Source organism: Sphaerotilus sulfidivorans, assembly GCF_013426975.1.
GTDB classification, from domain to species: Bacteria; Pseudomonadota; Gammaproteobacteria; order Burkholderiales; family Burkholderiaceae_C; genus Sphaerotilus; species Sphaerotilus sulfidivorans.
In genome coordinates this window covers 1-45771 of sequence record NZ_JACCPY010000029.1, presented here as the reverse complement: position 1 = coordinate 45771, position 45771 = coordinate 1, and the positions used below count along the sequence as shown (strand labels likewise).

The 45771-nt window shown below is 69.9% G+C and carries 42 protein-coding genes, 1 other RNA gene and 2 pseudogenes; 23 read left to right on the top strand and 22 right to left on the bottom strand.

Annotated elements, in window-relative coordinates:
• Window positions 1-154 precede the first annotated feature (154 nt).
• The 4 genes from HZU84_RS15515 to HZU84_RS15500 all read right to left on the bottom strand — a co-directional run bounded on the left by HZU84_RS15515 (window position 155) and on the right by HZU84_RS15500 (window position 5655).
• Window positions 155-3751, bottom strand: a complete 3597-nt coding sequence (locus HZU84_RS15515; RefSeq protein WP_149502681.1) for a class I SAM-dependent DNA methyltransferase — start codon at window positions 3749-3751, stop codon at window positions 155-157.
• Between the two features lie 245 nt (window positions 3752-3996).
• Entirely contained in the window at window positions 3997-4554 is a 558-nt protein-coding gene (locus HZU84_RS15510; protein ID WP_180692991.1) for a protein phosphatase CheZ, read from the bottom strand.
• Window positions 4555-4822: 268 nt separating this feature from the next.
• Entirely contained in the window at window positions 4823-5044 is a 222-nt protein-coding gene (locus tag HZU84_RS15505; RefSeq protein ID WP_244954418.1) for an anti-sigma factor family protein, read from the bottom strand.
• Window positions 5045-5085: 41 nt separating this feature from the next.
• The gene (locus tag HZU84_RS15500; RefSeq protein ID WP_149502683.1) at window positions 5086-5655 is read right to left on the bottom strand and encodes a sigma-70 family RNA polymerase sigma factor; all 570 of its coding nucleotides are present in this window, start codon (window positions 5653-5655) and stop codon (window positions 5086-5088) included.
• Between the two features lie 127 nt (window positions 5656-5782).
• Here HZU84_RS15500 and HZU84_RS15495 point away from each other — a divergent pair, with 127 nt between their 5' ends.
• Genes HZU84_RS15495 through HZU84_RS15480 form a run of 4 tightly spaced genes read left to right on the top strand, consistent with a single transcriptional unit; the run spans window position 5783 to window position 8304 of the window.
• On the top strand, window positions 5783-6064 hold the full coding sequence (locus HZU84_RS15495; RefSeq protein ID WP_149502684.1) for a BufA1 family periplasmic bufferin-type metallophore: 282 nt from the start codon (window positions 5783-5785) through the stop codon (window positions 6062-6064).
• 5 nt (window positions 6065-6069) lie between these two features.
• A complete protein-coding gene (locus HZU84_RS15490; RefSeq protein ID WP_149502685.1) occupies window positions 6070-6972 on the top strand; it encodes an MbnB/TglH/ChrH family RiPP precursor modification enzyme in 903 nt (300 codons plus the stop codon).
• A complete protein-coding gene (locus HZU84_RS15485) occupies window positions 6969-7805 on the top strand; it encodes an HvfC/BufC N-terminal domain-containing protein (protein WP_180692990.1) in 837 nt (278 codons plus the stop codon). Before HZU84_RS15490 ends, HZU84_RS15485 begins: the two co-directional genes overlap by 4 nt.
• Window positions 7806-7833: 28 nt before the next feature.
• Window positions 7834-8304 (top strand): DoxX family protein, encoded by a 471-nt coding sequence (locus HZU84_RS15480; protein WP_219340963.1) that lies wholly within the window; start codon window positions 7834-7836, stop codon window positions 8302-8304.
• 2 nt (window positions 8305-8306) lie between these two features.
• Here the strand turns inward: HZU84_RS15480 and HZU84_RS15475 are convergent, their stop codons facing one another.
• Window positions 8307-8645 carry a hypothetical protein gene (locus tag HZU84_RS15475; protein WP_149502687.1) on the bottom strand — a complete coding sequence of 113 codons (339 nt, stop codon included), beginning with the start codon at window positions 8643-8645 and terminating at the stop codon, window positions 8307-8309.
• A gap of 41 nt (window positions 8646-8686) precedes the next feature.
• Window positions 8687-9727, bottom strand: coding sequence for a quinone-dependent dihydroorotate dehydrogenase (locus HZU84_RS15470; protein WP_149502688.1), 1041 nt, complete (start codon window positions 9725-9727; stop codon window positions 8687-8689).
• Window positions 9728-9784: 57 nt separating this feature from the next.
• Between HZU84_RS15470 and rpiA the strand changes: the two genes are divergently transcribed.
• Window positions 9785-10447 (top strand): ribose-5-phosphate isomerase RpiA, encoded by a 663-nt coding sequence (rpiA, locus tag HZU84_RS15465; protein ID WP_149502689.1) that lies wholly within the window; start codon window positions 9785-9787, stop codon window positions 10445-10447.
• Between the two features lie 19 nt (window positions 10448-10466).
• Here the strand turns inward: rpiA and HZU84_RS15460 are convergent.
• From HZU84_RS15460 to ompA, 5 genes and pseudogenes are all read right to left on the bottom strand, one after another.
• Window positions 10467-10664: pseudogene (locus HZU84_RS15460) on the bottom strand (winged helix-turn-helix domain-containing protein); the annotation flags it as partial.
• 278 nt (window positions 10665-10942) lie between these two features.
• Window positions 10943-11314: a transfer-messenger RNA gene (gene ssrA, locus HZU84_RS15455) on the bottom strand.
• Between the two features lie 27 nt (window positions 11315-11341).
• Window positions 11342-12016, bottom strand: coding sequence for an HAD family hydrolase (locus HZU84_RS15450; RefSeq protein ID WP_149502690.1), 675 nt, complete (start codon window positions 12014-12016; stop codon window positions 11342-11344).
• Entirely contained in the window at window positions 12013-12720 is a 708-nt protein-coding gene (gene ubiG / locus HZU84_RS15445) for a bifunctional 2-polyprenyl-6-hydroxyphenol methylase/3-demethylubiquinol 3-O-methyltransferase UbiG (protein ID WP_149505146.1), read from the bottom strand. Before ubiG ends, HZU84_RS15450 begins: the two co-directional genes overlap by 4 nt.
• 80 nt (window positions 12721-12800) lie before the next feature.
• Window positions 12801-13472 carry an outer membrane protein OmpA gene (gene ompA, locus HZU84_RS15440; protein ID WP_149502691.1) on the bottom strand — a complete coding sequence of 224 codons (672 nt, stop codon included), beginning with the start codon at window positions 13470-13472 and terminating at the stop codon, window positions 12801-12803.
• Between the two features lie 262 nt (window positions 13473-13734).
• On the opposite strand from ompA, the gene gyrA reads away from it, so the two are divergent.
• The 11 genes from gyrA (at window position 13735) to HZU84_RS21005 (ending at window position 26602) form a co-directional block, all read left to right on the top strand.
• Window positions 13735-16419, top strand: coding sequence for a DNA gyrase subunit A (gene gyrA / locus HZU84_RS15435; RefSeq protein ID WP_149502692.1), 2685 nt, complete (start codon window positions 13735-13737; stop codon window positions 16417-16419).
• Window positions 16419-17003, top strand: coding sequence for a DUF2059 domain-containing protein (locus HZU84_RS15430; protein ID WP_149502693.1), 585 nt, complete (start codon window positions 16419-16421; stop codon window positions 17001-17003). The genes gyrA and HZU84_RS15430 overlap by 1 nt, the downstream gene beginning before the upstream one ends.
• A 27-nt stretch (window positions 17004-17030) precedes the next feature.
• Window positions 17031-18137, top strand: a complete 1107-nt coding sequence (gene serC / locus HZU84_RS15425) for a 3-phosphoserine/phosphohydroxythreonine transaminase (RefSeq protein WP_149502694.1) — start codon at window positions 17031-17033, stop codon at window positions 18135-18137.
• A 40-nt stretch (window positions 18138-18177) separates the two neighbouring features.
• Window positions 18178-19293, top strand: coding sequence for a prephenate dehydratase (gene pheA / locus HZU84_RS15420; protein ID WP_149502695.1), 1116 nt, complete (start codon window positions 18178-18180; stop codon window positions 19291-19293).
• A gap of 29 nt (window positions 19294-19322) precedes the next feature.
• Window positions 19323-20204, top strand: a complete 882-nt coding sequence (locus HZU84_RS15415; RefSeq protein ID WP_149502696.1) for a prephenate dehydrogenase — start codon at window positions 19323-19325, stop codon at window positions 20202-20204.
• 44 nt (window positions 20205-20248) lie between these two features.
• Window positions 20249-22273, top strand: coding sequence for a bifunctional 3-phosphoshikimate 1-carboxyvinyltransferase/cytidylate kinase (locus HZU84_RS15410; RefSeq protein WP_149502697.1), 2025 nt, complete (start codon window positions 20249-20251; stop codon window positions 22271-22273).
• A 180-nt stretch (window positions 22274-22453) separates the two neighbouring features.
• Entirely contained in the window at window positions 22454-24133 is a 1680-nt protein-coding gene (rpsA, locus tag HZU84_RS15405) for a 30S ribosomal protein S1 (protein WP_149505147.1), read from the top strand.
• A gap of 34 nt (window positions 24134-24167) precedes the next feature.
• Window positions 24168-24497 (top strand): integration host factor subunit beta, encoded by a 330-nt coding sequence (locus HZU84_RS15400; RefSeq protein ID WP_149502698.1) that lies wholly within the window; start codon window positions 24168-24170, stop codon window positions 24495-24497.
• 69 nt (window positions 24498-24566) lie between these two features.
• Complete coding sequence (locus tag HZU84_RS15395) at window positions 24567-24902, top strand: LapA family protein (RefSeq protein WP_149502699.1); 336 nt, start codon at window positions 24567-24569, stop codon at window positions 24900-24902.
• Entirely contained in the window at window positions 24892-26043 is a 1152-nt protein-coding gene (gene lapB, locus HZU84_RS15390; RefSeq protein ID WP_149502700.1) for a lipopolysaccharide assembly protein LapB, read from the top strand. Before HZU84_RS15395 ends, lapB begins: the two co-directional genes overlap by 11 nt.
• Before the next feature lie 208 nt (window positions 26044-26251).
• A complete protein-coding gene (locus HZU84_RS21005; protein WP_246607403.1) occupies window positions 26252-26602 on the top strand; it encodes a ComEA family DNA-binding protein in 351 nt (116 codons plus the stop codon).
• Window positions 26603-26703: 101 nt separating this feature from the next.
• Here HZU84_RS21005 and HZU84_RS15380 read toward each other — a convergent pair.
• The 9 genes and pseudogenes from HZU84_RS15380 to HZU84_RS15340 form a co-directional block, all read right to left on the bottom strand.
• Window positions 26704-27915: pseudogene (locus HZU84_RS15380) on the bottom strand (patatin-like phospholipase family protein); the annotation flags it as partial.
• A gap of 146 nt (window positions 27916-28061) precedes the next feature.
• The gene (locus HZU84_RS15375; RefSeq protein ID WP_180692988.1) at window positions 28062-28256 is read right to left on the bottom strand and encodes a hypothetical protein; all 195 of its coding nucleotides are present in this window, start codon (window positions 28254-28256) and stop codon (window positions 28062-28064) included.
• Between the two features lie 256 nt (window positions 28257-28512).
• Window positions 28513-29343 (bottom strand): urease accessory protein UreD, encoded by an 831-nt coding sequence (locus HZU84_RS15370; RefSeq protein WP_149502703.1) that lies wholly within the window; start codon window positions 29341-29343, stop codon window positions 28513-28515.
• Window positions 29344-29432: 89 nt separating this feature from the next.
• Window positions 29433-30404 (bottom strand): isopenicillin N synthase family dioxygenase, encoded by a 972-nt coding sequence (locus HZU84_RS15365; RefSeq protein ID WP_149502704.1) that lies wholly within the window; start codon window positions 30402-30404, stop codon window positions 29433-29435.
• Between the two features lie 105 nt (window positions 30405-30509).
• Window positions 30510-31022 carry a nucleoside deaminase gene (locus HZU84_RS15360; RefSeq protein WP_244954420.1) on the bottom strand — a complete coding sequence of 171 codons (513 nt, stop codon included), beginning with the start codon at window positions 31020-31022 and terminating at the stop codon, window positions 30510-30512.
• A gap of 16 nt (window positions 31023-31038) precedes the next feature.
• Window positions 31039-31806, bottom strand: a complete 768-nt coding sequence (locus HZU84_RS15355) for an ABC transporter permease (RefSeq protein ID WP_149502705.1) — start codon at window positions 31804-31806, stop codon at window positions 31039-31041.
• Window positions 31803-32633, bottom strand: coding sequence for an ABC transporter ATP-binding protein (locus tag HZU84_RS15350; protein ID WP_149502706.1), 831 nt, complete (start codon window positions 32631-32633; stop codon window positions 31803-31805). Before HZU84_RS15350 ends, HZU84_RS15355 begins: the two co-directional genes overlap by 4 nt.
• Before the next feature lie 27 nt (window positions 32634-32660).
• Window positions 32661-33716, bottom strand: a complete 1056-nt coding sequence (locus HZU84_RS15345) for an ABC transporter substrate-binding protein (protein ID WP_375139039.1) — start codon at window positions 33714-33716, stop codon at window positions 32661-32663.
• Window positions 33717-33848: 132 nt separating this feature from the next.
• Window positions 33849-34601: a GntR family transcriptional regulator gene (locus tag HZU84_RS15340; RefSeq protein ID WP_149502707.1), complete on the bottom strand. Its 753-nt coding sequence runs from the start codon at window positions 34599-34601 to the stop codon at window positions 33849-33851.
• A gap of 227 nt (window positions 34602-34828) precedes the next feature.
• Between HZU84_RS15340 and HZU84_RS20685 the strand changes: the two genes are divergently transcribed.
• The 3 genes from HZU84_RS20685 to HZU84_RS15330 are packed head-to-tail and all read left to right on the top strand — an operon-like array spanning window position 34829 to window position 36288.
• Window positions 34829-34954 carry a hypothetical protein gene (locus HZU84_RS20685; RefSeq protein WP_256365885.1) on the top strand — a complete coding sequence of 42 codons (126 nt, stop codon included), beginning with the start codon at window positions 34829-34831 and terminating at the stop codon, window positions 34952-34954.
• Between the two features lie 20 nt (window positions 34955-34974).
• Window positions 34975-35850: a hypothetical protein gene (locus HZU84_RS15335; protein WP_149502708.1), complete on the top strand. Its 876-nt coding sequence runs from the start codon at window positions 34975-34977 to the stop codon at window positions 35848-35850.
• Window positions 35851-35871: 21 nt separating this feature from the next.
• Window positions 35872-36288, top strand: coding sequence for an NUDIX domain-containing protein (locus HZU84_RS15330; protein WP_149502709.1), 417 nt, complete (start codon window positions 35872-35874; stop codon window positions 36286-36288).
• 44 nt (window positions 36289-36332) lie between these two features.
• Here HZU84_RS15330 and HZU84_RS15325 read toward each other — a convergent pair whose 3' ends face one another.
• On the bottom strand, window positions 36333-37802 hold the full coding sequence (locus HZU84_RS15325) for an 8-oxoguanine deaminase (protein WP_149502710.1): 1470 nt from the start codon (window positions 37800-37802) through the stop codon (window positions 36333-36335).
• A gap of 113 nt (window positions 37803-37915) precedes the next feature.
• Here HZU84_RS15325 and HZU84_RS15320 point away from each other — a divergent pair, with 113 nt between their 5' ends.
• From HZU84_RS15320 to HZU84_RS15305, 4 genes are all read left to right on the top strand, one after another.
• Window positions 37916-39493 (top strand): pyridoxal phosphate-dependent decarboxylase family protein, encoded by a 1578-nt coding sequence (locus tag HZU84_RS15320; protein ID WP_149502711.1) that lies wholly within the window; start codon window positions 37916-37918, stop codon window positions 39491-39493.
• Window positions 39494-39495: 2 nt separating this feature from the next.
• Entirely contained in the window at window positions 39496-40719 is a 1224-nt protein-coding gene (locus HZU84_RS15315; RefSeq protein ID WP_219340962.1) for an ATP-grasp domain-containing protein, read from the top strand.
• Window positions 40716-42332, top strand: a complete 1617-nt coding sequence (locus tag HZU84_RS15310) for a hypothetical protein (protein WP_149502713.1) — start codon at window positions 40716-40718, stop codon at window positions 42330-42332. Before HZU84_RS15315 ends, HZU84_RS15310 begins: the two co-directional genes overlap by 4 nt.
• 124 nt (window positions 42333-42456) lie before the next feature.
• Window positions 42457-45036 (top strand): GspE/PulE family protein, encoded by a 2580-nt coding sequence (locus HZU84_RS15305; protein WP_149502714.1) that lies wholly within the window; start codon window positions 42457-42459, stop codon window positions 45034-45036.
• A gap of 24 nt (window positions 45037-45060) precedes the next feature.
• Here the strand turns inward: HZU84_RS15305 and HZU84_RS15300 are convergent.
• On the bottom strand, window positions 45061-45771 hold a 711-nt coding region (locus HZU84_RS15300; protein ID WP_473964402.1), incomplete at its 5' end, for a DNA mismatch repair MutL family protein.

Below are 45771 nucleotides of genomic sequence, written 5' to 3'. Positions count from 1 at the left end.
ACCCGACTGCACTCGACGCTGGCCTACGTCAGCCCGATGCAGTTCGAAGAAAACTGGCTCGCCGGCCAAGCTCGGCAAGCCAGCGCGTAGTCTGGCTATGGGATACGGAATACAGGGGCAAGGTCAGACAGGGCGTGCCGAAACGCTGCTCGGCTCACGCGCCGCGCCAGCGCCCCCCCGCCTCCCGCTGCGCCTTGCCCAGCACCTCCAGCGTCTCCAGGATCTGCGGCAGGCGCTTCTTCCACGGGCCGCGGCCGGTGAAGCGTGCGGCCAGCGCGTCGAGGTCGAGCGGCTGGGCGCTGGTGGCCAGGGTGTCGGCGACCGCGCGCATCTGCTCGGGCAGGTCGGCCAGCCAGGGCTGGCGGGTGGCCGGGGTGGCGGTGGCCGCGGGGGCGCTGTCCTCGTCGGTGTCGGCGGCTGCGGCGTCGGCAGGGGGGACGGCGCTGCCGCCGACCAGCTCGATGTCGGCCTGGGTCGCGGGGGTGGCCGGGGCGGCGTGGCGCCGGGCCGGATCCTGGAACTCGGGGCGCAGCCAGCGGATGGTGCCGCGGGCTTCCTCGGCGGCGCGGCGGGTGTTGAGATCGACCAGGCGTTCCAGCAGCCGCTCGGTCCACGCCTGCCGGGCTTCTTCGTCGGTCCAGGGCACGGGGCCGAGGTCTTGCCAGCCGTAGGCGTCGAGCACGGCGGTGTCCAACTCGTCGTGCAGGGTTTTGAGCACGCTCACCAAGCCGTGGGTGTGCAGCACCTTGTCCTTGGCGGTCAAGGGTTCTTGGCGGCGCAGTTTGTCGAGGACGTTGTAGAGGCCGGTGAGGGTCACGTCGTCGTGGGCGGCTTGGCGGGCTTTGCGGTGGGCGTCGATTTGCTCGGCGAGCTGGCCGATTTTTTGCGCCAGCTCGGGCGTCAGGCCGGTGTCGTCGCTGGGGAAGGGGAAGGTTTCAAAGCAGCGGGTTTTGTTGTAGCGCGGATCGTTGCCCACGCCCAACCGGCCCCCTGCGGCCAGTGCCCAATCCACATGCACTTGGCTGGAAAGCACGCCGTAGGCCGCCCCACTACCCAAAGCAAAAATCACCGTTGTGCTGTCGCAAATACTGGAAGCGGCTACCTGAACAAAGGTTCGATGCTTGGCTGTTAATGAGGTGGCACATACCAAGCCACAGTTTTTTAATGCGGGTCGGAAAGTGCTTCGAGCTTCACCAAATATCCACCACCGCGCTGCAACCGATGCCCGGCTATTCTGATCTCGCTCAGGTTTTACGCGGTCAAAAACCCACTGATAAAGTGCTGGGTGTTGATCGCGTAAATCTTTTTCCGTCAGACCAAACAAATCAATTGCAAAGGTTCCGCGAGGAGATTGCGTCAGGTCACGGCCTGAAATTAATTGGCGAACTCTTGCCTCGGGCAGCCCAAAAAATGGGTCTAAATTTCTAGCTTGATCAGCATCAACAACAAAGCCTTTCCCCGTTAGCTGATAACCCACGCAACACAAACCGGCGTTGGCCCGGAGCGGATTCGCTTGACTGGGATCGATGCCCACACGCAAGCCCGCCGTGATAGGGCCACTCGTCAGCCGAAGGGAAACTGTGATCTCCCCATCCTCTTGACTGGTTTCGTCGATCACTTCGAGCAAATCACCGGAGGCAGCACTCTTCGCACCCACTGTCATGGCAATACGCACAGCCGCGCCATCGGCCCCATCGACCCAAGGATGATCTGGAATAGCAAAAGTCAGCGCCATATCATCACCCAATCTGGCTGACAAAACCGCCTGGTTGAATGATTGCCGCAAACTGTTGGTAGTAATGAATCCAAACTGCCTGCAAGCGCCCGACTGAACCAATGCAGCCGCTTTATCCCACCAATACATCACGAAATCAGCGTTATCCGGCACGGTTGGCGTCACTCCGCGCAGAGCTTTCAAATACCCATCCCCGAGCGCTTGGCGAATTGTTCGGGCGCCGATGTATGGCGGATTCCCCACGATGAACTCCGCCTGCGGCCACTCGGCCTGACGCGGATTCACGTAGCGCCACTCCGGCACCTGCGCCGCCTCGTCCGGCACCTTTTCGCCCGTCACCGGATGCACCTTGGTCGTCTTGCCATCCCAGCGCGTCACCGTGCGCCCGTCCGCGTCCGTCGCCAGTTCCTGCCCGTCATACGCCAGCACCGCATCCCGGCACTCGATGTTCCCGTAGTCATGCACCACCGGCTCCGCCACGCTCTGCGACCCGCCGGTGCGGATCTGCCACTGCAGCCAGCCGATCCACAGCACCAGCTCGGCCAGCGCCGCCGCGCGCGGGTTCAGCTCGATGCCGAGCATCTGGCGCAGCGTCACCGTGCCGCCCTCCATCCCGAGCTGCCCCTGCGTCGACTCGCCCAGCGCCTCCAGCCGGTCGAGCACCTCGCCCTCCAGCCGCTTCAGGTGCTCCAGCGTCACGTACAGGAAATTGCCGCTGCCGCAGGCCGGATCGAGCACCCGCACATGGCACAGCCGGTGATGGAAGCGCCGCAGCTCGGCGCGCGCCTCGGCCAGCTTGTCCTCGCGCTTCTTGCCGTCGAGCGCGTCGGCCTCGCCCGCCAGCACCAGCGCCGCGCCCAGCGCGTGCTGCCACTCGGCGCGCAGCGGCTCGATCACCGTCGGCATCACCAGCCGCTCCACATACGCCCGCGGCGTGTAGTGCGCCCCCAGCGCGTGGCGCTCGCCCGGATCGAGCGCGCGCTCCAGCAGCGTGCCGAAGATCGCCGGTTCCACCTCGCGCCAGTTCGCCCGCGCCGCGCGCAGCAGGCCGTCGATCTGCGCGGTCGTCAGCGGCAGCACATAGCCCGGCTGCCCGCCGCCCTTGAACAGCTTGCCGTTGAAGCGCATCAGGTCCTGCGCCAGCACCGGGCTGAAGCCGCCGCTGTCCATCGTCGCCCACAGCGCCTGCAGCATCTTGCCCAGCCGCGGCGGCTCGTCACGCCAGCGCGTCAGCAGCCCGACGAAGGCGCCTCGCCCGTCGTCGTCACGCGGCAGCAGCCCGACATCCTCCGCGAACATCGAGAACAGGCAGCGCGTCAGGAAGGCGGCGACCAGCTCGGCCGGATGCCCGGCCTGCTCCAGGCTGCGCGCCAGCTCCGCCAGCTCGGCCGACACCGCCCGCGTCACCCGCGCGCTGACGCGCGACGGGTCGAGCGACATCGGATCGAGCCACAGCGCGCGCAGCCGCTCGCGGATCTCCGGGCGGTGCAGGTCGTCGAGCCGGATGCGGTGCGTGCGCACGTCGGGGTAGGGCGTGTAGGCACCGCCCGAGCGGCTGAACTCGGCGTACAGCTCGATGACATGGCCGACATCGACCACCGCGATGAAGGGCGGGCGCCCCTCGGCGGCGGGCAGCGCACGCACATAGCCCTCGGCCTGCGACAGCGCCTGCAGCAGTGCGTTGTCGAAGCTCTTGCGCGTGCGCCCGGTCGTGGCTGCCTGTGCGCCCGGATCGAGCTTCTTCGACTCCAGCACGAAGCAGCCGCGGCGATAGCAGTCGATGCGCCGCGCGCTGCTCGTGCCGTCGCCATGCATCAGCGTCAGCGGGCGCTCGAACATGTAGTCCTGCTCGGCGGTCGCGTGCGGGCGTGGCACGCCGAGCAGCTCGCACAGCTCGATGGTGAAACTCTGCGCCGTCGACAGCTCCGAGGCGGTCGAGCCGCGCCAGCGGGTGACGAAAGTCTCGATGTCGGCCGCGGGCGGAGCGGTACCGATGCTGCTGCTGCTGTGGTTCATTCTGTCTCCCTGGTGATGATCCGATCGGCAAGCCGGGCATCATAGGGAGCGGCTGCCGTCTCTCCTGCGGCAAGGCGCGTCAGTGGATACAGCCAGTTTCAGATCGGCGACTCCCGCACGTCGGCGCGTAAAAAAACAGACGCCAGCCCTTCTGTTCTGAAGAAGGGCTGGCGCCAAGTCGGAGACGACAGGGAGAAAGCGGTCAGGCGAGGGAGGGCGGGAGAAGGCTGGGGCGGCAGGCGGGCTCAGAAGCCCAGCGAGGCCAGCAGGTCGTCCACATCGTCCTGCTTCATCGCCTTGTCGGGCGTCTGCGGGCCTTCCAGGACTGCGGGTGTTTCCACCTTGGGCGGTGGCGTGGTGCTGACCAGCAGCTCCAGCAGCTGCTTCTCGGTGCGCGAGATGATCTTGATGACCTTGTTGATCACCTGGCCGGACAGGTCCTGGAAGTCCTGCGCCATCATGATGTCGTTGAGCGCGTCCTGCTGGAGGCTGGCCACCTCGACCGAGCGCTCGGCAAACGCCTTGAGCTGGTCGGGTGGCGGATCGGCCGCCAGCAGCGCGCGCCCCTGCTCCACCAGCGAGGTGCATTCCGGCTTGGCCATGTCGACCAGGGTCAGCACCCGGTCGGCCGCCTGCTCGGTCATCGCGCCGACATAGGCCAGCCGCTCGCGTGCGTCGGGGATCTCCTGGGTGACCTCGTGCAGAACGGCGTCGTAGCCGAGCGTTTGCAGGGCGTCATGGAGCTGTCGGACGATGCCGCCGATCTGCTGGCGGGTTTCGTCGGGCATCAGGTTCTGGCTCATTCGGAATCGACTCCTCGTGTGCACGTCGGTGGCATCGCCTGACAGGGCGCAGGGCTGCGGACGCGATGGTGCCGGGCGGGCATGGGGAGGATGTCGGACAGCATCGCGGGCAACTTGAGCGTCCATCTCTGGGCGGGGTGCGATCCATCGGGATTCGTGGCGGATCACATCCGCACCGGCCGGGTGGTGCCGTGATTGCGCCGTGTCACGGGCCTGCCGTTTCGTGCAAAAGAGGGGTGAACAGGGGGCTTCTTTCGGCGCTGCGGCCTCATTCGCCCGGCTCGTTCTCCCGAGGCTCCGCATGGCGGCGCCAGCTGCCCATGGCCTCGCGCATCAGCTCGACCTGGCGGCCGAAGCGGGCGCAGCCGGCGCACATCCGCCAGTGCAGCCGCACCCCGGCGCGCTCGAGCAGCCGGAGCTGGCGGTCCTCGCCCTCGAGCACCAGGCGGGTGGTTTCCTTGCAGTCGGGCAGCAGCGGCATCTTGCGCATGGGGTGTCCGTCGGGAGGGAGAGTGAGTGATACGGCGGCGCTCAGCGCCCGGCCGCTGGCGCGAACCAGTGGATCTGCAGGCACTCGCGCAGCCGCAGCCGCGCGCGATGCAGCAGCACGAACAGATTGGTCGCGCTGACGCCGGTTTCCTTGCAGATTTCTTCGGTCTCGAGTTCCAGCCACTCGCGCATCAGGAAGATCCGGCCCTGCTGGCCGGGCAGGCGCTCGATGCAGGCGTCGAGCACCGTCAGGAACTGGCGCTGCTGCAGCGCCGGGCCGGGCTGACCCCAGTCGGCGGGCATCTCGCGCCAGTGGCCGTCCGGGTGGAAGAGCAGCTCGTCGAGATCCTGCGATTCGTCCGCATCGTCGCGCGAGGGCAGGGCGAACTCGCGGCGGTGGCGGCGGATCTGGTCGATGACCTTGTGCTTGAGGATGCCCACCAGCCAGGTCTTGAGCTGCGAGCCGCCCTGGAAGGCCTGCGGCCGCTCCAGTGCCGCCAGCACCGTCTCGGACACCGCATCCTCCGCCCAGCTGTCCTGGCGCAGCTGGTGGCGGGCATAGCGCAGCAGCTCGGGGCGCAGGGCCTGGACCCGGGTGGCGAAGTCGCTCATGAAATCGCGCATCGAAGGGGCGCCCAAAAAAAGATGCGCGCAGTGTAAGGACCGCAGCCCCTGGCGCGACAGAGCAGGGTCGATCCCGACGTTTCACCCTTCCGAGCATCTTTTCGAGGAGTCCTTCATGAGCACCACCACCCGCCTGATCCTGTCGTCCGCCCTGGCCTCTGTGATGGCCGCCGGCCTGGTCGCGCCTGCCGCGGCGCAGTCCAAGGAGAAGTGCTACGGCATCGCCAAGGCCGGCCAGAACGACTGCGGCAACCTCTCCGGCACGCACTCCTGCGCCGGCCAGAGCAAGGTCGACAACGCGCCCGACGAGTGGAAGTACGTCGCCAAGGGCAGCTGCAAGGACCTCAAGGGCATGACGGCCGATGAGGCCAAGGCCGCGATGACGATGAAGAAGTAAGCCCCATGACGCGCAGCGCATCGCCTTCCGCCGCGGGCATCGGCCTGCGGGCCCCGCATCTTGCCGAGGTGCGGGCCCGCCAGCCCGAGCTGGGCTTTCTCGAAGTCCACAGCGAGAACTTCTTTGCTGAGGGGGGCGCGGCGCGCGCCGCGCTGCTGGGCCTGCGCGCCGACCATGCGGTCAGCCTGCACGGCGTCGGCCTGTCGCTGGGCAGCGCCACCGGGCTGGATGCCGAGCATCTGGCGCGCCTGGCCGCGCTGGTGGCGGCAGTCGAGCCGGTGCGGGTGTCGGATCACGCCAGCTTCGCCCGGGTCGATCCGGGACGCGGCCGGCCGGTCTGGCATGGGGCGGACCTGCTGCCGGTGGCCTTCACGCCGGGATCGCTGGCGGTGATGGTCGCCAATGTGCAGCGGGTGCAGGAGCGGCTCGGCCGGCCGCTGCTGGTCGAGAACCTGAGCGCCAGTCTGGCCTGGGCCGACGACACGATGGCCGAGGCCGACTTTCTCGCCGAACTCGCACGGCGCAGCGGCTGTGGCCTGCTGCTCGATGTCAACAATCTGGTGGTCAACGCGCTGAACGCGCAGCCGGCAGGCACACCGGCCGCAGCGGCCGATGCCGAGGCCGGCCGCCGGGCCTGTGCCTGGATCGACCGCCTGGCCGCCGCCGCCCCGGCCGGTGCGGTCGGCGAGATCCACCTGGCCGGCTACACGGTGGCCGACGACGGCCTGGTCGTCGACGATCACGGCAGCCGCGTGCATGCGCCGGTCTGGCCGGTCTATCGCCATGCGGTGCGGCGCTTCGGCGCGGTGCCGACGCTGATCGAATGGGACACCGACCTGCCGGCGCTGGATGTGCTCCTCGACGAGGCGGCGCGTGCGCAGGCCGCGATGAGCGAGGTGCTGGCATGAACCGGCTGGCCGACGATGAGGCGATCCGCCGCGAGCAGCTGCGCCAGCAGCTGCTGATGGATGCGCTGCGCCGGCGCGATGTGCGCGGTGTGGCCGGCTGGCTGCGGCCGCTGGCGCGCGCGAATGCCGCACGCGGGCTGCTCGCCTATGCCGCCAATGCGGACGAGCATGCCGCGCGGGCTTTGGCGGCGCGCTACCCGACGGTGCAGATGCTGCTCGGCGAGGACACCTTCGCGCAGGTCGCGGCGCGCCACTGGCGCGAGGCGCCGCCGTCCTGCGCCGATCTGGCGTGCTGGGGCGAGCGACTGCCGGCGGCGCTGGCCGATGACGAGCGGCTGGCCGATCTGCCGTATCTGGCCGAAGTCGCCCGGCTGGATGACGCGGTGGCGCAGGCCGCAGCGGCGGCCGACGCCGACGCGCCCCGGCCCGACACGCTGCTGCGCCTGGCCGACACCGACGCGCAGCAGCTGGTGCTGCGCGCCGCACCCGGGCTGGCGCTGCTGGAGGGGCGCCAGCCGGCGGGATCGATCTGGCGCGCGCACCATGAGCCGGCGGTGCGCGACCGGCCTGATGCCTTTGCCGAGGCCCGTGCGGCGCTGGCCGAAGGCCGGGGCGAGACGGTGATCGTCTGGCGCCAGGGCTGGGCGGTGCGGGTGGCGGTCGTCACGCCGGCGGTGGCTGCTTTCGTGCGGTCCGCCTTGCTCGCGGCCCGGCCGCTGGCCGAGGCGCTGGAGCGTGCGGGCGATACCTTCGATTTCGCCGCCTGGCTGGCGCCGGCGGTGGCCGACGGCCTGGTGCTGCAGCTCGACCTGCACCACCAGGTTTCCTTCTGAATGTTTCTGAACTTCCGGAGTGACCGAGATGATCCGACCCGATGCCCTGCTGCCCGCGCCGCTGCGGCGTGCCCACGCCGCCTTCGTCATGCTGGCCGAGGCGCTGCAGCCGCTGGCGCAGCTCGCCGCGCGGCTGTTTGTCGCGCAGGTGTTCTTTCTGGCCGGCCTGACCAAGCTGCGCGACTGGGAGACCACGCTGCTGCTGTTCACCGAGGAATATCGGGTGCCGCTGCTGTCGCCCGCGGTCGCCGCGGTGCTGGGCACCGCCGGCGAGGTGCTGCTGCCGGTGCTGCTGGTGCTCGGGCTGGGCGGACGGGTGGCGGCGCTGGGGCTGTCGGTGGTGAACGGGGTGGCGGTGCTGAGCGTGCCGGAGATGCCCGAACCCGCCTTCATGCTGCATGTGTTCTGGGGCAGCCTGCTGGCCGGGCTGGTGCTGTGGGGGCCCGGTCGTTGGTCAGTGGACGGCAGCGGACCGACGTCTGCCCGTGTTCAGGACTGAGTTCAGGACCGCGAACCGATGCGACCCTGACCAGGAACGACTTCCCGCGCCTGGACCTCGACGATGTCCTCGGGGGCGGTGGCTGCCGGGCCTGAGGCGCGTGTCGACCAGCCGCCGGCGAAGCCGCGAGCCTGGGCGCGTTCGCGCATCTGGCGCTGCACCCGCCAGATGTCGGCCACCAGCGGCCGGCGCCCGCGCAGCAGGCTCCAGAGCGTGAAGCCGAGCGCGGCGATCGCCCCGGCCAGCAGCAGGCTGAAGAAGAACACCGCCCCGGCGGCGACCAGGAACAGTCGCACGACAAGGCGGAACAGGCGGCCGAGGGCTTCGGAGGGTGTGTTCATGGTCGGATTGGAGCGATTCCGGGCGCGCCGGTTCCCTGTGTTCAGCGGCTGCGCATCGCCCGGGCGCATTCGCCGGCCAGCGCGGGGCCGCGGTAGATGAGGCCGGTGTAGACCTGCACCAGGTCGGCGCCGGCGCGCAGCTTGGCCTGTGCGTCGGCGCCGCTCAGCACGCCGCCGACGCCGATGATCGGGTAGCCCGCGCCCAGCTCGGCGCGCAGCTGCGCGATCACCCGGTTGCTGGCCTCGAACACCGGCCGGCCCGACAGGCCGCCGGTCTCCTCGGCGTGCTTCAGGCCCTTGACCGCGTCGCGGCCGATGGTGGTGTTGGTGGCGATCACGCCGTCGATGCCGTTGTTCCTCAGCGTCGCGGCGATGACCTTGACCTGCGCCTCGTCCAGGTCGGGCGCGATCTTCACGAACATCGGCGCGTTGCGGCCGTGCTGGCGCGCGAGCTGCTGCTTGCGCTCCTGCAGCCGCGACAGCAGCGCGTCGAGTGCCTCGTCGCTCTGCAGCGCGCGCAGGTTCTTGGTGTTCGGGCTGGAGATGTTGACCGTCACATAGTCGGCGTGCGGGTAGACGCCGTCGAGCGCGATCAGGTAGTCGTCGACCGCGTTCTCGATCGGCGTGACCGCGTTCTTGCCGATGTTCAGGCCGAGGATGCCGCCGGCACGGCGGAAGCTGGTCGCACGCTTGACGTTGGCCAGGAAGCTGTCGAGCCCCTCGTTGTTGAAGCCGAGGCGGTTGATCAGCGCGTCGGCCTCGGGCAGGCGGAACATGCGCGGCTTGGGGTTGCCGGGCTGGCCCTTCGGCGTGACGGTGCCGACCTCGATGAAGCCGAAGCCCATCGCGCCCAGGCCGTCGATGCAGCGGCCGTTCTTGTCGAGCCCGGCGGCCAGGCCGATGCGGTTCGGGAATTTCAGGCCGGCGACGCTGACCGGGTCGCTGACGCGCGAATGCGCCCACAGGCACTGCAAGGGCGTGTTCTGGAAGCGCGCGATCGCGTCGAGCGTCAGTTCGTGGGCCGCCTCCGGGTCGAGGCCGAACAGGAAGGGGCGGGTGAGGGCGTAGGGGACGAGGGCCATAATCGTGAATTGTCCCCGATCACAACCCTTCCCCGAACTCTCCCGAAGATTCCTCCCATGACCCAGGACGAACTCAAGACCCTCGTCGGCCAGGCGGCCGTGCAGTACGTGCCCGCGGGCGCCATCGTCGGTGTCGGCACCGGCTCGACCGTCAACAAGTTCATCGATGCGCTGGCCGCGATCAAGGACCGGATCCGCGGCGCCGTCTCCAGCTCGGTGGCGTCGACCGAGCGCCTGAAGGCGCTGGGCATTCCGGTGCTGGAGGCCTGCGAGGTCGAGTCGCTGCCGGTCTACATCGACGGCGCCGACGAGGTCGATCCCCGGGGCAACATGATCAAGGGCGGCGGCGCGGCGCTGACGCGCGAGAAGATCGTCGCCGATCTGGCCGAGCGCTTCATCTGCATCGCCGACGAGAGCAAGCTGGTCGAGGTGATGGGCCGCTTCCCGCTGCCGGTCGAGGTGATCCCGATGGCGGCGGTCCAGGTGGCGCGCCGCCTGAAGGCGCAGTACGGCGGCGAGGCGACGCTGCGCGCCGGCTGCGTCACCGACAACGGCTGCCACATCCTGGACGTGCGCGGCCTGAAGATCACCGACCCGGCCGCGATGGAGGCCGACATCAGCCAGTGGCCGGGCGTGGTCACGGTGGGCATCTTCGCCCGCAACAAGGCCAGCGTCTGCCTGCTGGGCACGTCGGAGGGCGTGCGCACGCTGACGTTCTGACCTTCGTTCGATCTTCGCCTCAGGCCGGCGCCTCCAGCCGGTAGCCCAGGCCGCGCACCGTGTGGATCAGCGGCCGGGCGTGGCCCTCGTCGATCTTGGCGCGCAGCCGGCGGATGTAGACGTCGACGACATTCGTCAGCGGATCCTCGCTGGCGCCCCAGACATTGGAGAGGATGCGCTCGCGGCTGAACAGCCGGCCCGGCGCGCTCATCAGGCTTGGCCAGCGAGTCGTCGGCGCCGAGCCGCAGCCCGGCGACCCGGTCCTCGACCGCTCCGAGCGCCGACAGCATCAGCTCCAGGTCCGTCAGCAGGTGTCGCGGTATGGGTGCAGTAACCCCACGAGGGGCGGTTACTGCAGAAGTTACCGCAGACGGGGCGCGGTTGGTAGCGAACAGATGCGGGCGCAAGCGGGCAAAGAAAAAGCCCTAGAGCGTTGATTCTCTAGGGCTTTTTGATGGTGCCGCGAACGCTTGCGAGCTATCACGGAACCTTGAATGGTGGAGCCGGGGGGAATTGAACCCCCGTCCGCAAGCCATCCTCAGGCAGTTCTACATGCGTAGTTCTCTGATTTGAGTCTCACGCGCCAAGCGGGCAGGAACACCCTCTTGGACACGCCAGTCACGAGATCTCGACCTGAACCGTGTGACCCGGCTCAGATCCAGCCAATGTGAATGACCTCTCAGCCCTTGACCTTGCGATCTCAGGCCCGGCCCATCGGCCAACCGTTGAGAGGCTCACCGGTGTTAAGCGGCGAGGGCGAAACGTTCGTCGTTCGCAGTTACTTTGTTTCCAGTGGTTTTACGAGCGAACTGGTGCTCGGCATGCCCTGCTCCGATTCCGCACCCACGTCGAAACCAGGTCGGCCCCTGAATCCGTCATCTTAGCATCATCTGCTCAGCGGCCGGGCAGCAGCGCCTCGAGCAGTCCGGCGGGCGTGCGTGCGAGATGGTCTGCGCCCCAGGCCTCGATCGGCTCGCCGTCGCCCAGATAGCCCCAGGCGGCGGCCACCGTGCCCATGCCCGCGGCCTGGCCGGCCTGGATGTCGCGCAGATCGTCGCCGACATAGAGGCAGTGCGCCGGATCGACCGCCAGACGGCGCGCGGCCTCCAGCAGCGGATCGGGAAAGGGCTTGGCGCGCGCGGTGGTGTCGCCGCAGACCAGCACCCGGCTGCGCGTGGCCAGACCGGTGCCGGCGACGACCGGCTCGGCGAAGCGGCTGTGCTTGTTGGTGACGATGCCCCAGGGCAGGGCGGCGGCGTCCAGCGCGTCGAGCACCGGCGCCATCGCGTCGAATACCCGTGTCAGCCGGGTCAGGCGCGTGGCGTAGATCGCCAGATACTCGTCCTTCAGCGCCTCGAAATCCGCATCCTCCGGCGTGGTGCCCAGCGCCACCCGCAGCATGCCGCGGGCGCCGGTGCCGGTCAGCGGCCGGAAGACCTCCAGCGGCAGCGGCGGCAGGCCGCGGCGCTCGCGCAGATCGTTGCCTGCGCCGCCGAGATCCAGTGCACTGTCGACCAGGGTGCCGTCAAGATCGAACAAGACCGCATGGACAGGACGATCGTGGCTCACTGTGCTTCCTTGCGGCAGGCGATCATGTAGTTGACGCTGGTGTCGCCGCTGAGCCAGTAGCGGCGGGTCAGCGGGTTGTATTCCAGGCCGCGGGTGTGCTGCAGGTCCAGGCCGCAGTGGCGGCACCAGGAGGCCAGCTCGCTCGGCCGGATGAACTTGGCGTATTCGTGGGTGCCTCGTGGCAGCAGGTTCAGCACATACTCGGCGCCGACGATCGCGAACAGGAAGGACTTCGGGTTGCGGTTCAGCGTCGACAGGAAGACCCAGCCGCCCGGGCGCACCAGCTTCGCGCAGGCCTCGACGATCGCGCCGGGATCGGGCACATGCTCGATCATCTCCATGCAGGTCACCACATCGAAGCGGCCCGGCATCTCGGCGGCCAGCGCCTCGGCGGCGACCTCGCGGTACTGCACGTTCTGCAGACCGGCCTCCATCGCATGCAGCTGCGCGACCTTCAGCGAGCGTTCAGCCAGATCGACGCCCAGCACCTGCGCACCGCGTCGGGCCATCGCCTCGCTGAGGATGCCGCCACCGCAGCCCACATCGACGACCTGACGGCCGTCGAGCGAGCCTGCGCACTGCTCGATCCACTCGAGCCGCAGCGGGTTGATCTGGTGGAGCGGGCGAAACTCGCTCTCCGGGTCCCACCACTTGTGGGCCAGCTCGCTGAACTTGGCGAGCTCCTTGGGGTCGGCGTTCTGCATCATCCGGCGATGGTAGCGAAATCGGACAGGCAAGAAAAAACCCCGCCGGGGCGGGGTTCTCGGAGCGAGCAGCGAACTGCTTACTTCTTGGTGCGGGTGCCGACGACCTCGATCTCCACGCGGCGGTTCTTCGCGCGGCCTTCGTCGGTCTTGTTGTCGGCGACGGGCTGCTTCTCGCCCTTGCCTTCGGTGTAGACGCGGTTGGCTTCGATGCCCTTGCCGACCAGGTACTTCTTGACGGCTTCGGCGCGGCGCAGCGACAGCTTCTGGTTGTAGGCGTCGGAGCCACGGCTGTCGGTGTGGCCGACGGCGATGATGACTTCCAGGTTCACGCCCTTGACCTTGCTGACCAGATCGTCGAGCTTGGCACCGGCGTCCTTCTTCAGGACCGCCTTGTCGAAGTCGAAGAACGCGTCGGCGGCGAAGGTGACCTTCTCGCTGACCGGAGCGGCCGGGACGGGGACCGGAACGGGCTTCGGAGCCGGAGTCGGCGGAACGACAGCGGGAGCCGGAGCCGGAGCGGGGGCCGGAGCCGGAGCGGGCTTCGGAGCCGGAACGCCGTCGCAGCCTTGCACGCCGGTCTGCGGCGTCCAGTTGGCATCACGCCAGCACAGTTCGTTCGTGCCGTTCTTCAGCACGGTGCCATCGGCAGCGCGCCAGTTGTCGACGGCACCGGAGGTCGAGCCACCGGTCGCACAGGCGGCGAGAGCGGCCGACGCGAACAGCAGTGCAACCTTGTTGAGTTTGTTCATGGTTCTCCTCTCGAGAAAAGCCGCAGATCGGGCTGCAAGATGCAGAAAAGACGGCGGCCCAAGCTTGCCGATGAGAGCGCGGCACCAGGGACCGACAAATTCATTGTGCCATATGCGGTTTGCCGCCCTGTGCCACAGGAAGACGCCCCGGGACAGTGCTGTTGCGCGATGACGACATTGCGCGGATCGTAGAATGGCGGGTTCGATGCCCCGGCGCTGCAGTGCTTTTGTGGGCGTCCCCGCTGTGCAACGGCCCGACCGCATGACTCAATTCGCCAAAGAAACCCTGCCCGTCAGCCTCGAAGAGGAAATGCGCCGCTCCTACCTCGACTACGCGATGAGCGTGATCGTCGGGCGGGCGCTGCCGGATGCACGCGACGGTCTGAAGCCGGTGCACCGGCGCGTGCTCTACGCGATGCACGAGCTCAACAACGACTGGAACCGCCCCTACAAGAAGAGCGCGCGCATCGTCGGCGACGTGATCGGCAAGTACCATCCGCACGGCGACACCGCGGTCTACGACACCATCGTGCGCATGGCGCAGGACTTCTCGCTGCGCCACATGCTGGTCGACGGCCAGGGCAACTTCGGCTCGATCGACGGCGACAACGCCGCGGCGATGCGCTACACCGAGATCCGCCTGGGCAAGGTCGCGCACGAGATGCTGGCCGATATCGACAAGGAGACCGTCGACTTCGGCCCGAACTACGACGGCAGCGAGCGCGAGCCGCTGGTGCTGCCGACCCGGCTGCCCAATCTGCTGGTCAACGGCTCGGCCGGCATCGCGGTGGGCATGGCCACCAACATCCCGCCGCACAACCTCAACGAGGTGGTCGACGCCTGCCTGCATCTGCTGCGCCAGCCCGATGCCACCATCGACGAGCTGATGGAGATCATCCCGGCGCCGGACTTCCCCACCGCCGGCATCATCTACGGCGTGGCCGGCGTGCGCGAGGGCTACCGCACCGGCCGCGGCCGGGTGGTCATGCGCGCGCGGGTGCATTTCGAGGACATCGACCGCGGTGCGCGCCAGGCGATCATCGTCGACGAGATTCCCTATCAGGTGAACAAGAAGACGCTGCTCGAGCGCATCGCCGAGCTCGTCCACGAGAAGAAGATCGAGGGCATCAGCCACATCCAGGACGAGTCGGACAAGTCCGGCATGCGCGTGGTCATCGAGCTCAAGCGCGGCGAAGTGCCCGAGGTCGTGCTCAACAACCTCTACAAGCAGACGCAGCTGCAAGACAGCTTCGGCATGAACATGGTCGCGCTGATCGACGGTCAGCCGCGTCTGTGCAACCTGAAGCTGCTGCTGGAGATCTTCCTGGAGCACCGCCGCGAGGTGGTGACGCGCCGCACGGTGTACGAGCTGCGCAAGGCGCGCGAGCGCGGCCATGTGCTCGAGGGCCTGGCGGTGGCGCTGGCCAACATCGACGAGTTCATCCGCATCATCAAGACCTCGCCCACGCCGCCGATGGCGCGCGCCGCGCTGATGGAGCAGGGCTGGGACTCGGCGCTGGTGCGCGAGATGCTCGAGCGCGCGGGCAGCGCCGCGCTGGGCGGCCGCGAGGCCTTCCGCCCCGAGGGGCTGCCGGCGCAGTACGGCCTGCAGGCCGACGGCCTCTACCGCCTGTCCGACGACCAGGCCGGCGAGATCCTGCAGATGCGCCTGCAGCGCCTGACCGGCCTGGAGCAGGACAAGATCGTCGGCGAGTACCGCGACATCATGGCGACCATCGCCGACCTGCTCGACATCCTGGCGCGTCCCGAGCGGGTCACCGCGATCATCGTCGACGAGCTGGGCGCGCTGCGCGCCGAGTTCGGCCAGACGAAGCTGGGCGCGCGCCGCTCCACCATCGAGCACAACGTGCAGGAGCTGGGCACCGAGGACCTGATCACCCCGACCGACATGGTGGTCACGCTCAGCCACGGCGGCTACATCAAGAGCCAGCCGCTGGCCGAGTACCGCGCGCAGAAGCGAGGCGGCCGCGGCAAGCAGGCCACGCAGACCAAGGAAGACGACTGGGTCGACCAGCTCTTCATCGCCAACACGCACGACTGGATGCTGTGCTTCAGCGACCGCGGCCGCGTCTACTGGCTGAAGGTCTGGGAGGTGCCGCAGGGCGGACGCGCCAGCCGCGGCAAGCCGATCGTCAACATGTTCCCGCTGCAGCCGGGCGAGAAGATCACCGTGGTGCTGCCGCTGACCGGCGAGTTCCGCAGCTTCCCCGCCGACCACTACATCTTCATGTCGACCGCGCTGGGCACGGTGAAGAAGACGGCGCTCGACGAGTTCAGCAACCCGCGCAAGGCCGGCATCATCGCGGTCGACCTGGACGAGGGCGACCACCTGATCGGCGCGGCGCTGACCGACGGCGAGCATGACGTGATGCTGTTCTCCGACGGCGGCAAGGCGGTGCGCTTCCACGAGGGCGACGTGCGCCCGATGGGCCGCAACGCCCGCGGCGTGCGCGGCATGTCGCTCGAAGAGGGCCAGAACGTCATCGCGATGCTGGTGGCCGAGGACGAGTCGCAGAGCGTGCTGACCGCCACCGAGAACGGCTACGGCAAGCGCACCAGCATCACCGAGCACACCCGCCACGGCCGTGGCACCAAGGGCATGATCGCCATCCAGCAGTCCGAGCGCAACGGCCGGGTGGTCGCCGCCACGCTGGTGCGCGCCGAGGACGAGATCATGCTGATCACCGACCGCGGCGTGCTGGTGCGCACCCGGGTGTCCGAGATCCGCGAGATGGGCCGCGCCACCCAGGGCGTCACGCTGATCGCGCTGGACGAGGGCGCCCAGCTCTCGGGCCTGCAGCGCATCGTCGAGAACGACGCGAACGAGTCCGCCGAGCCTGGCGTCGATCAGGCCGCCGATCCGGCTGCCGAGGCCGCCACCGATTCCCCCACCGACACCGGCGCCAGCGCCGGGGAGACTGCCTGATGACTTGCCTGTCCACTCTGCGTCGCCTGGCGCTGATTCCTGCCGCGACGCTGGTGCTGCTGGCGGCGCTGCCGGCGCAGGCCGCCGAGCCGAGCCCGGCCAAGAAGGAGCTGATCGCCAAGGTCATCTCGCTGCAGCAGGGCGGCATCGACGGCATCGCCCGCAGCCTGGTCGAGCAGCCGGCGATGGCGCTGATGCAGCAGGCCGGCATGATCCTGCAGACCCGCGTCGCGCCGGAAAAGCGCGAGGCGCTGGCCAAGGAGATCCAGGCCGACGTGCGCAAGTATGTCGAGGAGGCCACGCCGATCGTGCGCGAGCGTGCGCAGAAGGCCGCGCCGGGCGTGATGGGCGCGCTGCTCGACGAGCGCTTCACCGAAGACGAGCTCAAGCAGCTGGTCGCCTGGCTGGAGTCGCCGGTGGTGCGCCGCTACCAGCAGATGACGCCCGACATCCAGAAGGGCATGTCCGAGAAGCTGGTGGCCGACACCCGCGCGGCCGTCGAGCCCAAGCTGCAGGCGCTCGACCGCAGCATCAGCACCCGCCTGGGCGTGCAGCCGCCGGCCTCGGCGCCGGCGAAGAAGTGACTCTCCTGAAGACCTCCTGAGCCGACGATGACGATGACTGCGCGCCCCTACAACTTCTCCGCCGGCCCTGCGGCGCTGCCCGAGGAGGTCCTGCAGCAGGCTGCGGCCGAGATGCTCGACTGGCACGGCTCGGGCATGAGCGTGATGGAGATGAGCCACCGCGGGCGCGAGTTCATCTCGATCGCCGAGGCGGCCGAGGCCGACCTGCGCGAGCTGCTGGCGGTGCCGGCGGACTTCCGCATCCTGTTCATGCAGGGCGGCGGCCTGGCCGAGAACGCGATCGTGCCGCTGAACCTGTCGCGGGGCGGCGCGGCCGACTTCGTCGTCACCGGCGCCTGGTCGCAGAAGTCGGCCAAGGAGGCGCAGCGCTACTGCGACGCGAAGGTCGCGGCCAGCAACGCCGAGGGCGGCCACCTGTCGATTCCGGCGGCGGCCGGCTGGGCGCTGCGCGCGGACGCACGCTATGTGCACCTCTGCAGCAACGAGACCATCCACGGCGTCGAGTTCCAGACGCTGCCGGACCTGGCTGCCCTGGGCAGCACGGCCGAGCTGGTGATCGACTGCTCCTCGCACATCCTGTCGCGCACGATCGACTGGTCGCGGGTGGGCCTGGCCTTCGCCGGCGCGCAGAAGAACATCGGCCCGGCGGGCGTCACCATCGTCATCGTGCGCGAGGACCTGCTCGGCCACGCGCTGGCGATCTGCCCGAGCGCCTTCGACTACAGGCTGGTGGCCGACAACGCCTCGATGTACAACACGCCGCCGACCTACGGCATCTACATCGCCGGGCTGGTGTTCCAGTGGATCAAGCGCCAGGGCGGCGTGGCCGAGATGGAGCGCCGCGCGATCGAGAAGGCCGGGCTGCTCTACGGCTACCTGGACGGCGCGGGCGCGGGCTTCTATGTCAACCGCATCGATCCGGCCTGCCGCTCGCGCATGAACGTGCCCTTCCAGCTGCGCGACGAGTCGCTCAACGCCGACTTCCTCAAGGGCGCGCAGGAGCGCGGCCTGCTGCAGCTCAAGGGCCACAAGAGCGTCGGCGGCATGCGCGCCTCGATCTACAACGCCATGCCGCTGGCCGGCGTGCAGGCGCTGGTGGACTATCTGCGCACCTTCGCCGCCGCCCGCGGCTGATCCGACTCCTCGACCCCCACAAGACCGGGACTCTTCTGCCATGACCACGCCCGACCACGACGCCGCGTCGCTCGCTCCGACGCTGCCGGAGCTGCGCGACCGCATCGACGCGCTCGACCGCGAGCTGATCGCGATGCTCAACCGCCGCGCTCGCCTGGCGCAGGAGGTCGGCGAGATCAAGAAGAGGGAAGGCTCGGTCGTCTTCCGTCCGGAGCGCGAGGCGCAGGTCATCGACGGCCTGAAGCAGTTCAACCCGGGGCCGCTGAAGAACGAGAGCGTGGCGCCGATCTGGCGCGAGATCATGAGCGCCTGCCGCGCGCTGGAGACGCCCACCCGGGTGGCCTATCTCGGTCCGGCCGGCACCTTCAGCGAGGAGGCGGCGCTGGGCTTCTTCGGCTCGTCCATCGTGCGCGTGCCGTGCGCCAGCATCGACGAGGTCTTCCGCAACACCTCGGCCGGCGTGGCCGACTTCGGCGTGGTGCCGGTCGAGAACTCGACCGAGGGCATGGTGGCGCGCTCGCTCGACATCTTCCTGACCACGCCGCTGTTCATCATCGGCGAGACCAGCCTGTTCGTGCGCCACAACCTGCTGCGCAAGGAGAACGCGCTCGACGGCATCGAGGCGGTCTGCGCGCACCCGCAGGCGCTGGCGCAGTGCCACGACTGGCTGTCGCTGCACCTGCCGCATGCCGAGCGCCGGCCGGTCTCCAGCAACGCCGAGGGCGCGCGCCTGGCCGCGCAGGACAGCCGCCTGGCCGGCATCGCCAGCGCGCGTGCGGCCAGCGAGTACGGCGTGCATGTGGTCGCCCCGGCGATCCAGAACGATCCGCACAACCGCACCCGCTTCGCGATCGTCACCGACCCGCACCGCCATCCGGCGCCGCAGGCCTCCGGCCATGACTGCACCAGCCTGGTCGTGTCGGTGGTCAACCGGCCCGGTGCGATGTACGACATCCTCGCGCCGCTGAAGCGCCACGGCGTGTCGATGACCCGGCTGGAGTCGCGCCCGGCGCGCTCGGGCCAGTGGGAGTACTACTTCTTCATCGATCTGCAGGGCCATCCCGAGCAGCCGGCGGTGCAGACCGCGATGCACGAGCTGCGCGAGGCCTGCGCCTTCTTCAAGGTGCTCGGGGCCTACCCGATCGACGCCCACTGATCTCCCCTCTGCCGGCAGGTTCTCCAATCATGTTCAATCAACTCGGGGTGATCGGCTGCGGCCTGATGGGTGGCAGCTTCGCGCTGGCCCTCAAGCGCGCCGGTCTGGTGCAGCGGGTGGTCGGCTACAGCAAGTCGCCCTCGACGGTGGAGCGGGCGCGCCGGCTCGGCGTCATCGACATCGCGGCCGAATCGGCGCTGCTGGCGGTCTCGGGCTCGGACATCGTGCTGATCTCGGTGCCGGTGGCCGCCAGCGATGCGACCTTCAAGGCGATCCGCCACATGGTCGAGCCCGGCACGCTGTTCATGGATGTCGGCAGCACCAAGCGCGATGTGGTCGACGTGGCCCGGCGCGTGCTGCGCGAGCGCATCGGCAGCTTCGTGCCGGCGCATCCGATCGCCGGCAAGGAGGTCGCCGGCGTCGAGCATGCCGATGCCCAGCTCTACCAGGGCAAGCAGGTCATTCTCACGCCGCTGGCGCAGACCGATCCGGTCATGGTGCAGAAGGCCACCGACGTCTGGGCCGCGATCGGCTGCCAGGTGCTGCGCATGACGCCGGAGAACCACGATGCGGCCTTCGCCGCGGTCAGCCACCTGCCGCACCTGCTGGCCTTCGCCTATTTCAATGCGGTGATCTCGCAGCCGGCCGGGCGCGAGTTCCTGTCGCTGGCCGGCCCGGGCTTCCGCGACTTCACCCGCATCGCCGCCGGCGACCCGACGGTCTGGCGCGACATCCTGCTGGCCAATCGCGAGGAGGTGCTCAAGCAGTCGCAGCGCCTGCGCCATGCGCTCGACGCCTTCGAGGTGGTGATGCGCTCGGGCAACCAGGAGGCGCTCGAGGACCTGATCCGCACCGCCTCCGAGGGCCGCTCGGGCTGGCAGATGAATGCCCGTCCGGCCACCGCCCGCTGAATTTCCAGGCTGATCCCGCAGCAGACAGATTCGACTCTCCGCGCATGTACTCGATCCCGCATCTCGACCTTCCGCCGCTCGGTCACGCCGCCGGCACCGTGCAGCTGCCCGGCTCCAAGAGCATCTCGAACCGGCTGCTGCTGCTGGCGGGCCTGAGCGAGGGCACGACGACGCTGGTCGACCTGCTCGACTCCGACGACACCCGGGTGATGCTGGCGGCGCTGCGCACGCTGGGCTGCGCCATCGTCCAGGACGGCCGCTTCACCCGCATCACCGGCTTCGCCGGCCGACCCCGGGTGGCCTCGGCCGAACTCTTCCTGGGCAATGCCGGCACCGCGATGCGCCCGCTGACCGCCGCGCTGGCGGTACTGGCCACGCAGCAGGGCGGGGCGGCCTACACGCTGGGCGGCGTCAAGCGCATGCACGAGCGCCCGATCGGCGATCTGGTCGACGCGCTGCGCGGCCTGGGCTGCACGGTCGACTGCCTGGGCACCGAAGGCTATCCGCCGCTGCGGGTGGCCGGCGGCACGCTGGATCTGGCGGCACCCGTCAAGGTGCGCGGCGACGTGTCGAGCCAGTTCCTGACCGCGCTGCTGCTGGCGCTGCCGCTGGCGGCGACCGACCGCGCCGTCACCATCGAGGTGGTCGGCGAGCTGATCTCCAAGCCCTACATCGAGATCACGCTGAACCTGCTGGCGCGCTTCGGCATCGCGGTCGAGCGCCAGGGCTGGGAGCGCTTCGTCATTCCGGCCGGCAGCCGCTATGTCACGCCGGGCGAGGTGCATGTCGAGGGCGACGCCTCGTCGGCGTCGTACTTCATCGCGCTGGGCGCGATCGCCGGCGTCGATGCGCCGGTGCGCATCGAGGGCGTGGGCGCGGCCTCCATCCAGGGCGACATCCGATTTAAGGAGGCCGCCGAGGCCATGGGCGCGGTGGTGCGCGCCGAGCCCAACGCGCTGGAGATCCGCCGCGGCGCCTGGCCGCTGAAGGCGATCGACCTCGACTGCAACCACATTCCCGACGCGGCGATGACGCTGGCGGTGATGGCGCTCTACGCCGACGGCCCCTCGACGCTGCGCAACATCGCCAGCTGGCGCGTCAAGGAGACCGACCGCATCGCCGCGATGGCCTGCGAGCTGCGCAAGCTCGGCGCCACCGTCGAGGAGGGCGAGGACTTCCTGCGCGTCGAGCCGCTGGCCCGCTTCCAGCCGGCCGCGATCCACACCTACGACGACCACCGCATGGCGATGTGCCTGTCGCTGGCGGCCTTCAACCGGCTGAATCCGGCCGGCGACGGCGAGCGTGCGGTGCCGGTGCGCATCCTCGACCCGAAGTGCGTCGCCAAGACCTTTCCCGACTACTTCGAGGCGCTGTTCTCGGTGGTCGAGGCCCGCGCGGCCGACATTCCGGTGATCACCATCGACGGCCCGACCGCCTCCGGCAAGGGCACGCTGTCGGCCAGCGTGGCCGCCGGCCTGGGCTGGCACACGCTGGACTCGGGCTCGCTGTACCGGGTGACCGCGCTGGCGGCGCGCCGCGCCGGCGTCTCGGTCGACGACGAGCAGGGCCTGGCCGCCACCGCACGGGCGATGCAGCTGCGCTTCGAGGGCGTGCGGGTGCTGCTCGCCGGCGAGGATGTCAGCGATGAGCTGCGCGACGAGGCGGTGGGCATGATGGCCTCGCGCATCTCGGCCTGGCCGGCGGTGCGTGCCGCGCTCTACGACCTGCAGTGCGGCTTCCGCCAGCTGCCCGGCCTGGTGGCCGACGGCCGTGACATGGGCACCGTCATCTTCCCCGACGCCGGCCTGAAGATCTTCCTGACCGCGACCGCAGCCGCGCGCGCCGAGCGCCGGCTCAATCAATTGATCGCAAAGGGAATTTCTGCTAGCCTCGACGACCTTCGTGCCGATCTGGAGGCGCGCGACGAGCGGGACCGCACCCGTGAGACCGCCCCCTTGAGACCGGCCGAGGACGCGCTCCGGCTCGACAACTCCCAGCTCGGCATCGAGGCTTCGGTGCGGCAGGTGGTGGCCTGGTGGAACGCACGGCAGCCCTTCGACGCGCCCTGAGCGAGCCGGATCGACCGCCACCTTTCCTGCCTTCTGGCCCGGAGTTCCGGCCGAGTGCGCGATGCACCGACGGAGCCCCGGATCGTCAACTCAACCCCGCCACGGAAGTGGCACCCGCCGCCGGCCCGTCGCCGGTGCAGAAAGTCCCCAATGTCCCAAGCATCTATGGCCGATCTCGGCATGGAATCCTTTGCCGCGATGTTCGAGGAGTCGCTCCAGCGCGCCAACATGCGCGCCGGCGAAGTGATCTCCGCTGAAGTCGTCCGCGTCGAGCACAGCTTCGTCGTCGTCAACGCCGGCCTCAAGTCCGAAGCCTACGTTCCGCTGGAAGAGTTCAAGAACGACCAGGGCGAAGTGGAAGTCCAGGTCGGCGACTTCGTGTCGGTCGCGATCGACGCCATCGAGAACGGCTACGGCGACACCATCCTGTCGCGCGACAAGGCCAAGCGTCTGGCCTCGTGGCTGTCGCTGGAAAATGCCCTGGAGTCGGGCGACTTCGTCACCGGCACCGTCAACGGCAAGGTCAAGGGCGGCCTGACCGTTCTGGTCAACGGCATCCGCGCCTTCCTGCCGGGTTCCCTGCTGGACACCCGTCCGGTCAAGGACATGAGCCCGTTCGAGGGCAAGACCATGGAGTTCAAGGTCATCAAGCTCGACCGCAAGCGCAACAACGTTGTGCTGTCGCGTCGCGCGGTGGTCGAGGCCTCGATGGGCGAAGAGCGCGCCAAGCTGCTCGAAACCCTGCGTGAAGGCGCCATCGTCAACGGCGTGGTCAAGAACATCACCGAATACGGTGCGTTCGTCGACCTCGGCGGCATCGACGGCCTGCTGCACATCACCGACATGGCCTGGCGCCGTGTCCGTCACCCGAGCGAAGTGGTGACGGTGGGTCAGGAACTGACCGCCAAGGTCCTGAAGTTCGACGCCGAGAAGAACCGCGTCTCGCTGGGCCTGAAGCAGATGGGCGACGATCCGTGGTTCGGCGTCTCGCGCCGCTACCCGTCGGGCACCCGCCTGTTCGGCAAGGTCACGAACATCGCCGACTACGGCGCGTTCGTCGAGATCGAGCCGGGCATCGAAGGCCTGGTCCACGTCTCGGAAATGGACTGGACGAACAAGAACGTCGCTCCGTCCAAGGTCGTCTCGCTGGGCGACGAAGTCGAAGTCATGGTCCTGGAGATCGACGAAGACAAGCGTCGCATCTCGCTGGGCATGAAGCAGTGCCGTGCCAACCCGTGGGACGAGTTCGCGCAGAACTTCAAGCGCGGCGACAAGGTCAAGGGCCCGGTCAAGTCGATCACCGACTTCGGCGTGTTTGTCGGCCTGGCCGCTGGCATCGACGGCCTGGTGCACCTGTCCGACCTGTCGTGGAACGAGCCGGGCGAAGCCGCGGTCCGCAACTACAAGAAGGGTCAGGACGTCGAGGCCGTGGTCCTGGGCATCGATGTCGAGCGCGAGCGCATCTCGCTGGGCATCAAGCAGCTCGACGCCGATCCGTTCACCAACTACACCTCGGTCAACGACCGCGGCATGACGGTGACCGGCAAGGTCAAGTCGGTCGACCCGCGTGGCGCCGAGATCCAGCTGAACGACGATGTCACCGGCTACCTGCGTGCTTCGGAAATCGCCCGCGAGCGCGTGGAAGATGCCCGCAACGTGCTGAAGGAAGGCGACGAAGTCACCGCCCTGATCATCAACATCGATCGCAAGACGCGCTCGATCCAGCTGTCGATCAAGGCCAAGGACAACGCCGAGAACCAGGAAGCCATGCAGCGTCTGTCGGCCGACAGCAGCCGCGAGAACGCTGGCACCACCAGCCTGGGCGCCCTGCTGAAGGCCAAGCTGGATCAGGGCAACTGATCCTGATGCCGGACGCCACGGAACCGCTGTCTGCATGACCCGCTCCGACCTCGTCAATCTGCTGGCCGCACGCTTTGGCCAGCTGACCCATCGTGATGCCGAGTTCGCCGTCAAGACGATGCTCGACACGATGACCGAGGCCCTGGGGCGGGGCCACCGCATCGAGATCCGTGGCTTCGGCAGCTTTGCCGTCAATCGCCGGCCGCCGCGCATGGGGCGCAATCCCCGTTCCGGTGAGCCGGTCGTCATTCCCGAGAAGCTGGTGCCGCACTTCAAGCCGGGCAAGGCCCTGCGCGAAGCCGTCGACCGCACCGCCGCTGCTTCCACTCCCACGCCTGCCTCCGCCTCCGGCGAGAAGGCCTGACCGTCCGCCCGGACGGCCGCGCACCCCGCGCGGCGCATCCCGCACGACACGCACTAGAATCCCGGTGCGATGCGATTCTTCTCCTGGCTATTTCGAGCCGCCATCTTCTTCGTGCTGTTCGCCTTCGCGCTGAACAATCAGCACGAGGCCCGGATCCGCTGGTTCTTCGGCTTCGAGTTCCGTGCACCGATGGTGCTGATGGTGCTCGTGGTCTTTGCCGCCGGTGCGCTTTTTGGGGTCCTGGCGATGATGCCGAACTGGTGGCGCCAGCGCCGTCGCGCCCGGGCCTCGACCGAGCCGCAGACCCCGGTGACCACCACCACCGCGGCCGTGCCGGCGCTGTCCGGCGTCACTCCTGTCCTGCCTGACGTACCCCTGGGCGCTCCCCCCCGCGATGGACTTTGACCTGCAGTGGCTGCTGCTGGCCCTGCCGCTGGCCTTCGGGCTGGGCTGGCTGGCCTCGCGCCTGGACATGCGCCAGTGGAAACGCGACATCGAGTCGTCTCCGCGCGCCTATTTCAAGGGCCTGAACCTGCTGCTCAACGAGCAGCAGGACAAGGCCATCGATGCCTTCATCGAGGCAGTCCAGCATGACCCGGGCAGCTCGGACCTGCACTTCGCGCTCGGCAACCTGTTCCGGCGCCGAGGCGAGTACGAGCGGGCGGTGCGGGTGCACCAGCATCTGCTGGCACGTGCCGACCTGCCCACCTCCGAGCGCGACCGCGCCCAGTACGCGCTGGCGCAGGATTTCCTGAAGGCCGGCCTGTTCGACCGGGCCGAGGCGGCCTACCGGGCTCTGGAGGGCTCCGCCTTCGCGACCGATGCCCGCATGGCGCTGCTGACGCTGCATGAGCGCTCGCGCGACTGGAAGGCCGCGATCGAGGTGGCACGCCAGCTCGAGGCGGTGGCGGCCGGATCGTTTGCGCCTCGCCTCGCCCATTACTGGTGCGAGCTGGCGCTCGAGGCCGATGCCCGAGGCCAGGGTGACGATGCGCGTGCTGCGCTCGACAAGGCACGCCAGGCCGCGCCGCAGGCGGCCCGGCCCCTGGTGCTGGCCGGCCAGCGTGCGGCGCGTGCCGGTGCGCATGAGCAGGCGCTGCAGGCCTGGCTGCCGCTGGTGGCGCTGTCGCCGGGTGCCCTGTCGGTCATCGCGGCGGACTTCGCGGCCAGTGCGCAGGCCTGCGGTCGCGCGGACGAGGCCCGTGTCGCGCTGTCCGAGCTGCATCGCCAGGTGCCGACCTCCGACCTGCTGGCCGCGCTGCTTGCACTCGATGCCGATCCGGCCTCGCGTCGCCGGCGGCTGCTCGATCACATGAAGGTCCAGCCCGGCCTCGGTCCGGTGCTGAGGCTGCTGCGCGAGCCCGAAGGCGCTGCGCTGTCGGTCGAGGAGCATCAGGCGGTGCAGGGCAGCGTCGCGCAGGCGCTGCGACCGCTGCAGCGCTACCGCTGCGCGGCCTGCGGCTTCGAGGCGCAGCAGTATTTCTGGCAGTGTCCCGGCTGCCAGGGCTGGGAGACCTTCCCGCCGCGCCGTCTCGAGGATCACTGACCTCCATCCCGCTGAAGCGGACAGGCCGTGTCCCCCATCGGAGGGCCCCCGGAAGAGGGCCCTCCTGATGGGGATGCGCCGCGGCTGACCGCGCTCCTATCGTGGACCCACGCCGGCATCCGTGCCGCCGGCGCCACCGATCCGCCCCGCTGCGAGCGGATCATCCCTGTCCGCGAACCACCCCCGCACGGGGTCCGGGAGCATCACGATGATGACGATCCGCAATCTGCTGGCTGGCCTGGCGCTGGCCCTGGCCTCGGTGACCTGTCTGGCCACCGACATCAACAAGGCTTCTCAGGCCGAGCTGGAGTCGATCAAGGGCATCGGCCCTGCGATGTCCGGCCGCATTCTCGAGGAGCGCAAGAAGGGTCCGTTCCGGGACTGGGCCGATGTGATGGAGCGCGTCAAGGGCATCAAGCAGGCCTCCGCGACCCGCTTCTCCAGCGGCGGGCTGACGGTCAACGGGAGCGCCTTCGCCCTGCCCGCCGCGCCAGCCACCACGCCTGTCGCTGCGGCGGGCCCCGCGACGACGGCGCTCACGCCGGTGAAGAAGCCCTGACCGTGAGCGGCTGCGCCGGTGTGCCGCTGTCGACGCAGGCCGGCAGCGCGGGGCGCGCCGCATGGCCATCGGCGAGCCGGGCACGGGGGGGGCGGGGGGCGCTGTCCGGCGTCCGGCTGCCAGCCGAAGAAGCTCAGGACATCGGCGCGCCGCGCCATCGCGTCGGCCTCGCCCAGTGCGATCAGCTCTCGGGTGTAGCCCGACTCGAACAACAGGTAGCTGGCCAGCGCTGCGCCGCGTGCCGAGGTGCCCCGGCCACTGACACCGACGCCGCGCAGCAGGCTGCGCACGGTCAGCGGCAGGCTGTCGAGATGGCGTCCTGCGATCTCGTCCAGACGCTGGCTGGGCGCGATCACCAGCGCATCGATCGGTCTCAGCGTGGTCTTTGCCCGTGCCTGCGGCGGCAGCAGCGCCAGCGTCGAGTTGATGCGCTGCAGCCGCTCGACATCGACCGCCAGCGCGTCGAGAAAGATGTTCGACATCGCATGGCCGGCGATCTGCGCGATCGTCGGGTAGCCGCTGATTTCCAGATGGGCGCCCGGCGGCTCGTGCATGCGGCCGGCGCCGATGATCAGGATGCGCTCCGCGCCCAGATGCACCGCGGGCGAGATCGGTGCAGCCTGGCGCATCGAGCCGTCGCCGAACCAGCCGGTGCGCTCGCCGCAAGGCAGCTCGACCGCCGGAAAGACGAAGGGAATCGCTGCCGAGGCCAGCAGGTGGCGTACCCCGAGCCGTGCCGGCACCGCGATGCGCTGCGAGCGGTTCCAGGGCGCGATGTTCTCGCGGCTCTCGTAGAAGGTGACATGCTCGCCGCTGGTGTAGCTGGAGGCCGTCACCGCCAGCGCATCCAGATGGCCGTCGTTCATCAGCCGCTGCAGTCGGTCGAAGCGCACCATGCGCAGCAGCAGCGATTCCAGCGGGCCGTTGTTCAGCAGCGAGCGCGGGCGCAGTCGCCGCCAGCGGTGCAGCAGCCAGCCGAAGGACATCATCGTCAGCCACGGCGCGCCGGTGCGCAGCACGCCCAGCGAGTCGGTGCGGTAGACCTGCTCGGAGCGGAACTGCGCCCAGACATCGGCGATCTCGCGCACCGCCGCGTCATGGCGGTCGGCCTGGCAGGCCAGGGCGGTGGCGTTGATCGCGCCGGCCGAGGTGCCGGCGATGATCTGGTAGGGGCTGTGCGTCGGCGCGCCGACCTCGCGGGCGATGTCGGCGATGGCTCGCAGCACGCCCACCTGATAGGCCGCACGCGCACCACCGCCGGTCAGCAGCAGCCCGGTGCGCGGCTGAGACCGGACGGGAGGCGGCGAGCTCATCGCCGGCAGCGAGGTGGCCTTGTCCATGCTCTTCAGTCTATCGGCAGCCTGTCTGGAGGTCGGCCGAAAACCGCCCGACTCCGGGGCCAGTCCTCCGCCTGGGGCGGTGGCTTGCGCTTGCGTGCTGCTGCCGCAAGCCGGTGCTGTCAGTCGTGGGGATGGCGCTGGCGGCGCATCAGCCGGTGCTGCAGCAGCGCGATCGAGAGCAGGCCCGCGGCTGCCAGCGCCGCCGGATGGGACTCGCCGTCCGACAGCGCACCGGTGCTGGCCGAAGCGGCGACCGTCGGCTGTGCGGGCAGCGTCGGATGTGCGACCTGATGTGCAGCCTGATGGGACGGCACCGCCCAGGCAGCGGTGCAAGCCAGCAGGCTCAGCGCCGATCCCGCCGCGGTCCGTCTCAGCGACCGATGCGACAGGCGTGGCGATGCGCAGAAAGTGAGAGAGAACATGTCGGGCTTCCCTGGCGTTGCGGCCGAATCGAGGTGACGTCCCGGCATCGATCGGATGTCACGCCTGGGGCGGTACGGCACCATTCTATTCAGGGATTCAGGATCTGATCAGTGGAAACCCTGATCAAAAGGTGTGCAGCTGTTCATGTCATGTCCGCCAGATCCGGGGCGCAGATTCGGCCAGCGACCAGCCGTCCTGGCGCCATCCAGCGCGTACGGCCACCAGCAGCTGCATCAGCGGCTCGACCCGTTCGGCCAGTGCACGCAGCACGATCACCCGGTCATGGACCGCGCTGACTCCGGCGCTGTCCGCCAGCGGCGAGGCTGACAGCCGATCGCGAGCGAGTTCCAGCAGTCGCGCGGTGCGCTCCCGGCCGATCGTCTCGCCGCTGCCGAACCACATCGTGCCCAGCACCCGTCGGCCCGCCCAGCCGAGCGGACCGTCGAGCAGCAGCGTGTCGCTGGCGTCGATGCGAGCCTGCTCCAGCCAGACGCCGGGCAGTTCCAGGTGCTGCTGGTAGCGGCCCCGGCTCCACGCTTCCCCTGCGGCAGGCAGACCGAGCGCCAGCAGATCCCAGCCGATCATCTCGGCCTTCGGCGCCAGGTCGAAGCGCATCCGGTTGATCGCATGGCAGTCGCGGTAGGCGATCGTCTCCAGCGGCAGCCATTCCAGCCGGGCATGGTCGGCCAGCCGGGCCTTCACCTGCTGCATGCCGGGCGCACCGGCGCTGCGGTAGTAGCGGGTCGCGCCGGGCGTGGTGATCAGCGCATGCGTGCCTTCCTCGAGCTGCGCCTCGATCTCGAGCGTGTCGCCGCCGACGATGCCGCCGGGCGGATGCACCAGCACATGGTGGCAGATGCCCGGCCCTTCCGGGTACAGGCGCTGCAGCACGCGCAGCGGACCATGGTGGCGGTCCAGCGCGATCGTGCGCTCGCCATCGCGGGTGTAGTGCAGGTTCAGGCGGCCGGGCCAGCTCATGGGCGTGTCGAGGAAAGGGCGGGTGGCAGAGGCGAAAGGGCGGGAGTGTAGCGGGCCGGCCTGGCGCAGTGGTCCTGCATCGGACCGGGTCAGGCCGCCTCGGGCAGCGTGGTGCGACGGTACATCTCGATGATGTGCTCGCCGGCGGTGATCGGCGCATAGCGCGGCGGATCGCCGGCGTCATGGCAGCCGGGCAGGGCGGCCACCTGGGCGTGGTAGTCGATGTCGTGGAACCAGGCGATCGAGAAGCGCTCGCGCCCGCTGTGGCGGTTGACGACCCGGTGCAGCGAGGAGCGGTAGCGGTCGTTGGTCCAGCGCTGCATCAGGTCGCCGAGGTTGACCACCAGCGTGCCGGGCATCGGCGGCACGTCGATCCATTCGCCTTCGCGCTGGACCTGCAGGCCGCCGGACTCGTCCTGGGCCAGCAGCGTCAGGCCGCCCCAGTCGGTGTGCGCGCCCGAGCCGATCTGGCCGTCGAGCCGGCTGGCCGACTGCGGCGGATAGTGCAGCAGCCGCAGCACCGGCATCGGATTGCGCTGGAAGGGCTCGAAATGCTCGCGCGGCAGCTTCAGCGCCAGCGCGATCAGGCCCATCAGGTGGCGGCCGAGGCGGGTCATCGTCGCCTGGTAGGCCTCGACGGTGGCCTGGAATCCGGGCACCAGCGCCTCGTCGGGCCACTGGTTCGGGCCGTGGTTGGGCGTGCCGGCGCGCACCAGCGCGTCCCAGGGGCCGCGGTCGACGCCGAGGTAGAAGCTCTCCTTCAGGTCGGCGGGGCGGCCCGATTCCAGCGCCTGCCAGCCCACCGGGTCGTAGCCCCGGCACAGCCCGCCCGACAGCTCGACATGCCAGCGTCGCTTGACCTCCTCGGGCAGCGCGAACAGCCGGCGCGACAGCATGAAGAGATGGTGGCTGAGCGCCAGCGGCACGCCGTGGCCGGTGACGTGGAAGAAGCCGTCGCGCCGGCAGGCCGCGTCGATGCGGGCGGCGATGGCGTGCAGGGCCTGGGGGTCGTGACCGAAGCTGGGGGCCAGATCGATCACCGGCAGCGGGCTGTCCGGCATGGGGCGCTCCTGATGGCGAAAAATGAGATATTCGTCACGAAGAATCGCACGAGCCATGCCAGCCGCTTGCGCGCGCGATGCACCGATCGCGGGCGGGCGGACCGCTCAGCGGCCGAGCCAGAAGCGCGCGTGCACTGCAGCGAGTTCGTCCTCGATCGCGGGAATCGGCCCCCAGACGCGGATCGGCTTCTGGCCGCGCGAGAACACCTCGCGGCAGGGCACGTCCAGCGTCGGGTTCTCGGGATGGCGGCCGGTGGTGGCGCGCAGCCGCGTCTCGCTCATGCCGTAGACCAGCCGCCCGATGCCGGCCCAGTACTGGGTGCCCGAGCACATGCAGCAGGGCTCGACGGTGGTGTAGAGCGTGCAGTTCCACAGCAGCTCGGCGTCGAACTTGGCCGCGGCCTGGCGCGCGAGCACCGCCTCGGCATGGTTGACGCTGTCGACATTGCCCTGGATCAGCAGCACCGTCTCATGGTCCGGGCCGACCAGCAGCGCGCCGAAGGGGTGATGGCCCTGCTCCATCGCGGCGCGTGCGATGTCGCTGGCCTGGCGCAGGTGCAGCAGCATCTGCTCCATCGTCGGGTCGGGCGTGGTGAAGGCATGCATGGGCACGATCATGCGCCTTTTTCACGTTTCAGTGCGCGTTCGAGCCGCGATGCGCCCAGCCGGTCGTGCGCTTCTCCACCACCGAGAACAGCTCGTACATCACCATCGCCATCGCGCCGACCACCACCAGCCCGGCAAACGCCAGCCCCATCTGCATCGAGCTGCCGGCCGAGATCAGCAGGTAGCCGATGCCCTCGTTGGCCGCGGTCATCTCCGACACCGTGGTGCCGACGAAGGCCAGCGTGATCGCCACCTTCAGCGAGCCGTAGAAGTAGGGCAGCGAGCGCGGCAGCCCGACCTTGACCAGCACATCCCAGCGCCGCGCGCCCAGCACCCGCAGCACATCCTCCAGCTCGGGCTCGAGCGTGGCCAGGCCGGTGGCGATGTTGACCATGATCGGGAAGAAGCTGATCAGGAAGGCGGTCAGGATGGCCGGGCCGATGCCGATGCCGAACCACACCACCAGGATCGGCACGAAGGCGGCCTTGGGCAGCGCGTTGAAGGCGGTCATCAGCGGATAGACCGCGGCGTAGGCCGCGCGCGAGCTGCCGATCAGGAAGCCCAGCAGCACGCCCACCACGATCGACAGGCCGAAGCCGGCCATCGTCACCCAGAAGGTGCGCCAGGCGTGGCCGGCGATGGTGGCGGCATGCTCGGCCAGCGCCGCGCCGATCGCCGCCGGGCTCGGGAAGATGAATTCCGAGATGCCGAAGGCCGAGCACAGCGCCTGCCACAGCAGCAGCACCGCGACCAGCAGGATCCAGGGCGACCAGCGTTCCATCTGGCGGGCGTTCATTGGGCGATCTCCGAGGCGGGGGCGAGGCCGGCGACGGGCTTGCGCATCGCGCCGATGTGGCCGCGCAGCTCATGCACGATGGCGGTGAACTCTGGCGTGTAGGTGATCTCCAGGTCGCGCGGGCGCGGCAGGTCGATCTCGCGCCTGACGACGAAGCGCCCCGGGCTCCTGCTCATCACGTAGACCGTGTCGGCCAGGAACACGCTCTCGCGCAGGTCGTGCGTGACCAGGATGACGTTGAACTTCTGCGCGGCCTGCAGGTCGCGCAGCGCGCACCAGAGTTCCTCGCGGGTGAAGGCGTCGAGCGCGCCGAAGGGCTCGTCGAGCAGCAGCATCTTCGGCTCGTGGATCAGCGCGCGGCAGATGCTGGCGCGCTGCTGCATGCCGCCCGAGAGCTGCCACGGGAACTTGTCCTCATAGCCGGCCAGACCGACGCTGGCCAGCAGCCGGCGCGCCTTCTCGCGGTACTCGGCCCGCTTCTGCTTGAAGCTCGAGCGGTAGGGCTCGACGATCTCCAGCGGCAGCAGCACATTGTCGATCGTGGTGCGCCAGGGCAGCAGGCTCGGCGCCTGGAAGGCCATGCCGGTGATCTTCAGCGGTCCGGTGACCTCCTGGCCGCCGATGGTGACGGTGCCGCGGCTCGGGCGCTTCAGGCCGGTGGCCAGCTTCATGAAGGTGGACTTGCCGCAGCCCGAGGGCCCGACGATGGCGATGAACTCGCCCTCGCCGACCTGCAGGTTGATGTCCTCGACGGCGAACTGCTGCTGGGCCAGCAGCTCGTCGTTGTAGGCCAGCCAGACATCCTTGAAATCGACGAAGGCGGTCATCGCATCAGTCCTGTGCGGTCATTGCGGTCATTTCTTCGCGGTGGCGAAGATGTTGCGGTCGGTGGCCGAGGGCAGGAAGCTGCCGTTCCAGACCGCGTCCGGGTTGATGCGCTCCTTGGTGGCGAAGGCGTCGGCCACCTGGCTGGCCATCAGGCTCAGGCGCGGGCCGCTGACCGCGCCGAAGCCCTCGGCCCGGGCATCCGGCGTCAGCACCGAGGCGTCGAGCGCCAGCTTCAGCCGGCGCAGCTCCAGGTCGGCGTTGATGATGCCGTCGCGCGCCTTGACCAGCGCCACGCCGGCCTTCGGATCCGCGATCACGTCCTTCACGCCCTTGGTGAAGCCGCGCAGGAAGGCCTTCACCGCCTCCGGGTTCTTCTTCAGGAAGGCCTCGCCGACGATGATCGCGTTGCCGTAGAGCTTCACGCCGTGCGCGGGATAGGGCAGCACGACCACATCCTCGGTCTTGACGCCGCGCGCCTCCAGGTTCAGCAGCGAGGTGAACGAGAAGCCGGTGATCGCGTCGATGTCGCCGCGCACCAGCATGGTCTCGCGCAGCGGCGGGTCCATCGCGGTCCAGGCCACGCTGCTGATGCCGTTGGCCTTGGCGAAGATCGGCCAGGCCTTGCGGCCCGCGTCGAAGACCGGCGCGCCCAGCTTCTTGCCGCTCAGGTCGGCCGGCGTCTTGATGCCCGACTTCTTCAGCGCCAGCACCGCCGCCGGCGTGTTGTTGTAGACCATCATCACCGCGACCGGCTTGTTCGGCGCTGTCGGGTTGTTGGCGTGGAACTCCATCAGCGCGGCCAGGTCGGCGAAGCCCATGTCGTAGGTGCCCGAGGCCACGCGGGTGACGGTGCCGCCCGAGCCATTGCCGGCATCGATCGTCACATCGAGCTTCTCGGCCTTGAAGTGGCCCTTGGCCACCGGCGCGAGGAACAGCGCGGCCGGTCCCTCGAAGCGCCAGTCGAGCTGGAACTTGACCGGGGTCTCCTGGCTGTGTGCCGGACTGGCGAGCAGGCCCAGCGTCGAGGCGGCGGCAAGCACCATCGCGGTGCGTCGGATCGGCGAGAGAACGGACATCGTCATGGGCTCCGAGGTGTATACAGTTTGCGGGGAACCTGGCTTGCAATATCCATGCACACCCGGATGAACCGCGCGGGTCCGGTCCGGGCCTGCCGCTGACGGCCCCGCGAGCCGGTGGGCGCGTCGATCCGGGATTCAGGGGCTGGCGGCCGAGGCCAGCGCCGTGGCGAGATCGTCGATGCGCGGGTGCAGGCGCAGATTGCTCTCGACCTCGGCGATGTGCGCCTCCATCAGCCGCACCGCCTCGTCGGCATCGCCGCGGGCCAGTGCGTCGACGATCTGCACATGGCCGGCCTGCGAGTGCTCTGCCGAATGCGAGGACTGGTACATCAGCGAGATCAGCGATGAGCGCGACAGCAGGTCGGCCAGCAGCTGCGCGAGCACCTCGTTGCCGAGCTGGCGCGCCAGGATGATGTGGAAGTCCGCCAGCAGCCGGGTGCGCCCGGGCACGTCGGTGCGCTGCACCGCCGAGGCCTCCGCGCGCAGATGTGCGCGCAGTTCCTCGACCTGTTCCGGCGTGATGTCGCGGGCGAGCTGGCGCACCATCGCCGTCTCGAGCATCAGGCGCACGCCGAAGACCTGGCGCGCCTCCTCGACGCTCGGGCGGGAGACGAAGGCGCCGCGTGCGGGCTCCAGCGTGATCAGCCGGTCGCGGCTGAGCTGCATCAGCGCCTGGCGCACGATGGTGCGCGAGACTTTGAAGATGTCGGCGATCGGCTGCTCGGCCAGCTTGGTGCCGGGCATCAGCCGGCGCTCGACGATCGCCGCGGTGATCGCCTCGGCGATGCGCCGGGTCATGGTGGCGCCGGGGTCGGCGCTGTCGCCCTCGGCCGGAGGGCTGGCATCGGCCTGCAGGGCCTTGGGCATCAGGGAGCTGGCACGACTCATGAACGACTCATGATGAAAAAATCGGTTCCGAAAGATCCACCGGAACATGCCGGTGACATACGCAATACGGAGGCCAGTCTGTCGCAGCACTTCACGACCCGGTTTTCAGGAACTCCCGAAAACTGTGCATTCGACTGTATACAGTTGGTGCATGTGCACGCCATCGGCGCATTCCCGAGGACTGGAAAATCGGGCGCGGTGGCCGGGCTGGCTCCGAAGGGGGGATCATGCTGCATCTGCTGAACCTGTTCGCCGCGATCGCGCTGCTGATCTGGGCCACCCAGCTGGTGCGCACCGGCGTGCTGCGCCTGCTGGAGAACACGGCCGACAGCATCGAGACCAGCTCGCTGTGACATTCGGGGCTGATCGTGGCGTGCAGGCGCGGCTCACCCGTGACGCGCGTCATGCGCTGCTGCGGCCACTGGAGAATTTTTGCTTTTCAGGCGCTTATTCTGGTGCCCCTGTCCGCCATGCCGCACCGTCCGCCATGATCTACGACGTCACCACCAGTGCCCTGTATGCCGATGACGGCACTTTCCTGCACACCGTGCACTGTCCGATGGCGTTGACGCCCGATCAGCTCGAGGCGATCTATCCGGATTCGACCGACCGGCATTGCCGCCAGTGCAAGCGCCGAATCTTCGATCTCGACAGGATGAGCGATGTTCTGGCCAAGGCGCTGTTCCTGGATGATCCGCATGCCTGCGTCTTCTCCACCGGGCGGGCCCGCCACATCGTCTTCCTGCATCACCGCGAGCAGCGCGAAGGCAATGCGCGTGGTCTGCCCGTCATCCGCACGGCGCGCAATCTACAGATGATGCAGGCTGCCAGTCGCCAGGGTTTCCGGCCGCTGCTGCGCGACGCTGCGCCCGCGCCGGAAGAAGGCGAGTTCAAGTACATCGTCTATCAGCATCAGGACACCGGCGAGATCTGGTGGAGCGGTGACCGGCGCGATTTCCATCCGCTCGACCATCCTCTGGCCGCGGACGACGATCCGTGGGTGCTGGTCAAGGACTGGTTCTTTGTCCGTGCCGACCAGCCGTTTCCGCTGGCGGCCTATCTGATCCCGAAGGACCTGCCCGACTACACCCCGGTCTTCGTCGAGGATGTGATCGAGGACTGGCGTGAATTGACCTGGAACCAGGGCAATTCTCGGCGGATCCATGCGACGGAGGCGATGTGGACAGGACAGTTCCTGATGCTGGGCGCGACCGAGCAGGATGACAGCCCTCCGTGTCGGGTGGGATGAACCGTCGAGCGGGAGAACCAGATGTCCCACATCAACAAGAAGCGGCCAAGAGCCACGGTGATCGTCGAGACGGGCGAGGGCATTCTGCTGGTGCGGATGCGGGCAGACCTGTTCATGCTGCCCGGTGGTGGCATTGAGCGCGGCGAACAGCCCATCTGCGCTGCCATCCGGGAACTCAAGGAGGAAACCGGGCTGGACTCCTGCGCGGCGGCGTTCCTGTTCGAACATGAAAGCCGGCACCACCAGCACCATGTCTTCCACATCCTGGCTCGAGGGACGCCTGAGCCTGACAGCGAGATTGTCGAACTGGGCGTCTACCGTGAGGCGACCTCTCACGAGATCTATGCCAGTCATGTGCAGATCATCGGGCGCTTTCTAGGCGGGTCATCACGCATCGTCATGCCCGCGCAAGCGGGCAGCCACGAGGTGCGGCGGTGACGGCGGGGCGTGGGCCCTCGCCTTCGCGAGGGTGACGGCGGCGGTCAGCCCGGCGTGCCGCTGCGCTCTACCAGCGTCCGTGCCAACCGATCATGCCGCTCCACCAGCGGCCCCAGATCCAGCGTCGTGAGCTGGCCTTCACGCACCAGCACCTGCCCCCCGACGATGTTCCACGCCACCGACGGACTCGCGCACAGCAGCAGCGCCGCCAGCGGGTCATGCACCGCGCCGCCGGCCATCGCCAGCCCGCCCGTGGACCACAGCACCAGATCGGCCGCCATCCCCACCGACAGGTGCCCGATGTCATCGCGGCCGAGCACCTTCGCGCCGCCCCGCGTGGCGATTTCCAGCGCATCCCGCGCCGTCATCTCCGCCGGCCCGAGGTCGCAGCCGTAGCGCAGCACGCCGCCCGCGTCCCTCTCCGGCGGCTGCATCGCCCGCCCGACCCGCGCCAGCAGCAGCGCCTGACGCGCCTCGTTCAGCAGGTGCGCCGCGTCATTGCTCGCGCTGCCGTCCACGCCGAGGCCGACCGGCACGCCCGCGTTCAGCATCCGCCGCACCGGCGCTATCCCTGATGCCAGCCGCATGTTGCTGCACGGGCAGTGCGCGACCCCCGTGCCGGTCGCGGCGAAGCGGGCCAGGCCGTGCGCGTCGAGCTTGACGCAGTGCGCGTGCCACACGTCCTCGCCCAGCCAGCCGACGCTCTCGGCGTACTCCGTGGGTGTCATGCCGAACTTGAACTGGCTGTAGGCGAGGTCGTGGTCGTTCTCGGCCAGGTGGGTGTGCAGCCGCGCGCCGAGGCTGCGGGCCAGCGCCGCCGAGTCGCGCATCAGCTCCCGGCTGACCGAGAACGGCGAACACGGCGCCGCCACCACGCGCAGCCGGCTGTAGCGGCCGTTGTCGTTGTAGGTCTCGATCAGCCGCTGCGTGTCGGCCAGGATCGCCTCCTCGCGCTCGACGAGGTGGTCCGGCGGCAAGCCGCCCGCCGACTCGCCCACGCTCATGCTGCCCCGCGCGGCGTGGAAGCGCATGCCGACCTGCTGCGCCGCCTCGATCTGGTGGTCGAGCGTGACGCCGTTCGGGTAGATGTAGAGGTGGTCCGAACTCGTCGTGCAGCCCGACAGCAGCAGCTCGGCCATCGCCACCTGCGTCGAGACCTGCACCATCTCCGGCGTCAGCCCGGCCCAGATCGGGTAGAGCGTCTTCAGCCAGCCGAACAGCTCGGCGTTCTGCGCGGCGGGAACGGCGCGGGTCAGGCTCTGGTACATGTGGTGGTGCGTGTTCACCAGCCCCGGCGTGACGACATGGCCGCGCGCGTCGATCAACTCGCCACAGGCGCGCACCTCGTCGAGGATCGGCGCCGGCACCTCGCCCGCCGCGTAGATCGCCGCGATCTGCTCGCCGCGGATCAGCAGGCTCGCGCCGCGCAGCTCGCGGCGGGTGTCGTCGAAGGTGGCGATCAGGTCGGCCTGATGGACCAGCAGCGGGCGGGGCAGGGCGGCGGGCATGCTCATGAAGCGATTGTCCAGCAAGCCCTGTGCCCTGCCGCGATCCGTCGTGGCGGGCCGGCTTTCCCGTTCTCATCCTCCTAATGTTTTCCCGATCCGGCAAATAACCTCGTGTCACGATGACTGACACCGCCGCCGGTTCCCCGACCCTGCCGACCCTGCCGATCCAGCCGACTTCGCTGGATCCTGCCGATCCGGCCGCCTGGGAGGATTTCCGCGCCCAGGCCCATCGCATGCTCGACGACATGATCGGCCACCTGCGCACGCTGCGCGAGCAGCCGGTCTGGCGGCCGATTCCCGAGGCGCTGCGCACGCGCTGGCGCGAGCCCCTGCCGGCGCAGCCGGTGCCGGTGGCCGAGCTGCACCAGCGCTTCCTGGCCGAGGTGCTGCCGCATGCGGTCGGCAACGCGCATCCGCGTTTCATGGGCTGGGTGCAGGGCGCCGGCACGCCCGAGGGCCTGCTGGCCGAGATGCTCGCCGCCGGGCTGAATGCCAATGTCGGCGGGCGCGACCAGATGCCGCTCGAGGTCGAGCGCCAGGTGGTGCACTGGATGCGCGAGCTGTTCGACTTTCCCGACACTGCCTCCGGCCTGCTGGTGACCGGCTCCTCGACCGCCAACCTGATCGGCGTGCTGGTGGCGCGCACCCGCGCGCTGGGCGTCGACTCGCGCCGCGACGGGCTGGGCGCGGACGGCCTGAGGCTGGTGGCCTACACCAGCGCGGCCGCGCACGGCTGCGTCGCGCAGGCGATGGCGATCGCCGGGCTGGGCAGCGCGGCGCTGCGCCGGGTGCCGGTGGACGCCGATCACCGCATCGACGTCGCCGCGCTGCGCCGCATGCTGGCGGCGGACCGTGCCGCCGGCCTGCAGCCCTTCCTGGTGGTGGGCACCGCCGGCACGGTCGATGTCGGCGCGATCGACGATCTGGACGCGCTGGCCACGCTGTGCGCGGCCGAGCGGCTCTGGTTCCATGTCGACGGCGCCTTCGGCGCGCTGGCGCGGCTGTCGCCGGCGCTGGCGCCGCGCCTGGCCGGCATCGAGCGGGCCGACTCGCTGGCGCTGGACTTCCACAAGTGGGGCCAGGTGCCCTACGATGCCGGCTTCGTGCTGGTGCGCGAGCAGTCGGCGCAGCTGGCGGCCTTCGCTTCGCCGGCGGCCTATCTGGCGCGCCATCCGCGCGGGCTGGCGGCGGGTTCGCCCTGGCCCTGCGATCTCGGCCCCGACCTGTCGCGGGGCTTCCGGGCGCTGAAGGTCTGGTTCACCGTCATGGCCCACGGCCGCGAGCGCCTGGGCGCGGCGATCGAGGCCAATTGCCGCCTGGCGCGCCGGCTGGCCGAGCGGGTCGATGCCGACGCGCGGCTGCAGCGGCTCGCGCCGGTGGCGCTGAACATCGTCTGCCTGCGCTATGTCGGCGCGGCGGCGGACCGGGTCGACAGCCAGCCACTCGACGAGGCCGCGCTCGACGCGCTCAACGCCGAGCTGGTCGCCGACCTGCACGAGAGCGGCGTGGCCGCGCCGTCCACCACCACGATCGGCGGGCTCACCGCGGTGCGCGTCGCGCTGGTCAATCACCGCACCGTCGAGGCCGATCTCGACCTGCTGCTCGAGGCCCTGCATCACTTCGGACGACTGCGCCTGCGGCAGGCGCGGGTGTCCGGTTCAGGCCTGCCGACCCTTTCCGACGAAAGCTCCCGATGACCGTGACCGCTTCCCCGATCGCCACCCGCAAGCCGCTGCTGGGTCTGGCCACGCTGATGACGCAGGCCTTTCGCGGCACCGACCTGCGACCGCTGGCGCAGGCGCTGATCGATCGTGCCGGTGCCGATGAAGACGATGCCGAGGCCCTGATGGATCTCTCCACTGCGCTGTTCCTGCAGGGCCTGCGCGAGGTCGGTCTGGCCACCCAGGCGCAGGCGCTGCAGGTCAGCCGCCTGTACCGGCTGGCGGCGCCGTGCCCGCCGGCCCAGGGGCGGCCGCTGCGGCTGCTGGCGCTGATGATGCCCGGCGACCTGATGACGAACGCGCCGCTGCCCTTCCTGTGCGAGGGCAGCGACATCGAGCTGTCGATGCTCTACCTGCTGCCGGGCGAGCCGCTGCCCGAGACGCTGCCGCCGCATGATGTGGTGTGGACCGCGGTGTCGGAGTCGGCCGCGAGCCGCCCGCTGCTGTCGCGCCTGGAGGCGCAGCGCGCGCGCTGGGGCCTGCGGCAGGTCAACCGGCCGGGCGCCATCCTGCACACCTCGCGCGACGAGGCCTGGCAGATGCTGCACGATGTGCCGGGCCTGCTGATGCCGGCCACCGCGCTGCATGAGCGCGGCGTGCTGCAGGAGCTGGCCGAGGGCAGGCGCCCGCTGGGCACGCTGCTGCCCGATGCCGCCTGGCCGCTGATCATTCGCCCGCTCGACTCGCATGCCGGTCACGACCTGGAGAAGGTCGACACGCCGGCCGCGCTGGCGGGCTACCTGGCGGCGACCGCCGGCGAGGCCTTCTACCTGTCGAGCTTCATCGACTACCGCGGCGCCGATGGCCAGTTCCGCAAGTGCCGCGTCGTGCTGGTCGGTGACCAGGCCTTTGCCGGCCATCTGGGCGTGTCCTCGCACTGGATGGTGCATTACCTGAACGCCGGCATGACCGACTGCCCGCTCAAGCGCCAGCAGGAGGCCGATTTCATGACCGGCTTCGACACCGGCTTCGGCGCGCGCCATGCGGAGGCGCTGAGCCGCATCGGTGCGCGCTTCGGCCTGGACTACCTGGTGATCGACTGCGCCGAGATGCCCGACGGCCGTCTGCTGGTCTTCGAGGTCGATCCGGGCGCGGTGGTGCACTCGATGGATCCGGAAGAGATGTTCCCGTACAAGCATCCGGCGATGCGGCGTGTCAGGCAGGCCTTCCGGGCCCTGCTGGTGCGGCAGGCCGGCCGATGACGGCGCAGATCGAGCACCGCGCCTCGTCCATCGTCCTGTGCACCCTGCTGTCCACCCGCTCGCATGCCGCCATGGCCACCGCCTCCACGCTGATCGACGACCCCGAGCTGGCCGAGGCGACCGCCTACTGGCTGACGCAGGGCGGCGACACGCGGCTGCAGCTCGATGCGCAGGGCCTGAACCTCTACGGCTGTCCGTCCCGGCCCGATCCGGGGCTGATCGCGCTGGGCTCGTCGACCGCGTCGGTGGTGTCGGCGCGCGGCTTCGAGGCGGCCTCGCGGCTGATGCTGCGCCTGGGTGCCGATCCGGGCTGCTGGCCGGGCGAGGTCGACCGGGTGCGCGCCGAGCTGCTGGCGCTCTCCGGCGCGGACCAGGTGCCCGGCACGCAGGTGGTGCTGTCGGCCTCCGGCACCGATCTGCACCTGATCGCCAGCCAGCTGCTGGCCGATGGCGACGAGGCTGCCGCGCCGCTGCAGGCGCTGATGGCCGATCCGGCCGAGACCGGCAGCGGCGTGCCCAAGGCGCTGGCCGCGCGCCATTTCAACACCCGCAGCGCCCAGGGTGCGACGGTGGTGCCCGGCCTGGCCCTGCCCGGCAGCGCGATGGAGGCGCCGCGCACCGTCGCGCTGCGCGAGATGGACGGCCGGCCCCGCTCGGTCGAGCAGATCGATGCGGACTTCACCGCCGAGGCCGAGCGCATCCTGCGCGCCGGCCGGCGCTGCCTGCTGGTGCTGGTCGATGTGTCCAAGACCGGGCTGGTGGCGCCGTCGCCGGCCTGCGCGCTGCGGCTGCGCCACCGCTGGGGCGAGCGGCTGGAGGTGCTGGTCGATGCCTGCCAGTTCCGGCTGGCGCCGGCCTCGGTGGCGGCCTGCCTGCGCCAGGACTTCGGCGTGGCGCTGACCGGCTCGAAGTTCCTGGGCGGGCCGGTCTTCAGCGCGGCGCTGCTGCTGCCGCCGGCGCTGGCGGCGCGGGCGCGGCGCCGGCCGCTGCGCTCGCTGCGGGCCTACAGCGCCCGCGGCGACTGGCCCCGGTCCTGGCCGGGCGCGCGCGAGCTGCCCGGCAGCCCCAACCCGGGCCTGCTGCTGCGCTGGGAGGCGGCGCTGGCCGAGCTGCGCCGGCTGCGCGAGGTGCCGGAGGCCGCGGTGTCCGGCTTCCTGCGCGAGTGGGGCGACGCGGTCTCGGAGCGGCTGACCGGCGATCCGGTCTTCGAGCCGCTGCCGGTCACCCCGCTGGCACGCTCGCGCGACTGGCGCACCCGCGGTGCCGACACCGCCTCCTGGGATCTGCAGCCGACGATCTTTCCCTTCCTGCTGCGCCGGCGCGAGGGACCGTCCTGGCGGCCGCTGCGTCCGGAGGAGATGGCCTGGCTGTACCGGCAGATGCGCGAGCCCCAGGCGGGCGAGCGTGTGCCGCTGCTGGCGCAGCTGCGCTTCCAGATCGGTCAGCCGGTGGTCTGCGGCGTGCGTGACGGCCAGGCGCTGACCGCGCTGCGCCTGTGCGTGGGCGCACGCGACATCTCGGCCGCCACCGCCGGCGCGCGCGGCACCGCCGAGGCGCTGACGCAGGCACGGCTGGCGCTGGACAAGCTGGCCTGGCTGATCTCCCGGCTCTGATCGCCGGGTGCGTGGTACGGACGCGGGCCGCAGCACCGCATTGGGGGCTCATTTCCGGCCTTCGCCCGCCGGACGACCTGCCTAGCATCGCGCCGAGAGCCTTGCCGCCCCTTCTGGAACGCCCATGTCCGACCTGTCCCAGCTTCCCTCCCAGCCCGCCCCCGAGGCGGGCGCTGCCTCGCTGCGGTCCGCGCTGGCCCCGGCCGCCCGGTCGCGCCGCGCGGCGGCCGCGCCCTTCGTCTGGCCGATGCCGCCGTTTGCCGCCTACCCGCCGGCCGAGCCGCAGCGCGAGCCGCTGACCGTCGAGATCGAGGGTCGCAGCGGCAACCTGATGAGCGGACTGCTGGTCGCGCTGGAGCCGGCCGCCGGCATCGCCCGGGTGCAGGTGCCGCCGGACCGGGTGTCGCTGCCGATGCGCTTCGACCAGATCCGTCGCATCACGCTGCAGGCGCCGATCCTGCCGCTGTCGCGCCGCGAAGGTCTGCCGGCGCCGGCCGAGCCGCTCAGCGAGGCGCAGGCGCAGGTGCTCGAGCATCATCCGGCCCAGCCCTTTACCGTGCATCTGGCCGGGGGCGGCAGCTTCGGCGGGGTCACGGTCGGGCATGTCGAGAACGAGGTCGGCCTGTTCCTGTTCATGCCGCTGGACGACCGGGGCGCCGTCCAGTGCAGTCTGCTGCCGCGTGCGGCCTATGACCGGGCGGTGCTGGGCGAGCGGCTCGGCGCGCTGCTGGTCGAGGAGGCCGCGGTCACGCCGGCGCAGGTCGAACAGGCGATGCAGATCCAGAAGCGCTCGCGCGGGCAGAAGCTCGGCGAGATCCTGGTCGCGCGCCAGATCGTCACGCCCGACCAGCTGCTGGCCGCGCTCGACAAGCAGGCGCGCATGCCGATGGTGCGCCTGGGCGAGGCGCTGGTGGCGCTGGGCTATCTGCGCGAGGAGCAGCTCCACGAGGTGCTCGGCCAGCAGGTCAGCGAGCGGGTGCAGCCGCTCGGCGAGGTGCTGCTCGAGCGCGACTGGGTCACGCCGCAGCAGCTGCGGGTGGCGATGGCGCGCAAGATGGGTTATCCGGTCGTCAACCTGACGACTTTCCATCCGCAGAACGAGGCCCTGGCGCGGCTGCCGCTGGAGACGGCCCGGGTGCTGGAGGTGCTGCCGCTGGTGCACCGTGCCGGCCGGCTGGTGGTGGCGATGCAGGACGTGTCGCGCCAGGCGGTGCTCGAGCAGCTCGCCGAGCTCAGCGGCTGCGCGATCGCGCCGGCGCTGGCCGGCGCGGGCGACCTGAAGGCGGCGATCGAGCGCGCCTATGCCGATCTGCCGGTGCCGGTCGATCCGGAAGCGGCCGACACGCCGGTCGCCACTGCCGCAGCCACCCCGGCGTCGACCGGGTCGACGCCCGCATCGGCCGACAGCGCCCGATCGGCGGGTGAACCTCGCGAGGCGGAGGGCCACCGTGGCGGCCGTGACCATCCGGTGCAGCAGCTGCTGGTCACGCTGGTGGCCGATGCGATGGGCAAGGGCGCCAGCGCCATCCACATCGAGAACCACCCGAGCGAGGACAAGCTGTGGGTGCGGCTGCGCCGTGACGGCCGCATGGAGCCGCATACCGAGCTGCCCGGACGCTGGCGCACCGGGCTGATGGCGCGCATCAAGTCGCTGGCCGAGCTGGATGTGGCCGAGCACCGCCGGCCGCAGTCGGGCCGGCTGGCCTTTGCGCGGCTGATGCCGCAGCACCGCATCGAGCTGCGGGTGACCACGCTGCCGACCCACGGCGGCATGGAAGACATCGTCATCGGCCTGCCGACCCGGCTCAAGGCGCTGAAGTTCGAGGCCCTGGGCCTGAGCGTGCCCGACCAGGAGCGCCTGGGCGCGCTGCTGGAGCGCCCGGGCGGTGGCCTGATCCTGGGGGTCGGTCCGGCCGGCTCCGGGCGCACCACCACGCTGCTGGCCGAGCTGAGCCGGCTCAACCAGCCCGAGCGCAAGATCGTCTCTCTGGGCGAACGCCTGGAGGCGACGCTGCCGGGCGTGCGCCAGATCGAGGTCGATGCCCGCGCCGGCCGGCCGATGGCCGCCGCGCTGCAGGCGGTGCTGCAGGCCGATGCCGACGTGATCGCGATCGACGGACTGCGCGATGTCGACAGCGCGCAGCTCGCGCTGGAGGCGGCGGCCGCCGGCCGGCTGGTGCTGGCCACCACCACCGGCCGCAACACCGCCGAGGCGGTGCAGCGCCTGCTCGACCTGGGCGTCGACCGCTGGCTGCTGGGCGACACGCTGCAGGCGGTGCATGCGCAGCGCCTGATGCGCCGGCTCTGCAGCAGCTGCCGCATGAGCCGCTCCGCGCGCGAGCCCGAGATCGCCGAATGGATCGAGGGCCATTTCCACGGCGGTCATGTCGAGGCGGCCGACGAGGCGCGCGAGCAGCTGCGTGCCGACTGGCTGGCCCGCCACGGCCGCGACGGCAAGCTGCGCCGCTACCACAGCGCCGGCTGCGAGCGCTGCCGCGGTACCGGGCTGCGCGGGCGTGCGGTCGCGCATGAGCTGATGTTCGTCAGCCGCGAGCTGCGCCGCATGATCCGCGCCGGTGCGCCGGCCTGGAACCTGCACCGCCAGGCCCTGCAGGAAGGCCTGCGCACGCTGCGCCAGGATGCGGTCGAGAAGATGCTGGCCGGGCTGGTCAGCCTCGACGAGGTGCGCGGCGTCTGCGACTGAGCGTGCGCCGGCGGCGCGCGGGCGTCAGCGCCCGCGCAGGAACAGCGTGTCGAGTTCGCGCAGCGTGACCTGGCGCCAGGTCGGCCGGCCGTGGTTGCACAGGTCGGCGCGCTCGGTGCGCTCCATGTCGCGCAGCAGCGCGTTCATTTCCTCGACGGTGAGCCGGCGGCTGGCGCGCACCGCGCCGTGGCAGGCCATCGTCGCCAGCAGCTCGTCGCGGGCGCGCTGCACCAGCGTGCTGCCTTCGTGCTCGGCCAGATCGGCCAGCACCGAGCGCGCCAGCGCGGCCGCATCCGCACCCTGCAGCGCCGCCGGCACCGCCCGCACCGCCAGCACGCCCGGCGACAGCGGCGCGACATCCAGACCGAGCTGCTGCAGCGTGTCGGCATGGGTTTCCGCGGCTGCCACCTCGGCCGGCGTGGCCGCGAAGGTGACCGGAATCAGCAGCGGCTGCGAGGCCAGCGCCTGCGCCTCGCCATCGCCGTGCGTCTCGGACACCGCACGCTTGAGCCGTTCGTAGACGATGCGCTCATGCGCGGCGTGCATGTCGACGACGATCAGGCCGTGGCGGTTCTCCGCCAGCACATAGACGCCGCCGAGCTGCGCCAGCGCGCGCCCCGCGAGAAGCCGATCTCCGGCTTGAAGGCCTCGATGTAGGGCGAGTAGCGGAAGGACGCGTAGGTCGAGGTGAAGACATCGAACAGCACGTTGTACTGACGACCCACGGTGATGCGA

Bases quoted from the DNA above. Each gene is read 5' to 3' on its own strand.
- HZU84_RS15515 (WP_149502681.1), bottom strand. From the start codon at position 3,751: ATGAACCACAGCAGCAGCAGCATCGGTACCGCTCCGCCCGCGGCCGAC.
- HZU84_RS15510 (WP_180692991.1), bottom strand. From the start codon at position 4,554: ATGAGCCAGAACCTGATGCCCGACGAAACCCGCCAGCAGATCGGCGGC.
- HZU84_RS15505 (WP_244954418.1), bottom strand. From the start codon at position 5,044: ATGCGCAAGATGCCGCTGCTGCCCGACTGCAAGGAAACCACCCGCCTG.
- HZU84_RS15500 (WP_149502683.1), bottom strand. From the start codon at position 5,655: ATGAGCGACTTCGCCACCCGGGTCCAGGCCCTGCGCCCCGAGCTGCTG.
- HZU84_RS15495 (WP_149502684.1), top strand. From the start codon at position 5,783: ATGAGCACCACCACCCGCCTGATCCTGTCGTCCGCCCTGGCCTCTGTG.
- HZU84_RS15490 (WP_149502685.1), top strand. From the start codon at position 6,070: ATGACGCGCAGCGCATCGCCTTCCGCCGCGGGCATCGGCCTGCGGGCC.
- HZU84_RS15485 (WP_180692990.1), top strand. From the start codon at position 6,969: ATGAACCGGCTGGCCGACGATGAGGCGATCCGCCGCGAGCAGCTGCGC.
- HZU84_RS15480 (WP_219340963.1), top strand. From the start codon at position 7,834: ATGATCCGACCCGATGCCCTGCTGCCCGCGCCGCTGCGGCGTGCCCAC.
- HZU84_RS15475 (WP_149502687.1), bottom strand. From the start codon at position 8,645: ATGAACACACCCTCCGAAGCCCTCGGCCGCCTGTTCCGCCTTGTCGTG.
- HZU84_RS15470 (WP_149502688.1), bottom strand. From the start codon at position 9,727: ATGGCCCTCGTCCCCTACGCCCTCACCCGCCCCTTCCTGTTCGGCCTC.
- rpiA (WP_149502689.1), top strand. From the start codon at position 9,785: ATGACCCAGGACGAACTCAAGACCCTCGTCGGCCAGGCGGCCGTGCAG.
- ubiG (WP_149505146.1), bottom strand. From the start codon at position 12,720: ATGCAGAACGCCGACCCCAAGGAGCTCGCCAAGTTCAGCGAGCTGGCC.
- ompA (WP_149502691.1), bottom strand. From the start codon at position 13,472: ATGAACAAACTCAACAAGGTTGCACTGCTGTTCGCGTCGGCCGCTCTC.
- gyrA (WP_149502692.1), top strand. From the start codon at position 13,735: ATGACTCAATTCGCCAAAGAAACCCTGCCCGTCAGCCTCGAAGAGGAA.
- HZU84_RS15430 (WP_149502693.1), top strand. From the start codon at position 16,419: ATGACTTGCCTGTCCACTCTGCGTCGCCTGGCGCTGATTCCTGCCGCG.
- serC (WP_149502694.1), top strand. From the start codon at position 17,031: ATGACGATGACTGCGCGCCCCTACAACTTCTCCGCCGGCCCTGCGGCG.
- pheA (WP_149502695.1), top strand. From the start codon at position 18,178: ATGACCACGCCCGACCACGACGCCGCGTCGCTCGCTCCGACGCTGCCG.
- HZU84_RS15415 (WP_149502696.1), top strand. From the start codon at position 19,323: ATGTTCAATCAACTCGGGGTGATCGGCTGCGGCCTGATGGGTGGCAGC.
- HZU84_RS15410 (WP_149502697.1), top strand. From the start codon at position 20,249: ATGTACTCGATCCCGCATCTCGACCTTCCGCCGCTCGGTCACGCCGCC.
- rpsA (WP_149505147.1), top strand. From the start codon at position 22,454: ATGGAATCCTTTGCCGCGATGTTCGAGGAGTCGCTCCAGCGCGCCAAC.
- HZU84_RS15400 (WP_149502698.1), top strand. From the start codon at position 24,168: ATGACCCGCTCCGACCTCGTCAATCTGCTGGCCGCACGCTTTGGCCAG.
- HZU84_RS15395 (WP_149502699.1), top strand. From the start codon at position 24,567: ATGCGATTCTTCTCCTGGCTATTTCGAGCCGCCATCTTCTTCGTGCTG.
- lapB (WP_149502700.1), top strand. From the start codon at position 24,892: ATGGACTTTGACCTGCAGTGGCTGCTGCTGGCCCTGCCGCTGGCCTTC.
- HZU84_RS21005 (WP_246607403.1), top strand. From the start codon at position 26,252: ATGATGACGATCCGCAATCTGCTGGCTGGCCTGGCGCTGGCCCTGGCC.
- HZU84_RS15370 (WP_149502703.1), bottom strand. From the start codon at position 29,343: ATGAGCTGGCCCGGCCGCCTGAACCTGCACTACACCCGCGATGGCGAG.
- HZU84_RS15365 (WP_149502704.1), bottom strand. From the start codon at position 30,404: ATGCCGGACAGCCCGCTGCCGGTGATCGATCTGGCCCCCAGCTTCGGT.
- HZU84_RS15360 (WP_244954420.1), bottom strand. From the start codon at position 31,022: ATGATCGTGCCCATGCATGCCTTCACCACGCCCGACCCGACGATGGAG.
- HZU84_RS15355 (WP_149502705.1), bottom strand. From the start codon at position 31,806: ATGAACGCCCGCCAGATGGAACGCTGGTCGCCCTGGATCCTGCTGGTC.
- HZU84_RS15350 (WP_149502706.1), bottom strand. From the start codon at position 32,633: ATGACCGCCTTCGTCGATTTCAAGGATGTCTGGCTGGCCTACAACGAC.
- HZU84_RS15345 (WP_375139039.1), bottom strand. From the start codon at position 33,716: ATGACGATGTCCGTTCTCTCGCCGATCCGACGCACCGCGATGGTGCTT.
- HZU84_RS15340 (WP_149502707.1), bottom strand. From the start codon at position 34,601: ATGAGTCGTGCCAGCTCCCTGATGCCCAAGGCCCTGCAGGCCGATGCC.
- HZU84_RS20685 (WP_256365885.1), top strand. From the start codon at position 34,829: ATGCTGCATCTGCTGAACCTGTTCGCCGCGATCGCGCTGCTGATCTGG.
- HZU84_RS15330 (WP_149502709.1), top strand. From the start codon at position 35,872: ATGTCCCACATCAACAAGAAGCGGCCAAGAGCCACGGTGATCGTCGAG.
- HZU84_RS15325 (WP_149502710.1), bottom strand. From the start codon at position 37,802: ATGAGCATGCCCGCCGCCCTGCCCCGCCCGCTGCTGGTCCATCAGGCC.
- HZU84_RS15320 (WP_149502711.1), top strand. From the start codon at position 37,916: ATGACTGACACCGCCGCCGGTTCCCCGACCCTGCCGACCCTGCCGATC.
- HZU84_RS15310 (WP_149502713.1), top strand. From the start codon at position 40,716: ATGACGGCGCAGATCGAGCACCGCGCCTCGTCCATCGTCCTGTGCACC.
- HZU84_RS15305 (WP_149502714.1), top strand. From the start codon at position 42,457: ATGTCCGACCTGTCCCAGCTTCCCTCCCAGCCCGCCCCCGAGGCGGGC.